At 66.5% G+C, this 54,997-nt stretch carries 58 protein-coding genes and 2 pseudogenes (1 of these 60 cut by a window edge); 32 read left to right on the forward strand and 28 right to left on the reverse strand.

Annotation, left to right across the window (positions count from 1 at the left end; genetic code table 11):
* The first annotated feature begins 138 nt into the window (after positions 1-138).
* The 3 genes and pseudogenes from EYB42_RS14440 (at position 139) to EYB42_RS14450 (ending at position 2,796) form a co-directional block, all read left to right on the forward strand.
* The gene (locus EYB42_RS14440) at positions 139-369 is read left to right on the forward strand and encodes a transposase (protein WP_135450836.1); all 231 of its coding nucleotides are present in this window, start codon (positions 139-141) and stop codon (positions 367-369) included.
* Positions 370-1,551: pseudogene (locus tag EYB42_RS14445) on the forward strand (DSD1 family PLP-dependent enzyme); the annotation flags it as partial.
* A gap of 270 nt (positions 1,552-1,821) precedes the next feature.
* Positions 1,822-2,796 (forward strand): type I glyceraldehyde-3-phosphate dehydrogenase, encoded by a 975-nt coding sequence (locus EYB42_RS14450; RefSeq protein ID WP_135450899.1) that lies wholly within the window; start codon positions 1,822-1,824, stop codon positions 2,794-2,796.
* Between the two features lie 51 nt (positions 2,797-2,847).
* On the opposite strand, the gene EYB42_RS14455 is transcribed toward EYB42_RS14450, so the two are convergent.
* The 4 genes from EYB42_RS14455 to EYB42_RS17415 form a co-directional block, all read right to left on the reverse strand.
* Complete coding sequence (locus EYB42_RS14455; protein WP_135450837.1) at positions 2,848-4,266, reverse strand: homospermidine synthase; 1,419 nt, start codon at positions 4,264-4,266, stop codon at positions 2,848-2,850.
* A 99-nt stretch (positions 4,267-4,365) separates the two neighbouring features.
* Entirely contained in the window at positions 4,366-4,986 is a 621-nt protein-coding gene (rpsD, locus tag EYB42_RS14460; RefSeq protein ID WP_135450838.1) for a 30S ribosomal protein S4, read from the reverse strand.
* A 157-nt stretch (positions 4,987-5,143) separates the two neighbouring features.
* Positions 5,144-6,133, reverse strand: a complete 990-nt coding sequence (locus EYB42_RS14465; RefSeq protein WP_135450839.1) for an MDR family oxidoreductase — start codon at positions 6,131-6,133, stop codon at positions 5,144-5,146.
* A 176-nt stretch (positions 6,134-6,309) separates the two neighbouring features.
* Positions 6,310-6,471, reverse strand: a complete 162-nt coding sequence (locus EYB42_RS17415) for a hypothetical protein (RefSeq protein WP_167851035.1) — start codon at positions 6,469-6,471, stop codon at positions 6,310-6,312.
* Here EYB42_RS17415 and EYB42_RS14470 point away from each other — a divergent pair.
* The 7 genes from EYB42_RS14470 (at position 6,470) to EYB42_RS14495 (ending at position 12,526) form a co-directional block, all read left to right on the forward strand.
* Positions 6,470-6,781, forward strand: coding sequence for a hypothetical protein (locus tag EYB42_RS14470; protein ID WP_135450840.1), 312 nt, complete (start codon positions 6,470-6,472; stop codon positions 6,779-6,781). The genes EYB42_RS17415 and EYB42_RS14470 overlap by 2 nt on opposite strands.
* An 18-nt stretch (positions 6,782-6,799) precedes the next feature.
* Positions 6,800-7,030, forward strand: a complete 231-nt coding sequence (locus EYB42_RS17420; RefSeq protein WP_167851036.1) for a hypothetical protein — start codon at positions 6,800-6,802, stop codon at positions 7,028-7,030.
* Positions 7,031-7,222: 192 nt separating this feature from the next.
* Positions 7,223-7,663 (forward strand): hypothetical protein, encoded by a 441-nt coding sequence (locus EYB42_RS14475; RefSeq protein WP_135450841.1) that lies wholly within the window; start codon positions 7,223-7,225, stop codon positions 7,661-7,663.
* Positions 7,664-7,757: 94 nt separating this feature from the next.
* A complete protein-coding gene (locus EYB42_RS14480; RefSeq protein WP_135450842.1) occupies positions 7,758-8,657 on the forward strand; it encodes a D-amino acid aminotransferase in 900 nt (299 codons plus the stop codon).
* Between the two features lie 13 nt (positions 8,658-8,670).
* Positions 8,671-9,864: a phytanoyl-CoA dioxygenase family protein gene (locus tag EYB42_RS14485; RefSeq protein ID WP_135450843.1), complete on the forward strand. Its 1,194-nt coding sequence runs from the start codon at positions 8,671-8,673 to the stop codon at positions 9,862-9,864.
* 10 nt (positions 9,865-9,874) lie between these two features.
* On the forward strand, positions 9,875-10,591 hold the full coding sequence (locus EYB42_RS14490) for a sulfotransferase-like domain-containing protein (protein ID WP_135450844.1): 717 nt from the start codon (positions 9,875-9,877) through the stop codon (positions 10,589-10,591).
* A gap of 9 nt (positions 10,592-10,600) precedes the next feature.
* Positions 10,601-12,526: an alpha/beta fold hydrolase gene (locus EYB42_RS14495; RefSeq protein WP_135450845.1), complete on the forward strand. Its 1,926-nt coding sequence runs from the start codon at positions 10,601-10,603 to the stop codon at positions 12,524-12,526.
* Positions 12,527-12,792: 266 nt separating this feature from the next.
* Here EYB42_RS14495 and EYB42_RS14500 read toward each other — a convergent pair whose 3' ends face one another.
* From EYB42_RS14500 to EYB42_RS14540, 9 genes are all read right to left on the reverse strand, one after another.
* Positions 12,793-13,461 carry a DUF1523 family protein gene (locus tag EYB42_RS14500; RefSeq protein WP_135450846.1) on the reverse strand — a complete coding sequence of 223 codons (669 nt, stop codon included), beginning with the start codon at positions 13,459-13,461 and terminating at the stop codon, positions 12,793-12,795.
* Between the two features lie 7 nt (positions 13,462-13,468).
* Positions 13,469-13,741: a hypothetical protein gene (locus tag EYB42_RS14505; RefSeq protein ID WP_135450847.1), complete on the reverse strand. Its 273-nt coding sequence runs from the start codon at positions 13,739-13,741 to the stop codon at positions 13,469-13,471.
* Positions 13,738-15,099, reverse strand: a complete 1,362-nt coding sequence (locus EYB42_RS14510) for a DUF6638 family protein (RefSeq protein ID WP_135450848.1) — start codon at positions 15,097-15,099, stop codon at positions 13,738-13,740. The genes EYB42_RS14505 and EYB42_RS14510 overlap by 4 nt, the downstream gene beginning before the upstream one ends.
* A 97-nt stretch (positions 15,100-15,196) precedes the next feature.
* Positions 15,197-15,712 carry an endonuclease domain-containing protein gene (locus tag EYB42_RS14515; RefSeq protein WP_135450849.1) on the reverse strand — a complete coding sequence of 172 codons (516 nt, stop codon included), beginning with the start codon at positions 15,710-15,712 and terminating at the stop codon, positions 15,197-15,199.
* Positions 15,709-16,107, reverse strand: a complete 399-nt coding sequence (locus EYB42_RS14520; RefSeq protein WP_135450850.1) for a hypothetical protein — start codon at positions 16,105-16,107, stop codon at positions 15,709-15,711. Before EYB42_RS14520 ends, EYB42_RS14515 begins: the two co-directional genes overlap by 4 nt.
* Positions 16,104-18,029: an AAA family ATPase gene (locus tag EYB42_RS14525; protein WP_394346495.1), complete on the reverse strand. Its 1,926-nt coding sequence runs from the start codon at positions 18,027-18,029 to the stop codon at positions 16,104-16,106. Before EYB42_RS14525 ends, EYB42_RS14520 begins: the two co-directional genes overlap by 4 nt.
* Before the next feature lie 136 nt (positions 18,030-18,165).
* Entirely contained in the window at positions 18,166-19,293 is a 1,128-nt protein-coding gene (locus EYB42_RS14530) for a hypothetical protein (RefSeq protein ID WP_135450851.1), read from the reverse strand.
* Positions 19,294-19,453: 160 nt separating this feature from the next.
* The gene (locus tag EYB42_RS14535) at positions 19,454-20,524 is read right to left on the reverse strand and encodes a hypothetical protein (protein WP_205909996.1); all 1,071 of its coding nucleotides are present in this window, start codon (positions 20,522-20,524) and stop codon (positions 19,454-19,456) included.
* A 164-nt stretch (positions 20,525-20,688) separates the two neighbouring features.
* Positions 20,689-21,630 (reverse strand): L-threonylcarbamoyladenylate synthase, encoded by a 942-nt coding sequence (locus EYB42_RS14540; protein WP_135450853.1) that lies wholly within the window; start codon positions 21,628-21,630, stop codon positions 20,689-20,691.
* Positions 21,631-21,742: 112 nt separating this feature from the next.
* Here EYB42_RS14540 and EYB42_RS14545 point away from each other — a divergent pair, with 112 nt between their 5' ends.
* The 5 genes from EYB42_RS14545 to mscL all read left to right on the forward strand — a co-directional run bounded on the left by EYB42_RS14545 (position 21,743) and on the right by mscL (position 25,990).
* Positions 21,743-23,446, forward strand: a complete 1,704-nt coding sequence (locus EYB42_RS14545) for an acyl-CoA dehydrogenase (RefSeq protein WP_135450854.1) — start codon at positions 21,743-21,745, stop codon at positions 23,444-23,446.
* Positions 23,443-24,471, forward strand: a complete 1,029-nt coding sequence (locus EYB42_RS14550) for an MBL fold metallo-hydrolase (RefSeq protein ID WP_240784188.1) — start codon at positions 23,443-23,445, stop codon at positions 24,469-24,471. The genes EYB42_RS14545 and EYB42_RS14550 overlap by 4 nt, the downstream gene beginning before the upstream one ends.
* A 99-nt stretch (positions 24,472-24,570) precedes the next feature.
* Positions 24,571-24,741 carry an aa3-type cytochrome c oxidase subunit IV gene (locus tag EYB42_RS14555; RefSeq protein ID WP_346763311.1) on the forward strand — a complete coding sequence of 57 codons (171 nt, stop codon included), beginning with the start codon at positions 24,571-24,573 and terminating at the stop codon, positions 24,739-24,741.
* Positions 24,742-24,766: 25 nt separating this feature from the next.
* Positions 24,767-25,378 carry a hypothetical protein gene (locus EYB42_RS14560; RefSeq protein WP_394346496.1) on the forward strand — a complete coding sequence of 204 codons (612 nt, stop codon included), beginning with the start codon at positions 24,767-24,769 and terminating at the stop codon, positions 25,376-25,378.
* 240 nt (positions 25,379-25,618) lie between these two features.
* Positions 25,619-25,990: a large conductance mechanosensitive channel protein MscL gene (mscL, locus tag EYB42_RS14565; protein ID WP_135450855.1), complete on the forward strand. Its 372-nt coding sequence runs from the start codon at positions 25,619-25,621 to the stop codon at positions 25,988-25,990.
* Between the two features lie 39 nt (positions 25,991-26,029).
* Here the strand turns inward: mscL and EYB42_RS14570 are convergent, their stop codons facing one another.
* Both EYB42_RS14570 and ald read right to left on the reverse strand, forming a co-directional pair.
* Positions 26,030-26,635: a protein-methionine-sulfoxide reductase heme-binding subunit MsrQ gene (locus tag EYB42_RS14570; protein WP_135450856.1), complete on the reverse strand. Its 606-nt coding sequence runs from the start codon at positions 26,633-26,635 to the stop codon at positions 26,030-26,032.
* Between the two features lie 62 nt (positions 26,636-26,697).
* Positions 26,698-27,816 (reverse strand): alanine dehydrogenase, encoded by a 1,119-nt coding sequence (gene ald / locus EYB42_RS14575; protein WP_135450857.1) that lies wholly within the window; start codon positions 27,814-27,816, stop codon positions 26,698-26,700.
* 161 nt (positions 27,817-27,977) lie between these two features.
* Between ald and EYB42_RS14580 the strand changes: the two genes are divergently transcribed.
* A complete protein-coding gene (locus EYB42_RS14580) occupies positions 27,978-28,436 on the forward strand; it encodes an Lrp/AsnC family transcriptional regulator (RefSeq protein ID WP_135450858.1) in 459 nt (152 codons plus the stop codon).
* 134 nt (positions 28,437-28,570) lie between these two features.
* Here the strand turns inward: EYB42_RS14580 and EYB42_RS14585 are convergent, their stop codons facing one another.
* Positions 28,571-29,584, reverse strand: a complete 1,014-nt coding sequence (locus EYB42_RS14585) for an SDR family NAD(P)-dependent oxidoreductase (protein ID WP_135450859.1) — start codon at positions 29,582-29,584, stop codon at positions 28,571-28,573.
* A gap of 130 nt (positions 29,585-29,714) precedes the next feature.
* Entirely contained in the window at positions 29,715-29,921 is a 207-nt protein-coding gene (gene rpsU, locus EYB42_RS14590; protein WP_081647654.1) for a 30S ribosomal protein S21, read from the reverse strand.
* Positions 29,922-30,029: 108 nt separating this feature from the next.
* On the opposite strand from rpsU, the gene EYB42_RS14595 reads away from it, so the two are divergent.
* Together EYB42_RS14595 and EYB42_RS14600 are read left to right on the forward strand one after the other, a co-directional pair.
* Positions 30,030-30,701, forward strand: coding sequence for a COQ9 family protein (locus EYB42_RS14595; protein ID WP_135450860.1), 672 nt, complete (start codon positions 30,030-30,032; stop codon positions 30,699-30,701).
* A 16-nt stretch (positions 30,702-30,717) separates the two neighbouring features.
* Positions 30,718-31,710 (forward strand): NAD(P)H-quinone oxidoreductase, encoded by a 993-nt coding sequence (locus tag EYB42_RS14600; protein WP_135450861.1) that lies wholly within the window; start codon positions 30,718-30,720, stop codon positions 31,708-31,710.
* A 152-nt stretch (positions 31,711-31,862) separates the two neighbouring features.
* Here the strand turns inward: EYB42_RS14600 and EYB42_RS14605 are convergent, their stop codons facing one another.
* Complete coding sequence (locus EYB42_RS14605) at positions 31,863-32,075, reverse strand: hypothetical protein (protein WP_135450862.1); 213 nt, start codon at positions 32,073-32,075, stop codon at positions 31,863-31,865.
* A 98-nt stretch (positions 32,076-32,173) separates the two neighbouring features.
* Here EYB42_RS14605 and EYB42_RS14610 point away from each other — a divergent pair, with 98 nt between their 5' ends.
* A complete protein-coding gene (locus tag EYB42_RS14610; RefSeq protein ID WP_135450863.1) occupies positions 32,174-33,037 on the forward strand; it encodes a LysR family transcriptional regulator in 864 nt (287 codons plus the stop codon).
* Between the two features lie 2 nt (positions 33,038-33,039).
* Here EYB42_RS14610 and EYB42_RS14615 read toward each other — a convergent pair whose 3' ends face one another.
* From EYB42_RS14615 to EYB42_RS14645, 7 genes are all read right to left on the reverse strand, one after another.
* The gene (locus EYB42_RS14615) at positions 33,040-33,786 is read right to left on the reverse strand and encodes an NYN domain-containing protein (protein ID WP_135450864.1); all 747 of its coding nucleotides are present in this window, start codon (positions 33,784-33,786) and stop codon (positions 33,040-33,042) included.
* A gap of 52 nt (positions 33,787-33,838) precedes the next feature.
* Positions 33,839-34,939: an acyltransferase family protein gene (locus EYB42_RS14620; protein ID WP_135450865.1), complete on the reverse strand. Its 1,101-nt coding sequence runs from the start codon at positions 34,937-34,939 to the stop codon at positions 33,839-33,841.
* A gap of 162 nt (positions 34,940-35,101) precedes the next feature.
* The gene (locus tag EYB42_RS14625; RefSeq protein ID WP_135450866.1) at positions 35,102-35,494 is read right to left on the reverse strand and encodes a hypothetical protein; all 393 of its coding nucleotides are present in this window, start codon (positions 35,492-35,494) and stop codon (positions 35,102-35,104) included.
* A gap of 80 nt (positions 35,495-35,574) precedes the next feature.
* Positions 35,575-36,333 (reverse strand): hypothetical protein, encoded by a 759-nt coding sequence (locus EYB42_RS14630; RefSeq protein WP_135450867.1) that lies wholly within the window; start codon positions 36,331-36,333, stop codon positions 35,575-35,577.
* A gap of 184 nt (positions 36,334-36,517) precedes the next feature.
* A complete protein-coding gene (locus EYB42_RS14635; protein WP_135450868.1) occupies positions 36,518-37,501 on the reverse strand; it encodes a hypothetical protein in 984 nt (327 codons plus the stop codon).
* A gap of 61 nt (positions 37,502-37,562) precedes the next feature.
* A complete protein-coding gene (locus tag EYB42_RS14640) occupies positions 37,563-37,886 on the reverse strand; it encodes a hypothetical protein (protein ID WP_135450869.1) in 324 nt (107 codons plus the stop codon).
* 120 nt (positions 37,887-38,006) lie between these two features.
* Positions 38,007-39,137: an S-(hydroxymethyl)glutathione dehydrogenase/class III alcohol dehydrogenase gene (locus tag EYB42_RS14645; RefSeq protein ID WP_135450870.1), complete on the reverse strand. Its 1,131-nt coding sequence runs from the start codon at positions 39,135-39,137 to the stop codon at positions 38,007-38,009.
* Between the two features lie 72 nt (positions 39,138-39,209).
* Between EYB42_RS14645 and EYB42_RS14650 the strand changes: the two genes are divergently transcribed.
* Entirely contained in the window at positions 39,210-39,485 is a 276-nt protein-coding gene (locus tag EYB42_RS14650) for an I78 family peptidase inhibitor (protein WP_135450871.1), read from the forward strand.
* Positions 39,486-39,626: 141 nt separating this feature from the next.
* Here the strand turns inward: EYB42_RS14650 and EYB42_RS14655 are convergent, their stop codons facing one another.
* Complete coding sequence (locus tag EYB42_RS14655) at positions 39,627-40,073, reverse strand: c-type cytochrome (RefSeq protein ID WP_135450872.1); 447 nt, start codon at positions 40,071-40,073, stop codon at positions 39,627-39,629.
* A gap of 167 nt (positions 40,074-40,240) precedes the next feature.
* Here EYB42_RS14655 and EYB42_RS14660 point away from each other — a divergent pair, with 167 nt between their 5' ends.
* The 6 genes and pseudogenes from EYB42_RS14660 to recR all read left to right on the forward strand — a co-directional run bounded on the left by EYB42_RS14660 (position 40,241) and on the right by recR (position 47,040).
* On the forward strand, positions 40,241-41,905 hold the full coding sequence (locus EYB42_RS14660) for a Y-family DNA polymerase (RefSeq protein WP_135450873.1): 1,665 nt from the start codon (positions 40,241-40,243) through the stop codon (positions 41,903-41,905).
* Between the two features lie 40 nt (positions 41,906-41,945).
* Positions 41,946-43,403 (forward strand): FAD-binding oxidoreductase, encoded by a 1,458-nt coding sequence (locus EYB42_RS14665; RefSeq protein ID WP_135450874.1) that lies wholly within the window; start codon positions 41,946-41,948, stop codon positions 43,401-43,403.
* 26 nt (positions 43,404-43,429) lie between these two features.
* A pseudogene (locus EYB42_RS14670) lies at positions 43,430-44,059 on the forward strand (IS5/IS1182 family transposase).
* Between the two features lie 202 nt (positions 44,060-44,261).
* The gene (locus EYB42_RS14675; protein ID WP_135450875.1) at positions 44,262-46,028 is read left to right on the forward strand and encodes a DNA polymerase III subunit gamma/tau; all 1,767 of its coding nucleotides are present in this window, start codon (positions 44,262-44,264) and stop codon (positions 46,026-46,028) included.
* Positions 46,029-46,088: 60 nt separating this feature from the next.
* The gene (locus EYB42_RS14680; RefSeq protein WP_135450876.1) at positions 46,089-46,442 is read left to right on the forward strand and encodes a YbaB/EbfC family nucleoid-associated protein; all 354 of its coding nucleotides are present in this window, start codon (positions 46,089-46,091) and stop codon (positions 46,440-46,442) included.
* Position 46,443: 1 nt separating this feature from the next.
* Positions 46,444-47,040: a recombination mediator RecR gene (gene recR, locus EYB42_RS14685; protein ID WP_135450877.1), complete on the forward strand. Its 597-nt coding sequence runs from the start codon at positions 46,444-46,446 to the stop codon at positions 47,038-47,040.
* A gap of 5 nt (positions 47,041-47,045) precedes the next feature.
* Here recR and EYB42_RS14690 read toward each other — a convergent pair whose 3' ends face one another.
* A complete protein-coding gene (locus EYB42_RS14690) occupies positions 47,046-47,585 on the reverse strand; it encodes a TlpA family protein disulfide reductase (RefSeq protein ID WP_240784190.1) in 540 nt (179 codons plus the stop codon).
* A gap of 27 nt (positions 47,586-47,612) precedes the next feature.
* Between EYB42_RS14690 and argH the strand changes: the two genes are divergently transcribed.
* The 3 genes from argH (at position 47,613) to EYB42_RS14700 (ending at position 49,542) form a co-directional block, all read left to right on the forward strand.
* Positions 47,613-49,016, forward strand: coding sequence for an argininosuccinate lyase (gene argH, locus EYB42_RS14695; protein ID WP_135450879.1), 1,404 nt, complete (start codon positions 47,613-47,615; stop codon positions 49,014-49,016).
* An 80-nt stretch (positions 49,017-49,096) separates the two neighbouring features.
* A complete protein-coding gene (locus EYB42_RS17740; protein ID WP_256371633.1) occupies positions 49,097-49,225 on the forward strand; it encodes a hypothetical protein in 129 nt (42 codons plus the stop codon).
* A complete protein-coding gene (locus tag EYB42_RS14700) occupies positions 49,222-49,542 on the forward strand; it encodes a DUF2834 domain-containing protein (RefSeq protein WP_135450880.1) in 321 nt (106 codons plus the stop codon). Before EYB42_RS17740 ends, EYB42_RS14700 begins: the two co-directional genes overlap by 4 nt.
* A gap of 111 nt (positions 49,543-49,653) precedes the next feature.
* Here EYB42_RS14700 and EYB42_RS14705 read toward each other — a convergent pair whose 3' ends face one another.
* Complete coding sequence (locus EYB42_RS14705) at positions 49,654-50,628, reverse strand: quinone oxidoreductase family protein (RefSeq protein ID WP_135450881.1); 975 nt, start codon at positions 50,626-50,628, stop codon at positions 49,654-49,656.
* Between the two features lie 120 nt (positions 50,629-50,748).
* On the opposite strand from EYB42_RS14705, the gene lysA reads away from it, so the two are divergent.
* From lysA to EYB42_RS14720, 3 genes are all read left to right on the forward strand, one after another.
* The gene (gene lysA, locus EYB42_RS14710) at positions 50,749-52,014 is read left to right on the forward strand and encodes a diaminopimelate decarboxylase (protein WP_135450882.1); all 1,266 of its coding nucleotides are present in this window, start codon (positions 50,749-50,751) and stop codon (positions 52,012-52,014) included.
* 39 nt (positions 52,015-52,053) lie between these two features.
* A complete protein-coding gene (locus EYB42_RS14715) occupies positions 52,054-54,567 on the forward strand; it encodes a TIGR02302 family protein (RefSeq protein WP_135450883.1) in 2,514 nt (837 codons plus the stop codon).
* A gap of 72 nt (positions 54,568-54,639) precedes the next feature.
* On the forward strand, positions 54,640-54,997 hold the start of the coding sequence (locus EYB42_RS14720; RefSeq protein ID WP_167851037.1) for a heparan-alpha-glucosaminide N-acetyltransferase. Its footprint extends 407 nt past the window's final position; only the first 358 of its 765 coding nucleotides appear in the window; the start codon lies at positions 54,640-54,642; its stop codon lies off the right edge, out of view.

Consider the following 54,997-nt stretch of genomic DNA (forward strand, 5'->3'; position numbering starts at 1 on the left):
GTCGATGCCCTCGGGCTGCCTGTGCGGCTGATCCCGACGGCTGGCCAGCACGGCGACAGCCCACAGGCCGCCGCCTTGGTCGACGGGCTCGATGGCGTGGGACAGGTCATCGCCGATGCGGCCTAGGATTCCGGCACCTTGCGGGCGAAGATCGCGACCGAACTCGGGGCAGAAGCCGATATCCAGGCCAACCCGTCCCGCGCGATCAAGCCACCCCTCGACCGCGAACTTCATGCCGAACGCCACAAGGTCGAAAACTTCTTTCAGCGGATCAAACGCTTCCGTCGCATCGCCCTGCGCTGCGAGAAAACGATGACCAGCTTCATGGGCTTCGTCTTCCCCGTCTCAGCCCTCGACTGGCTAAGGTGAATGCAGACAGGGCCTAGGCCGTTGAACAGACATGCGGATTTTCAGGGGTTGGAGGTCGGCTACGACATCCCCGCCCTGCCGGGGATGGATAAGGCCGACATCCAGACGCCCTTCCTGATCCAGCATATGGACGCGCAGGAAGGGAACATCACCAAGATGGGCGCCTACGCCCGTGTGCACGGGATGCGGCACCGGGTGCATGGCAAGATGCACAAGTCGTTGGACGTGGCGATGCTGCAAGTGCGTCTGGGCGGCGCGGTGGGTGTCTGCTGCCAGAAGGTCAGCAAAGCCGATGTCTTTGCCCGCGGCGGCATCAACGAAATTCGGGTGTCGAACCAGGGGCGCGACCTGGCCAAGATCGACAGACAGGCGCGACTGCCAAAACTTGGCGCCAGAACGCTGGTCTGCGTGGATGACCTGTCCAATGTCACCGATCTTTCGATGGCTGCGGCGCGCCACGGAACCTGGCTGGATGTGCTGGCCGAGATCGACTGTGGGGCGGGTCGCTGCTGAGTGCGCACCCCGGAACCGGTCGTCGCGATCGCACAGGCCGTGGCAGGCGCGCCGAACCTGACCTTTGCCGAACTTCAGGTCTATCAGGGTGCGATGCAGCACCTGGATTGCCACGAGGATCGAAAGGCAAAGCTTGATGCCGCCATCGCCCAGGTCAGACAGTGCGTCACGGCCCTGGAAGCGGCGGGCCTGAAGCCCGAACTCGTTTCCGGCGGCGGCACAGGATCCTACCAGTTCGAAAGCGGGTCCGGGGTCTTCAACGAGCTGCAATCTGGCTCCTGTGCCTTCATGGACGCCGACTATGGCCGGATCCTCGACCAGGAGGGGCGCCGTATCGACCAGAGCGAATGGGCCAATGCCCTGTTCATCCTGACCAGCGTGATGAGCCATGCAAGGCCCGACAGGGCGATCTGCGACGCGGGGCTCAATGCGCAGTCGTTGGACAGCGGGCTGCCGGTGATCTTCTGTCGGGATGATGTCGCATACGTCAGGTCCAGCGACGAACAAGGGGTGATCGACGACCCGGACGGGGTGCCGAAGGCCGCTGACAGGCTGAAACTGGTGCCCGGCCACTGCGACCCGACCTGCAAGGTGCATGACTGGTACGTGGGCCCGAGGAACGGCAAGGTCGAGGTGGTCTGGCCCGTCTCGGTGCGGGGCAAGGCCTATTGGCCGCCGCCGCGGCCGGTCATCACACGGTGCACGCTGTATTCCCCATCCTGGATCGGTTTCCTGTCCGGCTGCGCGTGGCACCTTGTCTGGCCTCGGCAGTGCAGCCTCAGGCCGCGGGGCCGGACCGACCCAAGGCCTGGCAAGAGACCCGACCGGCAACATCGTCTTCCGCGCAATTGTGATGGGAACAAGTTTTGATCAAACACCTGTTGAAGCGACGGCAAAGCCGTGCTGAGACTGCGCGAAGCAGCGCGGGGAGAGCGGGTGATGCGGGTCTTCATCAACGGCTTCGGGCGGATCGGGCGGTCGGTGCTGCGGGCATTTCTGCAAGATCCCGGCCGCTGGCCGGGAATCGAGATCGCCGGCATCAACGACATCGCCGCGCCGGAGATGTGTGCCTATCTGTTCGAATACGACAGCGTCTTCGGCCCCTGGCGCGGCAAGGTTGCGCTGGAAGGCGGTGCGCTGGTGGTAGACGGGCGGTCGATCCCGCTGCACCGTACGGCCGACCTGTCGCGGCTTGATCTGGCGGGGATCGACCTGGTGATGGAATGCACCGGCCGCGCCGAAACCCGGGAAGTGGCCGAGCGGGGCCTTGTGGCAGGGGCAGGTCGGGTTCTGATCTCGGGCCCATCGGCGGCGGCGGATGTCACGGTGGTCCTGGGCGCGAACGAGACGGCGTTGACGGGGCAGCGCATCGTGTCGAATGCGTCCTGCACGACCAATGCTCTGGCACCGCTGGCACGGCTGATCCACGACCGCTGGGGGATCGTCACCGGCAGCATGACCACCGTGCATTGCTATACCGGCAGCCAGCCGACGGTCGATGCTCCGGCCGCGGACTACCCGCGCAGCCGGGCGGCAGCCCTGTCGATGGTGCCGACCACGACCAGTGCGGCAAGGCTTCTGGATCGCGTCCTGCCGCAGCTTGCCGGGCGCATCGTGGCCCAGGCGGTGCGGGTGCCGGTGGCCAGCGTGTCCTGTGTGGATTTTCATCTGCTGACCGAGGCCCGGCCCACGGTCGATGAGGTCAATGCGGCCTTCCGCGCCGTCGGCGGCGTCATCGGCTGGACCGACCGGCCGCTGGTGTCAACCGATCTGCGGTCGCGGCCCGAATCGGTCATCATGGCTTGCCCCGAAACCAAGGCGACCCCCGGTGGGATGCTGCGGGTCTTCGGCTGGTATGACAACGAATGGGGCTTTTCCAACCGGATGCTGGACATGGCCATGCGTCTGGGCTGAGGGTGGCACCGCCGGGCGGAGGAATGGCCCGGCGGAACCCGAGATCCGGTCTCAGACGGCGAGGAAGTTGGTGAACTGCCAGGGATCGTCGTCGTCCCGGTCCTCGGCAAAGCTGTTGATCCGGTTCCGAATCGGCGTCCAGTCGGTGTAGTGGCACTCGATCGAGCCGAGATAGGGGCGCTGGACTTCCAGGCAGCGGACGTGATCCATCTCGTCAGCCTCGACAAAGCCTTCGTTCGGATTTTCGGCCGCCCAGACCATCGCCGCCAGCACCGCTGATGTCACCTGCATGCCGGTTGCGTTCTGATAGGGGGCAAGTCGCCGCGCCTCTTCGCAGGTCAGGCGTGAACCATACCACATCGCGCCCTTGGCATGGCCGTAAAGCAGCACGCCCAGGTCGTCGCCACCCGAAACGATTTCCTCGGGTGTCAGGATGTGCTGCGCATCGGCGAGTTTGCCTGCACCGTTGATCTCGTGCAGCGACAGGATCGCGTCGTTGCACGGGTGATAGGCGTAGTGGCAAGTCGGGCGATAGGCGGCGCGGCCGTCCTCCCAGACCGTATAGTAGTCCGGGATCGACAGCGCCTCGTTGTGGGTGATGACGAAGCCGAACTGCGGGCCGACGCCGGGGCACCAGCTGCGCACGCGGGTATCGGCACCGGGGCGGTCGATCCAGATCGCATGGCCGGGGCCATGGTCGAAGCGGTGGCCTTTCGGCGGCAGCTTCTTCTCGTGCGTGCCCCAGCCCAGCTCGGCCGGCTGGTAGCCTTCGGACAGAAGGCCGTCCACCGACCAGGTGTTGACGAAGACGCCAAGCGGCTTGGGGCGGGCGGCAACCTGCGTGTCGCGCTCGGCGATGTGGACGCCCTTGACCCCGAGGTCGCGCATCAGCCGCGCCCAGTCCTCGCGGTTTTTCGGGTTGGCCTGTACGCCGGTATCTGCCGCAAGACGCAACAGTGCCTCTTTCAGCAGCCAGCTGACCATGCCCGGATTCGCCCCGCAGCACGAAACTGCCGTCGGCCCGCCCGGATAGGACTTGCCCAGTTCGCGCACCTTTTCACGCAGGGGATAGTTGGTGCGCTCGGCATTCGGCAGGGTCGAGCCGAAGTAGAACCCCGGCCAGGGTTCGATCACCGTGTCGATGTACTGCACCCCCATCTCCTGGGCGAGCTTCATCACCTCGATCGAATCCACGTCCACCGACAGGTTGACGATCATGCCGCGCCCTTCCGGGAACAGGTTGCGCAGAACATCGGCGAAGTTGTCGGGCGTCAGGGCCACCTGAAGGTGACGGATGCCGTGGTCGCGCAGGATGTGCGCGAAGTCGGCCGAGGGCTCGATCACGGTGAATCGGCTGCGATCGAAGCCGATGTGGCGTTCGATCAGCGGCAGCGTGCCGCGTCCGATCGAGCCGAAGCCGATCATCACCAGTGCCCCGTCGATGGTGGCGTGCTTGGTCGTGATGGTCATGGTCCTTGGGTCCCCCCGATCAGAGAAGGGCGCGAAAGGCGCCGTAAAGGAAAAGGCCGCGCCGGGTGGCGCGGCCTCGGGTCACGATCCGCTAAGGGATCAGTTCTTCGCGTAGTATTCGACGACCAGGTTCGGTTCCATCTGCACCGGATAGGGCACATCGCCCAGGCCGGGGGTCCGCACGAACTTGGCGGTCAGCTTGTTGTGGTCCACTTCCAGATAGTCGGGCACGTCACGCTCGGTCAGGGCGATGGCCTCGGCGATGGCGGCCATCTGCTTCGACTTCTGGCGCACCTCGATCACGTCGCCTTCCGACACGCGGTAGGAAGCAATGTTGACCCGCTTGCCATTCACCAGCACATGGCCGTGGTTCACGAACTGGCGGGCGGCGAAGATGGTCGGGACGAACTTGGCGCGATAGACCACGGCGTCCAGGCGACGCTCCAGGAGGCCGATCAGCATCTCGCCGGTGTCGCCGCGCACGCGCTCGGCCTCGGTATAGATCTTGCGGAACTGCTTCTCGGTCAGGTCGCCGTAATAGCCCTTCAGCTTCTGCTTGGCACGCAGCTGCGTGCCGAAGTCCGACAGCTTGTTCTTGCGGCGCTGGCCGTGCTGGCCGGGGCCGTATTCGCGCTTGTTCACCGGCGATTTCGGACGGCCCCAGATGTTTTCGCCCATCCGGCGGTCGATCTTGTACTTGGCAGAGGTGCGTTTCGTCACCGCTGATCTCCTTCGTTCGTGAAGGGCGTTGTCCTTTCCCCGTCTCCGGGGCGACAGGCATCCCCTTGCGGGGGCCACCAACACCAATGATTGGCCCCGGGGCCAACCCCGGGACGGCTGGGCTTATAGAGGCTGGCGCGGCAGAGTCAACAGCCGCTCAGGCGTTCACGTCCACCACGACGCGGCCCTGCACGCCCCCTTTAAGGATCGCGGCACCAAGTGCAGGCACATCGGCCAGGGTCGCGGGCTTCACCATCGCCTCCAGCTTCTGCATCGGCAGGTCTGTGACGATGCGGCCCCATGCCTTGACGCGCCGTTCATACGGCACGGTCACGCTGTCGATGCCAAGCAGGTTCACCCCGCGCAAAAGGAACGGAATCACACTGGCAGGCAGGCTGGCCCCGCCGGCCAGGCCCACCGCCGCGACCGAGGCGCCATGCTTCATCTGCCCCAGAACCCGCGCCAGCATCGCGCCGCCCACGGCATCAATGCAGCCCGCCCAGGTCTCGCTTTCCAGCGGACGCTTCACCGTTTCGGCCAGATCGGCCCGCGGCACGATCCGCGCCGCGCCCAGATCGCGCAGATAGGCCTCGGTCTCAGGCCGGCCCGTCACCGCCGCGACCTGATAACCCAGCCGGCCCAGAATCGCGACGGCAACGGACCCCACGCCCCCGGCCGCCCCCGTGACCAGCACCTCGCCCTTGTCCGGTGTCAGCCCGTGCTCTTCCAGAGCCATCACCGCAAGCATCGCGGTAAAGCCGGCGGTCCCCACCGCCATCGCCTGCCGGGTGCTCAGGCCTTCGGGCAGGGGCACCAGCCAGTCCGCCTTGACCCGCGCTTTCTGCGCATAGCCGCCCCAGTGGATCTCACCCACCCGCCAGCCGGTCAGCACCACCTTGTCGCCGGGCTTGTAGCGGGCATCGTCCGAGGTCTCGACCGTGCCGGCGAAGTCGATGCCAGCCACATGCGGATAGGTCCTGACGATCCCGCCGCCGTTCGGCGACAGCGCAAGCCCGTCCTTGTAGTTCAGCGTCGAGTATTCCACCGCCACCGTGACATCCCCCGGTGGCAGCGCGCTTTCGTCCAGCTCTCGCAGATGGGCGACGGCGACATCGCCTTCCTTTTCCAGAACCAGTGCGCGGAACATTTCGGACCCCCCTCTTGTCTGGGCGCCAGTGCGCCCTGCCCGGCCAGGATTGTCAACCCGCCGCCGCCGGCCCCCCTTTGCGCGGCAAGGAAGATCCGCATGACCCGGGAACAGATCGGGTTCATCGGAACCTGCCTCATGGGCCACGGTGCGGCAAAGGACACCGTGGAACAAGCCTATCCCCCGAGCGTCAGCGCAATCGCAACCGCCCCCCGGTGCACAGCCTGATCGGCCGCGACGCGCCCGAAGCCGCGGTCAAAGACCTTGCCGCCCGGTCCACGATCATCTTCCTGACGCTGCCGGGCGCGCACCAGGGTGGCCTTGGCCGTGGCGCGCATGGCTCTGCACCCTGAGCCGGGCAACGTTGGGGGTGGTCTGCCCTACCTCCGACCGACCGTCACCAAACGGCCCGCCGCCGAACTTGGGCAGCGCGGCGTCCACTTCGCCGATACCCCGGGCCGCAGCCGGAAAGATGCCTGGGCCGACACGCTCGACTGCATGGCCGATCGCCACCGGAAAGGGCTTCTGAACCGCTTCCTGATGCTCGACCATGCCGCAATCCATACCGGGGCGCTGGCGCTGGCCGACAAGGTCGGCATCTTGACCATCACATTCGACAGCGTGATCCGCGGCGACCGGATGGACTAAGGCTTCTACCAGACCTTCGTGGGTTGCGCGCTGGCAGGCAATCGCGCGGCGGACCACTTCGCCCTGACAAAGGCCTGCAAGGATCTGCACGACGCGAAAAGCATGGCCAATGTCGCCACGGTTGCCACTGCCATGGTCAGCACCGCCAAGAACATCTTCCCTTCGGCCATGGCCCATGGCGGATCGGGGCCAGAGTGCCATGTGCCCTGCCTGACCGATTTCATCGCCAGGACGAGCGGGGTCAAATGACCCGACTGCGGCATGGACTTGTTCCTTGCGCAAATACTGTCAGGGGGTTCGGGGGGCGAACCGCCCCCGATGCCCGGCCCGGTTGCGCGCCCCCGGCGCGCAGGGGAACGACACCGGCCCCGCGCGGAACGCGCTGGTATCGGCTGGGACCGCTCCATTGCGCCCGCGGCTACAGAGGGCTAGGCTTCAAAAATGCAGGACGAAGACCTCGCCGCCCGCAAGCACACCGCCGCGCATGACCCGGCGTTCCCGGAACGCCGTGAAGCAGCCTTCGCCGCGATCCTGACAGCGCTTGGCGACAGGCTCTCGCCGCTGGGTTATGCGCTGAAGGGCACGACCTTCACCAGGATCTCGCCGCATGGCCGGTCGGCCGTCCATGTGCAGCGCAACCGCTATGGCTGGGAGGCGCAGATCGTGCTGCGGTTCCTTACCCCCGCCGGCAGCCCGCCCGACCATCCCGACTGGCCCGAGGACGAAGACCTGACGCTATGGCATTTCGCCGCGGATCATCCGCACGATCCCGGCACGCTGGCCTTTGTCGATGTGCTGGACGACCCTGCCCGGCTGGCCCTTGCACTTGATCTTCTGACGACACGCGCCCTGCCCTGGCTGCATACGCTGCACGACGGCTGATCCCGCTGGCCATCAGCCTCCGGCCCCTCAACTGCCTGTTGCCTCGCGCCAACCCTGCCCCTAGCGTGGCCGCCAGAACGAAAGGCCAGCCGTCATGACCGACCATGTCTCGACCCACCAGGCGGAAGAGGATACCCGGAACGAAAGCATCCTGATCTGGGTGGATGGTGCGTTGAAGCCAAAGGCGCAGGCGGTGGTCAGCGTCTACGATTCCGGCTTCATGCTGGGCGACGGGGTGTGGGAGGGTATCCGGCTCTACAACAACCGCTGGGCCTTCATCGACGAACATGTGGACCGTCTGTTCGAGGCAGCCAGGTCCATCGACCTGGACATCGGCCGCACGAAGCAGCAAGTGATCGACGCAGTGCTGGAGACGCAAGCCGCAAACGGCATGGTGACCGACGCGCATTGCCGCCTGATGGTGACGCGCGGGGTAAAGACCCGCCCCTTCCAGCACCCTCGCCTTTCGCAGCAGGGGCCGACCATGGTGATCATCATGGAACATTCCCGGCCGAAACTGCCGCGCCCCATCACCCTTGCCACCGTGCCGCATCTGCGCGGCCTGCCGATGACCCAGGATCCGAAGCTGAACAGCCATTCCAAGCTGAACTGCATCCTTGCCTGCATCGCCGCCCAGAAGGCCGGCGCGGACGAGGCCCTCATGCTGGACGTGCATGGTTTCGTGAACACCACCAACGCCTGCAACTTCTTCATCGTGCGCAAGGGCGAGCTTTGGACCTCGACCGGCGACTACTGCATGAACGGCATCACGCGACAGAAGGTGCTGGACCTGGCCCGCGCCAACGGGATCGTGGCGCGGGAACGGAACTTCAGTCTGGTCGAGACCTACAGCGCGGACGAGGCCTTCCTGACCGGCACCTTCGGCGCGCAGACACCGGTGGGCATGATCGATGGCCGGGTCATCGGCACGGGGCAGATGGGCCCGGTGACCGAACGCATCCGCGGGCTTTACAAGGCGCTGGTCGGCGCATGAGGGGGGGGATGACATGCAAGTGACAGATCGGGCACGGCTTCTGGAACGGAAGGTCTATTTCCGGGCCGAGGATTGCGATGTGGCCGACCTTGCCGCCCTTTGCGCGGTCGGCACGGACAAGGCCGACTGGCCGCTGGCTGCGGCAGTGGAAAAGGATGTGCTGATCTACGACTGCCCCGCCCTTCTGCCCCGGATCGTGGACCCCGCCCTTGCCCGGCAACTGGCTGCCGAATGGGCCGAGGCCCTGGCGAACGGTCCCGGAGTGATCGTGCTTTCAGGGGCAGAGCCTGATCATGCGATGCTGGATGCGGCATCCGACCTGTTCCGCGGCCTCATCGACCGGCAGAACCGCGATGGCACAGGCGGCGGCGACCATTTTGCCAAGCCCGGCGCCAACGACCGGATCTGGAACAGCCTGGAAAAGCACTGTCTGGCCGACCCGGCGAATTTCGCGCGTTACTACGCCAACCCCTTCCTGGCCCTGGTCAGCCGGGCCTGGCTGGGCCCGTTCTACCAGATGACTGCCCAACTCAATGTGGTGAACCCCGGCGGCGCGGCGCAGTCGCCACACCGTGACTATCATCTGGGCTTCCAGACTGCCGCGGCGGTGGCGGCCTATCCGGCCCATGTCCACCGTTTCAGCCCCATGCTGACCCTGCAAGGCGCCATCGCCCATGTGGACGCGCCGATCGAGGCCGGGCCGACGCTGCTGCTGCCGCACAGCCAAAAATATGCGCCGGGCTACCTGGCGACCTCTCAGCCAGGGTTCCGCGCCTATTTCGACGCCCATGCCGTGCAGCTGCCGCTGAGGAAGGGCGACATGCTGTTCTTCTCTCCGGCTTTGTTCCACGCCGCAGGCAGCAACCGGACGGCGGATGTCAAGCGGATGGTGAACCTCTTCCAGGTTTCCTCTGCCTATGGCAGGGCGATGGAAGCGATCGACCGGACGGCAATGTGCAAGGCCCTCTATCCCGTGTTGCTGGCCGCACAGGCCGAAGGCAGCATGACTGCGGCGCAGATCGCCAATGCCATCGCCGCCTGCGCCGAAGGCTACAGCTTTCCCACCAACCTCGACCGCGACCCGCCCCTCGGCGGGCTGGCGCCCAAATCGCAGGCGGCGCTTCTGGCCGAGGCGCTGGCCGCGCGCTGGGCGCCGGATGCCCTGAACGCCGCGCTGGATGCGCAAGCCGCCAAACGTCTGCCATGAAGACCACCCGATGAAGATTGCCATGTGGTCAGGCCCGCGGAACCTTTCGACCGCGCTGATGTATAGCTTCGCTTCAAGGGCCGACTGCGCGGCGACGGATGAACCCTTCTACGCCGCCTATCTGGCGGCCACCGGCATCGACCATCCCATGCGCGATGCAGTGATCGCCAGCCAGCCGACCGACCCGGCCAGGGTGGCCGCGTTCCTGACCGGCCCCAACCCGGACGGCAAGCCGCACTGGTATCAGAAGCACATGACGCTGCACCTGATCCCGACCTTCGATCGCGGCTTCCTGAAGAAGCTGACCAATGCCTTCCTGATCCGCCACCCTGCCCAGGTCATCGCCAGCTATGCCCGCAAGCGCGAGGCGCCGATGCTGGCTGATCTGGGCGTTGTCCAGCAGGCCGAACTGTTCGACCTTGTGGCCGACCTGACCGGAACCGCCCCGCCCGTGATCAGCGCCGAGGCAATCCGCGCCGACCCGCGCGCGGCGCTGACACGGCTGTGCGCTGCACTGGACCTGCCCTTCGACCCGGCCATGCTGTCGTGGCCCGCCGGACCCAAGCCGCAGGACGGTGTCTGGGCCCCGCACTGGTATGGCGCGGTCCACCGCTCGACCGGGTTCGAGCCGCCCGAGGGCGCCCTGCCCGACCTGCCCGCCGCCTTCCGACGCCTCGCCGATCAGGCGATGCCGCATTACGACCGCCTTGCCGCACTTGCCCTCTGACAGGTTCCCATGCGCCGCCTCGCCCTTGCCGCAGCCCTTTTCGCCAACCCGGCTGTGGCCGAGGTCTCGCTGTTCGAAGCGACCGCGGGGCTGGAGCTTTTCCCCTGCGAGATGTCCACCCTGTCCTGCACGACGCTGACGCTGCCGCTGGACCACATGGCGAACGACGGTGCGCGCACCATCGACATCACCTTTGCCCTGTCCTTCGCCAGTATCGAAAGCCGCGGAATCCTGTTCTATTTCGTCGGCGGGCCGGGCGCGTCGGGGTTGGCCTCGGCAGAAAGCTACCTTGCGTCCTTCGACGCCGACCTGACGCAATACATGGACGTCGTCTTTGTCGACCAGCGCGGCACGGGCCCCGATCACGGACTTTCCTGTCCGGTCGCCCAGGCGATCTACGATGCAGCCCCCGTCTCGGTCAGAGATCCTGAGGGCGCCATGGCGGCTGCACGCACCTATGTTGCCGATTGCACCCGGGAAATCGGACGCGACGACCTGCTGCCCTTCGTCAGTTCCGACCAGGCCATCCGCGACAGCGAGGCCTTTCGCCAGAAGATCGGGGCACCGAAGGTCTGGCTTTACGGCGAAAGCTATGGAACGCAATTCGTCCAGGCCTATGCCGCGCAGTTTCCCGATGCCGTGCGCGGTGTCGTTCTGGACGGGGTCGTGGACCTGAACCTTGATGCCCGCGGCTTCTACCGCAACTACACGCTGGCGGCCGAGACGATCCTGGCGCGAACCCTGGCTGCTTGTGACCGCATCGCCGAATGCGCCGAGGACATGCGCGGCGAGATGGGCAACACTGCGGCAGAGGTCTATGACAGCATCGCCGCGCGGCTGGCCAAGGGCCCGATCCCCGTGCGGTTCGTCCGGGCCGACGGGCGGGTCGAGGATCGGCGGATCACTTCGGGCATCTTCGAAGCCAGCGCCTTCTATGCCCTCTATTCGCCCAGGGGCCGGGCCGACTTTCTGCGCGCCCTTGCGGCCATGGGGCGCGGCAATCCGGTGCCGCTGCTGCACCTGGGCTATGCCAGCATGTACGTCGATCCCGAAACCGAGACCGGGATCGCGGATGCGGGATGGTATTCGGCTGCGTTCTACGCCATCACCTGCACCGATTACGACAGCGGTCCCGGCAAGACCCCGGACGAACGTGCCGACGCCATCATGGCCGAGGCGGCAGATTTCGCGCCCAGCGCGCCGCGGCTGATCCGGTCATTCTTCATGGAGCGCCTTGCCTGTGCCTACTGGCCACATCAGGGCCCGTCGGTGCGTCCGCCACCCTTTGCCGGCGGCGACTATCCGACCCTGGTGCTGAACAGCGATTCCGACCCGATCACGCCGATTTCCATGGCGCGGGCCGTTCTGGACAATGCCCGCAATGCCTATGGGGTGTTCATGTCGGGCGGCCCGCATGTGATCTGGGGGCGGGGGATCGCCTGCCCCGATGCCATCGTCCAGGATCTGATCATCGACGGTATCCTTCCCGTGGCACACGAGCAGCAGTGCGAACAGGATCTGATCGGCGACTATTTGCCCCTGACACTGACCGACCCGGCCGCGATGGCCGACCCCGTAGCCGTCGCCCAGGCCGTGGAGACAGAGCTTTACCTAAACAGCGCCCTGAACAACTGGGACGGCATGCAGCCGCTGACCGTGGGATGCGACCTTGGCGGCACCCTCAGCGCGACCGCAACCTATTCCGGCACCAACTATGCGTTTCGCGAGTGCCGCTTCTGGCCCGAACTGACCGTCAGCGGGAAGGGTGTCGAAATCGCCACCGGCGAGGACCGGGACGGTCTGACCCTGACCCTTTCGGTCAGCGGGCATCACTCGGGCGAGATCGTCTATCTTTATCGAACGCGCGACGAGGCGTGGAGCATCAGCGGCACCTGGGACGGAAAGCCTGCAACCCTGCCGCGCACCCTGCCATAGCGTCACCCCTGGGGCCCCGGGCCGTTGGCCCGCAAGGCATGCCTCCGATGTCGTCGCTGCCGACCGGCAGCCGATGCTGCGGGTGCAGGCCGTGTCGCCCGTTTCACTCGTTACGGCTGCTTCGGCGGTCCGGCAGCTACGGCTGTGCCAAATCTTGGGGCAGTCCGGCAAGCGCCCGATTCCTGATGCCGTCTCTGGCAGCGCGGGCACGATCCTGGGCCGGAAGCAGGCGGTCGCAGGCAGCAGGCGTCAAAGTGCCGGCCGCCCTATTTCCTGGCGCGCCAGGTGTTCAGCCAGGCCCGGATCCGCCCGAAGAAACCGCGCGCTTCCTTCCGAGCGGCATCGACCCGCGCGCTTGCCGCATCCAGCGTCTCGCCGACCTCGGCCAGGGCGGGGTCCACCATCCGTTCGCGGAATTGCAGCCACATCCTGCGGAACAGCACGGCCAGGAACAGCAGGAACGCGAAGAAAAAGATGTTGAACCATGGGATGATGGTCACATCCGGCCCATCGACCGGGCGGATGCCCACTGCATTGGGAAAGATCGAGATCAGTTCGTTTCGCCAGCCGTAATGGGTGATCACCACCCATTTAGGGGCCTCGGCGGTCGATTTCAGGTCATCGGCCTCGGTCTGCAGGCTGGCGGTGTCGAACTTGAAATAGGGCGGCCAGTTCCAGCCAGTATCCTCGTTGCGGTAGACCATCGGCTTGCCGTTGGGCTGGATGGTCTGGATGAACTGCACATCGCGGTTCGTCAGCGTGCCCGACTGGTCGTCGGGCGACGCCCAGAAGATGCGCGTCCAGTCGTTCAGATCCTGGCGTTCCTGATAGGTTCCGACGACGCGCACCACATCATGCTGTGGCAGCGTGTAGTGCAGGAACAACCCCACGACCAGGGCAAGTGTGGACCAGAAGGCCCATTTCACATATCGCATCGCGGCCTCATGCGTAGTTCATCAGATATAGAAGAAGGGCGATCACGATAAAAGGCAGGACGAAGATGATGACCAGAAGGCGGTTGCGCAGGCTGCCTTCGTAATCGGCCATGCCCTTTTCGATGAACGCCTTGCGCGCCGCATCGTCGCCCTGCGGAGAGGCATCCCATTCCTTTTCCAGCGCCTCGCGCCGCAATGAACGCGCATAGGTCCGCAGGATGAAATAGGCCACCGCCCCGACCACGGCCCAGATCAGGATAGCACGCAGGAAACCGATCATCGCTGCCCTCCGGTTCTGCCCCAGGGCCCCACCACGGGCGGCCGCACCGGCCTCGGCCCCTCGGCCATCTGCGGGCGGTGCAATTCGTCCATGCTCGGCTCCGGCCCGAACAGCGCGGTGCGCGCGCCCTCGCGGTCCACCTGATACTCCCGCGCCAGGAAATCCGCCACATAGGTCTTCTTGGCCTCGGACCAGGTGGCATACTGAGCGTAGAACAGCTCCTTGTGGACAATGAACATCTGCCGCACGTCCATGGGCGAGAGTTCCGACAGAAGCATGTTCACCAGGTCTCGGTCCGGCCCCTTGCCGCGCAGCGTGTAGAAATAGGCCGGATGCTCCGAGGTGATCTTCGGCCAGGGCCCCCCGGCCTCGACCCAGCGCAACAGGGCCGCGAGCCCCAGGAACTCCTCGGGCAGAGCGGTGCCCAGCCTGTAGGCCACCTTGCGGAGTTCGGTGCGGCGGGCATCGCCCACCTCGATTCCCAGCCGGTCGGCGGCATCGACCAGGATGAAATCCATCTTCTGCCGCAGGATGGCCGCCGCGTCGGCGCCGCGCGCCTGGACGATGGGTTCGACAAGGCCATTTCGCTCCAGCCAGTCGGCGATCTGGTTGCGGTGGGTCAGGTCCATGACCTGCGCGATGGGCACCTCGCCGAGGCTGCGCCAATCGAGCGTCGAGATCGCCGCCGGATAGCGCACGCCCTGAAAGATGTAGACCCCGCCGAAATGGCTGGTCCAGAAGTTCGACTGCTGGAACGTCATTGCCGGAAGGCTGATCGGCACCCGCGTCACGTCGCCCGTCTTCTTCGCCAGCCCGATCATCTCCGCCACCAGCACATCGTCGCGCCACCCGTCCGGCTCAACCCGGAACCGCTCGATCAGCTTCGCCAGCTTCCCCGCATCCGCCACATGCCCGCCAATCGTATCCGCCTCGACCGTCACTTGCCTGATGTCGAACAGCTTGGCGGGAGTGTCGAAGGCGTAGACCGAGTTCTGCAACTCCCCCGCCACCGCATCCCGCGCGGTCAGGGCAAAGAGCTGCGCCTCGTTCTTCTCGATGAACTGCGTCAGGATCCCCCGGCTGGTAGAGAACTTGATGTTGAGAAGCGGCGCATCCTTCTGCGCCGTGGTCAGCAGGATGAACTGCCGGTTCGCCCCGTTGGGGTTGAGGTAGAGGTGGTCCCCCAGCTCATCCCCGATCTCGGGCGAATAGCCGGAGAGGTCGATGTGGAAATCGTTCAGCTTCGTGGTCTTGCCGGTCAGATGCCTGAGCGCCCGGTTGTAGCGTTCGACAAGGGCCGGGGAGGAAACCTCGATCAGGTTCCCGAACATCAGGCCACGTTGGATGAGGCGTTTCATGTCCTTCCTCCGCTTGCGCTCTCGGCTGCCGGCGAGCCCCCCACCCCCCTCCCCTCCCCACGAGGGGGAGGGGAGGATCCCGCATCAACCGCCCCGCTCAACGCATCTTCGGAAGCGCCTCCCTCCCCCCGCGTGGCAGAGGGATGGGGTGGGGGGCGTCAGCCAAATGCGACTCCGCCAGCCTATAACGCACACCGCCAACCCCAAGTGCCTCTCCTCCCCCTCGTGGGGAGGGGATGGGGGTGGGGGGCACGCCTTCAGCCAAATCCTCACCGCTCACCGCATCGAAGATCACTTGCATCACCCCCTCGATATTCCCCGACACCTCCGAATTCCAGAACCGCACCACCTGAAACCCCTGCGCCGCTAACCACTCATCCCTCGCCATGTCACGAGGTCCACCATGGCCACCCCCATCGATCTCGATCACCAATCGCCGCCCCAGATCCGCGAAATCCGCGATGAACGGCCCAATCGGAGCTTGCCCCCGGAAATGCAGCCCCAGCATCCGGTTCAACTCCCGCAGCTTGGCCCAGACCTTCCGCTCCTGCGGCGTCATCTCCGCCCGCAGCTTCTTCGCGCGTTGTCGGGTGATCGGTTGAATGCCGGTCATGCCTCACCCCTGTGACCAGAACCTTCACCATCCACCATCCGCATCCCCAACCGCAGGTTCAGCTCCTGTGCCTTCACCAGCCAGACGAAGCCCAGGACCGGCCCCCACAAGAGCGCGAACAGCGGCGAGCGGCCCAGGAAGAACCCCGCCCGATCAAGTGGGGCTGCCAGAACCCCCGCCCAGACCCACTTGTTGATCGCCGCGTAAAGCCCGGCCGCCAGCACGGCCCCCACGACCAGCGCCACCACAGCCGTCACCCCCACCGCCCGCGCAAGCCGCGCCTGCGAAAGGTTCCCCGGCGCCGTCAGCCACCCCGGCAACCTCGCCACCAGCGCGCACAACCCCGCCAGCGCCAGGATGGAGTTCCAGAGGGTGACGCGCAGGGCTTCGGTCATTTGCGCTCCAGATACCGCCGCTTCGCCTCTTCCGTCCGACCGAACTCGCGCACCATCGCCTCGATGGCCACCTCGTCCGACTTGTCGGCATAGCGGAACTCGCTGTCGGCGTAGCGGTTGATCTCCTGGATCACCATGTCCACCGTGATCGGCGTCATCAGCCCTTTGATCATCGCCAGCTTCTCGTCATAGGGCTTGAAGAGGAACAGGTCCGGCTCCTCCATCCACTCGTCCGGCAGCTCGAAGTCCATCGCCCGGACCTTCACCGCATCGGTGATGTTCTTGATCGCCCGGCCCGTGAACCGCTCATCCGCCTGCTGGATCGCCTTCAGATAGGCCCCGATCTTCGCCAGCGTATCCAGCTTCCCGATCTCGGCCGACACCTTCTCCCACACCCTCATCAAGCCCTCTTCCTGCGGCTTCGAATGCCCCTCGAAGCTGGCGGCGACGGCCTTCCTGATCTCCTGCGCAGCGAACAACTGATGGTCCCCAACGGGGATGGAATGGTTCTTCCCCAAGAGAAGCGAGAGGATGTCGATGTAATCCTCCTTCGTCTGCGGCCCGTCCACCAGGAACCGTGCCCCGGCCCTTTGCCGCAGGGCGTCGTCCACGTTCTCCGGGTAATTACTGAACATCCCGAAGGTGCAGTTCCCCCGCACCACCGTCCCTGCGCCCGCAAAGGCCTGCATGAAGACCGCCGTCACCTCCTGTTGCCCCGCGCTGGACTGCCGGTCGCCCCGTTTGCCGGCCACCTGGTCGATGTCGTCGATGGTGCCGAAGCCGATGACCGAAGGGTCGAGGATCGCATCGATGAAGGCCTTGGCGTTCTGCCCCGACTTGCCCTGATAGCTGTCGATCTGGTCGATGGAGAAGTTCTGGTAGCGGAACGGATAGCCCGCCACCTTGCAGTAATCGTTCAGAAGTCCCGCCATCATCTGAATGAGGGTCGTCTTCCCCGTCCCCGGCCTGCCATCCCCCATGAAGGTGAAGATGAACCCGCCCAGTTCCGCAAACGGGTTCAGCCGACGCTCGAAGTCATAGGCCATCAGCATCTTGGCCAGCCGCATGGACTGATACTTCGCGATGTGGTTCCCAACCACCTCATGCGGCTGCTTGAAGGCCATGGCGATCATGCCGCCCTTCGCCGCCTTCGCCGGCTTGAACCCCGCGATGGTCAGCCCGTCCGCCTCGACCTTCCACGAGGCCCCAGTAAACACCGACACCCGAGCCCCATTCTCCGCCCGGATCTGCACCTTCTTCATCAGCGCCTCGGCAAAGGCCGACACCACCGCCACCAGCTTCGCGTCATCCGTCGCCAGCGCCCCGATGTCCTGATCCAGCTCCCACAGCGCGCCTTGCAAGGCGAGGGGAGCGTTATCGGTCAACACCTCCTCCACCTCGCCCAGCTCCACCGTCCCCGGCCCGACATGCGGCGCGATCAGATAGGCCAGCGCATTGGCGAAGGTGAACAGCACCACCAGCGCCTCGCCCTGCAACAATTCCCCGAACTCCGCCCGCCGGGCATCCGGCACCCGCCCCTCCAGGTTCGCCTTCTTCAGCTCCGCCAGACCAGACTGCGCCGAGAACGTCTCCCCCATCGCCAGCGCAATCGCCAGCGCCCGCCGCAGCGCGTTCAGCACCGCCGCCTGCACGGGCGAGACCAGCCCATCCCCCAGCCCCTCGATCCGCTCCGCCAGGCGCACCCCCCCGGGCCTGGCCGTCGTCCGCGCCGCCATTCCCGGCACGGTCGAGCGGAACGTGGGCCGCGTGCCAACCCCCGGAGACCGCTCCACCTGAACCGCCTGAACCAAGGGCTTCGCCAGCCGCGGCGCATGATCGAAGCCGAAGACCATCCCCAAGGCCGCCTCATACTGCGCCCGGATCGTCGCTTCCTTCAGCTCCATCGTGTCGCGCGTGCTCATCAATTCCTCCACCGAGAACCCTCGCCCCACCGTTCGCCTCCGGCGGGAGTATTTGGAAAAAGAGCAAGACCGGCCGGATTTGCCCTTTTCAGAAATACTCCGGGGTCCGGGGCAGCGCCCCGGGAGCCGCCCCAGGTCACAACGTCGGAATGAGCCGCCCCCCGGCACCCACGACGAACTTTCTGTAGCCGCGCAGCCCCGCCGGGTTCTGCTCGACCAGCACCTGATAGGGCCGTTCCGGCAGGATGATCATCCGGTCCTGCCGCGTGGCCCCGATCTCCGCCCCGGCGATCGGGTCAAGCCTGTAGACCTGCCGCAGCGACGAGGAAAACCACCCGTCCTTCACCGCCTCCTCGCGGTCGCTGACCAGATCCTCCACCGTCCAGACCAGCGCCCAGTCCTCGCCCTCCGGCGCCTTCGCCCCTTGCAGGACCATCGAGATCGGGCCGGATTGCAGAGTGAAACTGGCCGAATACATCGGCCCCAGGATGATCCGCCGCAGCCGTTTCGGGTGCAGGTCGTCGAAATCCTTGTCGAAGCCCGTGGCAATCGTCAAAAGCTTCAGCCCGCCCACCGACTGCGCCATCAGCGCCGCCTGCGCCTGCGGCCAACGGTAGGCATCGGTCGGCAGGGGCTTGCGGCCGGAATCCTCGAGATCCATCAGATAGACCACCGGCAGGTTGGCCTGAGTATCCCAGACCGCCCAGTGCACCAGAAAGTGCCGCCGCTCGCCAAGATCCCGGACCCACTGCGCATCCGGGTCGTTCCGCGCCCAGAAGATGCCGCCCGCCAGCAGCGCCTCGTAGTAATACCGTTGCGACAGCGCGAATTGCAGCGCCGTGGGGATGGTCAAATCCCCCACGATCTGCCGGATCATCCGGTCCTTCAGCTCGGCCTCCGAAGGCATGCCCGCCAGATGCTTAGCGGCCTGTTGGGCATCGACCGCCATGATCATCAGTTCCTGCGCCACCGGAAAGCCGCTCTCATGCCGGTCGATGGTGAGCCTGGGGGCGCCCTCGCCCCGCCCTGTCATCAGGTACTTGTTCGACAGCGCCCGGAAAGTCCCCGCCACCGCCATGAGATACCGCCCAAGCACCCGCGCCTCGGTCCGCGTCAGCTTCCCCTCATTCTCCAACTCCGCCGCCACCCGGCCCAGATGCCCCGAGATCGTGCCGAACTTGGCGAAATAGCGCCGCGCTGTAAGCGTGTCGTACAGCTCGTGATGGTCCGAGGTAAGGACGTCCTTGACGGTGGGGTCAGGCATGAGCGGACCCGTCGCCTGGCGCCAAGGTGCAGCCAGTGCAACCCCTCCCCCCCGTGGGGGAGGGAGGCGCAGCGTGCAGGCCGGAGTTCTGATGCTCGACCGGCGACCAGGCGGTCATGGCAGGACGGACAGGAACGGGCAGGACCATGATGCCGCGCCCCTACTCTCCATACGCGTTCTTGTCGTGTTTCTCGACAATCGCCGCGAACCTGCGCGCAAAGCGTTCATCCGCCTTCGCCTTCTGCTCCAGGATCTGCCGCGCGAACACCATGTGCCCCTCATGCGCTTCCAGCATGTCGGCCATCTTGTCGTTCGTCGCCGCCCCGATCGCCGCCATCGCGGTCTGGGCCTCCTGGTCGGTCTTCACCCCGATCTCGTTGATCCGGTGCGCCACGTCCTGCTGCTGCGCCGTCTTCAAGCTGGAGGTCAGCGCATCATACAGCACCACCCGCTGCTTCGTATCCGTCTGCAGCTTGTTGATCAGCACCAGCTGCGTCGCCGCCTGGTTCTGCAAGCTGTCAACCCAGGTCTTGCCCTTCTCGATATACCGCTCCAGCGTCTGCGACTTCGCCAGCTTCACCTGCTCGTCCTGCACCAGAGCGTTGTATTTCGCGTTCAGCGTCGCCAGCTCCGTCTCCAGCTTCGTCCGTGCCGCCGCGTCCTGTTCGACGGCAATCCGGTTCTCCAGCTCGATGATCTTCGGATCCATCGCCGCGATCTCGGCCCGCACCGCCTCCAGGGCCGCCACGGTTTCCTCGCGATCACTCAGCGTCGAGGCCAGATTCGCCTCTACCCGCGCCTTCTGGGTGTTCAGCAGGTCCAACTGGCCCTGCAACAGCTTCACGATCACGTCCGACTTGGAGATCAGATCCTGCAACTTGTCATCGATCGTTGCCGCCCGCATCCGCTCCTGCCGCATCGATTCCGCCTTGGCCGGGGCGAAGATGCCGATAAAGCTCTCAAGCCCGGTTTTCGACCGCATCTCGCTGAATTCCCTGGAAAATCCGGCAGTCACGTCGTCCAGCCCCATAATCAGCTCGGCGATGTTGGCGTTCATCAATTCGGTGTGCTTGTGCACGTCTTCCAGCGTTGCATTCTCCACGTCCAGGCTGATTCCCTGGTCCAGCTTCGACCGGGCCGCCTCAATCCGGCTGGTTATGGCAGAGATCTTCGCCTGCGCTTCGGCAACCTGCGCTTGGCTTTCCCTGATCTGCGTCTCGAAATCGGCCATGGAATCCTCCGCCAATGGTGTCGGCATCACATAGTAATGTTACGGCAAATTACATCATGCCTCTGCGCATTTCCTGCGCATCATAACGCCACAAGTCTTGCAGCAACTGCGAACGCACGCCAAGAGGGGAAAGCCCGGCGCAGTTGCAGTGTCGGCGCGTGCGCTCAGCCCCTTGGTGCCGCGGCCCGGCGCAGGCGATCATTGATTGCGCGGCCAAGGCCGGTTTCAGGTATCGGGGCAAAGGCGATACGCCCGCCGGGGCCGGCAAGCCGGTCGGCCTCGCGCAGGGCATGAAACAGCCGCGCTGCCGCCTGCACCAGATCGCCGGTCTCGGACAGGGTGAGCTGGCCCCTGACCGGGCCGAAGCCGACCAGAACCTCACCCGGCTGTGCTTCGGTCGCGTTCAGCCGCAGCGCCGCATCGGGGGCATAGTGCGATGCAAGCTGGCCCGGCGACATCGGCTTGCCCGCATCGCCGCCGATGGCAACAGGGACGCCCAATGCTGCCTCCAGGGCCTCGACCGGCAGGCCGCCAGGGCGAAGAAGGACAGGGTCGGGGTCGGGCAGAAGGATCGTCGATTCCAGCCCAACGGCGCAGGGGCCGCCGTCCAGCACGGCAGCGATGCGGCCAGACAGCCCGTTAAGCACATGATCGGCCCTTGTGGGCGAAACGCGGCCCGAAGGGTTGGCCGAAGGTGCCGCGACCGGCCCGCCAAAGGCGCGCAACAGGCGCTGCGCCAGCGGATGGGCCGGCACCCGCACCGCCACGGTCGGAAGGCCCGCAGAGACCAGTGGCGAAACCGCACCGTGGCGCAGAGGCAGGACCAGCGTCAGGGGCCCCGGCCAGAAGGCCCTGGCCAGATCGCGCGCCCGTGCGCTGATCTCGGCCACGCGTTCCACCGCGGCAAGATCGGGCAGATGCACGATCAGCGGGTTGAAGCTGGGGCGCCCCTTTGCCTCGAAGATCCGAGCCACGGCCAGGTCGGAACGCGCATCGCCGCCCAGACCATAGACCGTCTCGGTCGGGAAGGCGACAAGCTCTCCGGCTGCCAGCAGGCTTGCCGCCCGGGCGATTCCGGCATCGTCGGGGGCGAGGATCTCGGTCATGGTTCTGACGCAGCGTCCGGCTTGAAGGGCGAAGGGAATGGCTTAGCGTGCGGCCCTGGGCCGTCCATAAGCCAGCCCCTCTGCCTTGCCAAGCCGTCCGACGGAGGATCACATGCCCTATCGCGCCCCGGTCAGGGACATCCGCTTCATCCTGGACCACGTCGTGGGCTTTTCCCGGGTCGCCGCCACCGCGCGCTTTGCCGAGGCAACGCCGGACATGGTGCAGGCAATCCTGACCGAGGCCGGGCGGATTGCCACGGATGTTCTCGCCCCGCTGAACCGGGCCGGAGACCTGCATCCCGCGCGGCTGGAAAACGGGGCGGTTGTCTCAACGCCCGGCTTCGCCGAGGGGTATCGGGCCCTGGCGGAAGGCAGCTGGGTCGGTATGGCGGCCAGCCCCCACTTTGGCGGGATGGGGCTGCCGATCGCGCTGGCGACGGCGGTGGACGACATGATGTCGGGCGCCTGCCTTGCGCTGCATCTGAAGCCCGTGCTGTCCAAGGGCCAGATCGAGGCGCTGGAACATCATGCAAGCGACGAACTGAAGGCGCTTTATCTGCCGAAGCTGATCTCGGGCGAATGGTCGGGCACGATGAACCTGACGGAACCGCAGGCAGGCACCGATGTGGGCGCCTTGCGGACAAGGGCGGAACCTCTGGGCGACGGAACCTATGCGATCAGCGGGCAGAAGATCTACATCACCTGGGGCGACAGCGATCTGGTGTCGAACGTCTGCCATCTGGTGCTGGCCCGCCTGCCGGATGCGACAGAAGGAACGAAGGGCATCAGCCTGTTCATGGTGCCGAAATTCCTTCCCGACGCCGCCGGCAATCCCGGCCCGCGCAATGCTCTGCGCGTGGTCAGCCTGGAACACAAGCTGGGAATCCATGGCAGTCCGACCTGCGTGATGCAGTATGACCGTGCCAGGGGCTGGCTGGTGGGTGGTCCGCACAGGGGCATGGCGGCAATGTTTACCATGATGAACAACGCCCGCCTGTCGGTCGCAGTGCAGGGCGTCGGGCTGGCCGAGGCGGCCTTGCAGCAGGCGCTTGCCCATGCGACCGACCGGCATCAGGGGGCAACGCCCCTGGCAAAGGACGGGCCGATCCTGGACCACGCCGACGTGCGCCGGATGCTGGCCACGATGCGGGCAAAGGTCTTTGCCGCACGCGCGATCGCGCTGGCCTGCGCCGTCGCCATCGACATGGCCACCGCCACGGGCGAGGCGCACTGGCAGGCGCGCGCGGCGCTGCTTACGCCCGTCGCCAAGGCGTTCGGCACCGATATCGGCTGCGAGGTCGCCTCGCTGGGTATTCAGGTTCACGGCGGCATGGGCTATGTCGAGGCAACCGGCGCGGCGCAGTTCCTGCGCGATGCGCGGATCACCCCGATCTACGAGGGGACGAACGGCATCCAGGCGATGGACCTTGTGGGGCGCAAGCTGGCCGATGGCGGCGATGCCGCCTTCCGGCTGATCGACGAGGTGCAGCAAAGAGCCGAGGTCGCGCGGAACACGCTGCCCGATCTGGCGGGCGAGGTCCGGCAAGCGGCGGATGCGCTCCGCTGGGCAACCGGGGCGCTGGTCCAGCAGGCTTCGAACGACCGTTTCGCCGGAGCGGTACCCTATCTGCACGGCTTTGCCCTGGTACTGGGGGCGGATGCGCATCTTGCAGCGACGCTGGCCGACCCTGCCCGCGAACCGCTGGCGCGTTTCTTCATCCGTCGTCTCCTGCCCGAGCATCTGGCGCTTCTGGCGCAGACACGCGAAGGTGCGGCGGGGCTTTATGCCCTCAGCGCCAAGGATCTGGCCGCGTGACCGACTCCATCCTTCATCCCTTCGACGCCCCGCCCCGCGAAGGCGAGGCCATCGAGGTAGCGCCGGGAATCCTGTGGCTGCGCCTGCCGCTGCCGATGGCGCTGGACCATGTGAACATCCATGCGCTGGATGACGGCGAGGGTTGGACGATCATCGACGCCGGCCTGTCCTCCAAACGGTCGAAGGCGATCTGGCAGCGGATCCTGGCAGGCCCCCTGGCCGGCAAGCCCGTGACCAGGCTGATCCTTACCCATCACCACCCGGATCATGTGGGCCTTGCCGGCTGGTTCCAGTCCCGGGGGGCCGAGCTCTGGGCCAGCCGCACGGCTTGGCTCTACGCACGGATGCTGACCCTTGACGTGCAGGACCGGCCTTCGCCTGAGGCGCTGACCTTCTACCGCCGAGCCGGGCTGTCAGAGACAGAGCTTGCGAAACGGGCCGGGGAAAGACCCTTCAACTTTGCCGATGTCGTCGATCCGATGCCATTGGGCTTCATGCGGCTGACCGAGGGGCAGCGGCTGCGCGCGGGCGGGCGCGACTGGACGGTGCGCATTGGCCAGGGCCATGCACCAGACCATGCGACGCTGTGGTCCGACGACGGCATCGTGCTGGGCGGCGATCAGCTTCTGCCCGGAATCTCGGCCAACATCGGGGTCTATCCGACCGAACCCGAGGCCGACCCGTTGACCGAATGGCTGGCAAGCTGCCGCGCCTTTCAGGCCCATGCGTCCGACGACCAGCTGGTCCTGCCGGGCCACAAGCTGCCCTTCACGGGCCTGCCCTTCCGCCTGACGCAGATGATAGGGAACCATGAAAGCGCGCTCGCGCGTCTGCTAGACCACCTTGCCACCCCGCGCACCGCGACCGACTGCTTCCTGCCGCTTTTCCGGCGCGAGATCGGAGCGGCAGAGTTCTCGCTGGCTTTGGTGGAATCGGTCGCGCACCTGAACTGCCTGATGCGGCGCGGTCTGGTCACCCGGTGCCTGACCGCAACCGGCGCCTGGGCTTGGGAACGCGTGGCCTGATGCAAGCGGCGGCACGGCTGCAATGCCCAGGCCTGGGCTGGGGCGACTGCGCCCCCGTGACAGCCGGGGGTGAATCGGCTATGGGCATGGAAACGACCAATGAAAAGGGGAACGGGAACCATGGCCGACCAGCACCACGCCGAACACAAGCACGGCTCGATGGACATCCGCGAACAGGAAAAGACCTTCGCGGGCTTCATCCGCATGTCGGTCTGGGTGGCTGGCATCGCGCTGGCCATCCTCGTCTTCCTTGCGCTGGCGAACTCCTGATCCCGCGATCATCGGAATGCCGATGCTGCGCCTGGTCCTTGCGCTGACTGCGCTTTTCGGTCTTGCGGCCTGCGGGGCCGAGCCGGTCTGGGCGCCAGAGGAACAGGTGCAGGCCGCGCGCTTCGTTTCGGACGACCCCCCGTCGATCACGCTTTACACGGTGGTCAACAAGTCCTCGGGTTCGGGCGCGCATTCTGCGATCCTGGTGAATGCTTCGGAGCGGGTGATCTTCGACCCGGCGGGAACCTGGCATCACCCCCGCCTGCCGGAACGCAATGACGTGCATTTCGGCATGACCGACAAGGCCCTTGCCTTCTATATCGACTACCACGCGCGCAAGACCTACGACGTGATCGAGCAGAAGGTATATGTCTCGCCCGAGGTGGCCGAACATGTGCTGCGCGAGGTGAAGGCCTATGGCGCCGTGCCGAAGGCGATGTGCACGCAGGCCACGTCCAGCGTGCTGCGTTCGACCCCGGGTTTCCAGTCGATGCCGTCCACCTTGTATCCGAAGAAGCTGTCCGGCGCCTTTGGCGAGCTGCCGGGCGTATCGACGCGCGTCATCACGGATGACGACGACGACAACAACCACGGGGTGCTGATCGTCCAGCGCAACGGCGACCCCCTGGAAGGATGACGCCGGCCCGATCGCTCGTCGATGAAGGCGGCACTCCTTGCTGAGCGTCTGGGCTGTGGGGCGGCAGCGGCAGGTGCCCCCGGATGAGGCGAGCGGAGCCCAGCCCTACCGGATCGGACCGGGTCTGGTGAAATTTCCCGTTGGGAACCGCCTGTCCTGTGCAATAGTCGGTCCGGGTTTCGGCACCCGTCAAGTCAGAACGACTGCCGGTCAAGGCAGGCGAACAAAGGGAACCGTGGAATGCTTAACGAATTCAAGACCTTCATTGCGCGCGGCAATGTTCTGGACCTGGCCGTTGGCGTGGTCATCGGGGCGGCCTTCACCGCGATCGTGACCTCCCTCGTCGATGACCTGATCAACCCGCTGATCGGGCTTATCGTCGGCGGAATCGACTTCTCGAGCTGGGGCTTTGCGATCGGTGACGCCAAGTTTGCCATCGGCAGCTTCATCAACGCGGTCATCAAGTTTCTTATCGTGGCCTGGGTGGTGTTCCTGATCGTCAAGGCGGTAAACCGGCTGATGCCAAAGAAGGAAGCAGCCCCGACCGCCCCCCCGGGACCGTCGGACAACGACCTGCTGAAGGAAATCCTGGCCGAGCTGAAGAAGCGCTGAACACCGGACACCGGCCTGCGGCAAACCCCGCGGGCCTGGTCAAGCTGGCCTTCCGGGCCTTTCGCGCAGATACCAGTACCATGCGCGATAGGCCCACAGCGCGACAAGCGGCGCGAAATGCACGGCGGCGGGCTGCCAGCTGCCCCAGTTGTGCAGCGCGGCCCAGTGGATCAACACCAGAACCGCCGCCGGATAGGCGGCGCGTTGCAACAGTTTCCAGCCCCCATGCATCCGGCGTTGCGCGGCGTCGTTCGACGTCAGCGCGAGCGGCACGAAGATCAGGAAGGCAAGCCAGCCGGTCCAGATCTCGGTGTGCTTCAGCGCGTCGATGATGCGGTCAAGGCTGCCACGGTCGATCACATAGACCAACGTGTGCAGCGCGGCATAGGCGAAGGCCGCCACCTCGATGTCGCGGCGGTGGTGAAGCAGCCAGCGCGGCCAGCTTTTCCCCTTGAACAACAGCATCAGCCCTGACGCCATCATCCCGATGATCATGAACCGTGCGGCCCATTCGCCGGTCGGGCGCAAAAGGTGGTGGAAGGCTTCCGGATCGTCGCCCAACAGCGGGCCGATCATCGGCAGGACGGGCAGCGCAAGAACGGCCCAGAGAATCAGGGTAGAGGGTTTCTGGCCTGTCAGGGTCATGGGGCACCTTTCATCCGGTGCCCCATTCATGCACGAAACGGGGGCGTCCGTCGTGATCTGGATCAGAGTTTCAGGGCCTCTTCGCCGGAAATCGTGGGCAGGCCCAGTGCCTTGCCTACGGCTTCATAGGTCAGCTTGCCGGCGTGCACGTTCAGCCCGTTCAGCAGATGCCGGTCCTCGGCACAGGCCCGCCGCCAGCCCTTGTCGGCCAGTGCAAGCATGAAGGGAAGCGTCGCATTGCCCAGCGCCTGGGTCGAGGTGCGCGCCACCGCGCCCGGCATGTTGGCCACACAGTAGTGCATGATCCCATCCACCTCGTAGATCGGATCCTGATGCGTGGTCGGGCGCGAGGTCTCGAAGCAGCCGCCCTGGTCGATGGCCACATCCACCAGCACCGCGCCTGGCTTCATCTCGGACAGCTGCGCCCGGCTGATCAGCTTCGGTGCCGCCGCGCCGGGGATCAGCACCGCGCCGATCACCATGTCGGCGGTCCGCACCAAGTCGGCCAACGCGCCGGCGCTGGAATACTGGGTCACCAGCTTGCCGTGGAAGATGTCGTCCAGATAGGACAGCCGCGGAACCGAACGGTCCAGCACCGTCACCCGTGCGCCCATGCCCACGGCAACCCGCGCCGCCGCCGTGCCCACGACGCCACCGCCGATGATCACCACATTCGCCGGGGCCACGCCCGGCACGCCGCCCAGCAGCACCCCGCGCCCGCCATTGGCCTTTTGCAGCGTCCAGGCACCGACCTGCGGCGCCAGACGGCCGGCAACCTCGGACATCGGGGCCAGCAGCGGCAGGCCGCCGCGTGCGTCGGTGACGGTTTCATAGGCGATGCAGGTGGCGCCGCTGGCCAGCAGATCCCTGGTCTGTTCCGGGTCGGGCGCAAGATGCAGATAAGTGAACAGCACCTGCCCCTGGCGCAGGCGCTTGCGTTCGACCGCCTGTGGTTCCTTGACCTTCACGATCATGTCGGCGGTGGCAAAGACCTCTTCCGCCGTGTCCAGGATCCTGGCGCCGGTGGCCAGATAGTCGGCATCGGAAAAACCGGCACCAACCCCGGCGCCAGTCTCGATCACCACCTCATGGCCGTGGGCGATGGCCTCGCGCGCGGCATCCGGGGTCATGCCCACGCGGAATTCCTGCGGCTTGATCTCTTTCGGGCATCCGATCTTCATCTGTGTGTCTCCCTGCGTGGCACGGCGGCCCGCTGTCATGCTTGTGAGGAAAGTTTGCGCCTCTTGCCGTGAAAATGCTTTGATTTCCGGGTGACCGAAGGGGCAGGTTGCAGTAGATTTCTGCGCAAGACGCCTTTTTGACCGAAGAAATCACCAGCGACATGGATCTTGACGCCACAGACCGCCGCATCCTGACCGTCCTGCAAAAGGACGGCCGCATCACCAACGCCGAACTGTCAGAGGCGGTGAACCTGTCGCCCTCGGCCTGTCATCGCCGCGTGCAGCGGCTGGAGGAAGAAGGGTTCATCGCCGGCTATGTCGCGTTGCTGGACCCGCGGAAGATGGGCCGGATGACCACCGTCTTCGTGGAGATCACGCTGCAAAGCCAGGCAGAGGAGCTTCTGGATGCCTTCGAGCGTGAAGTGGCGCGGGTGCCGGACCTGCTGGAATGCCACCTGATGGCGGGGACGGCGGATTACCTGCTGAAGATCATGGCCGAGGATACCGAGGATTTCGCCCGCATCCACCGTCAGTTCCTGTCGCGCCTGCCGGGGGTGCGGCAGATGCAGTCCTCCTTCGCCTTGCGGACGGTGGTGCGCACCACGGCGCTGTCCGTCTAGACCCGATCACTCCGGCCAAGTCGCAAGGCGCTTCCCTCCCCCCCTTGTGGGGGAGGGAGAGGGGCTCCGCAAAGGCTCATCACCCCCTATCCCCTTCCACAAGGGGGCGGCGCGGGGCGCATCCTGGGTCGGGGTCAGACCTGGAAATAGTCGCGATACCAGGCGACAAAGGCTGCCACGCCCTCGCGCACGCCGGTTTCGGGGCGATAGCCGGTCAGGCGTTGCAACAGGCTGCAATCGGCCCAGGTCTCCGGCACATCGCCCTTCTGCATCTCCTTGAATTCCTTCGCAACCGGAAAGCCCAAGGCGCGCTCTATCTCGTCGATGAACGTCATCAGCGGCACGCGGGTCGAGTTTCCGATGTTCACGATCCGCCAGGGCGCGACGGGGCTGAGGCTGTCGCCGGGCTGGATGTCCTCGGGACTGGCCGGCTCTACCGGCGGGGTATCGATCAGCAAGCGGATGCCGCGCACCAGGTCGGTGACATAGGTGAAGTCGCGCGCCATCCGGCCATGGTTGTAGACCTCGATCGGCTCGCCTGCCAGCGCGGCCCTGACGAACTTGAACAGCGCCATGTCCGGTCGCCCCCAGGGCCCGTACACGGTGAAGAAGCGGAACAACGTGGTCGGCAGCTTCCACAGATGCGCATAGGCATGCGTCATCGCCTCGTTCGCCTGCTTGGTCGCGGCGTAAAGCGTCAGGGGATGGGCGGTCTTCTGCGTTTCGACGAAGGGCATCTCGGTATTGGCGCCATAAGCCGACGAGGTGGAGGCCATCAGCAGGTGGCTCACCCCAACGTCGCGGGCACATTCCAGCACGTTGAAGGCGCCCACCAGGTTCGCTTCGACATAGGACCGTGGATTTTCCAGCGAATAGCGCACGCCGGCCTGGGCCGCGAGGTTGACGATGATGTCAGGGCGTTCGCGCCGGACCAGCGCCTGCAGGCGGGGCATGTCCTCCAGCATCCCTTCCTCGCAGCTGAAGCCGGGGGATTGCAGCAGGATCTGATGCCGTGCGCGTTTCAGGGCAGGGTCGTAATAGGCGGTCATCCCGTCATAGCCGACGACCCGGAAGCCTTCGGCCAGCAGGGCCTTTGCCAGATGAAAGCCGATGAACCCGGCGGTTCCGGTGATCAGGACTGTGCGCATCTTCCGCCCCTTCTTGCGGCTTCAGCCGTTCCCCTTCCGGTGCGGGAAAGTCAAGCGGGCAACGAAAAACCCCCGACCATCGGGACGGGGGTTGATCGATCGGGCATCGCTGCCCCAGTGTCGCGGTGTCTTACAGACCGCCTTCACGCTGAAGCTTTTTCCGGGCAAGTTTCCTTGCGCGACGGATCGCTTCGGCCTGTTCCCGTGCCTTCTTGACCGAGGGCTTCTCGAAATGCTGCTTGAGCTTCATTTCCCGAAACACCCCTTCCCTCTGAAGTTTCTTCTTCAGGGCACGAAGAGCCTGTTCGACGTTGTTGTCGCGGACGCTGACCTGCATGTGGTTGTCACCACCTTCCTAAGCTAGAGTTGCACTATGATGTGCAGGCCTGCGCCCTATAACAAAGGGGGCGGGGCTTGTCCACCGCCAGAGGGAACGGAGAAGCGGATGACCGATGACATGAAGGACCGGCTGCTGGATGCGGCCCTGTCGCATGTGCCCTTCGATGGCTGGTCCGAACGCACCCTGCGCGCCGCGGCATCGGATGCCGGGGTTGACCTTGCGCTGGCCCGGGCCCTTTACCCAAGGGGCGGCGTCGATCTGGCGCTGGCCTATCACGCGCGGGGCGACGCCGAGATGGCGGCGCGCCTTGCAAGCATGGACCTGTCGGCCATGCGTTTCCGCGACCGCATCGTCACCGCGGTCCGCACAAGGCTGGAGCTTGCGGATCGCGAACTGGTGCGGCGCGGGGCAACCCTGTTCTCCTTGCCACAACATGCGCCCGACGGGGCGCGGGCGATCTGGTCCACAGCAGACCGGATCTGGACTGCCCTGGGCGATACCTCGCGCGACGTGAACTGGTACACCAAACGCGCGACGCTGTCGGCGGTCTACGGGGCGATGGTCCTGTATTGGCTGGGCGACGATTCGCCCGGGCATCAGGCGACCTGGGATTTCCTGGACCGCCGAATAGAAGGCGTGATGCAGTTCGAGAAGCTGAAGACGAAGGTCCGGGAAAATCCGCTGGGCAAGGCGCTCGCCTCTGGCCCAATGAAGGTCTTCGACCGCATTCGCGCCCCCAGGCTTCCCGACAACCTGCCCGGACGCTTCCCGCGCTGACCTGAAAGATCTTGTGATGACCCTTTCGCATTCGATGCTGGCTGTCGAAATCCCTGCCCCCGGTGGGCCCGAAGTCTTGCAGCCCTGTTCGGTGCCCGTCCCCGTGCCCGGCCATGGCCAGATCATCATCCGCGTCGCCTGGGCCGGGGTAAACCGGCCCGACGCGCTGCAACGCGCCGGGGCCTATGCGCCACCGCCCTCGGCCTCGCCGCTGCCGGGGCTGGAATGTTCGGGCACGGTGGTCGAGGTGGGCCCGGGGGTGACGCGCTGGCAGATCGGCGATCAGGTCTGCGCGCTTTTGCCGGGCGGCGGCTATGCCGAATATGCCGTCACCCATGAGGCGCACGCCCTGCCGATCCCGCTGGGCCTGTCCCTGCGCGAGGCCGCCTGCCTGCCGGAAACCTGCTTTACCGTCTGGTCGAATGTGGTGATGCGCGGGCGACTGAAGTCGGGAGAGCGGTTTCTGGTGCACGGTGGCACCTCCGGCATCGGCACGACGGCGATTCAGATGGCACGCGCGCTGGGGGCCAGGGTTTTCGCCACGGCCGGAACGGACGAGAAATGCCAAGTCTGCCACGAGCTTGGCGCCGATGTGGCGATCAATCACCGGTCGCAGGATTTCGTGGCCGTCCTTAAGGAACAGGGCGGGGCGGATCTGATCCTGGACATGGTGGGCGGACCCTATATCGAGCGCAACATCAAGGCCCTGGCCGATGACGGGCGGCTGGTGCAGATCGCCTTTCTGCAGGGGCCTAAGGTGACGCTGAACTTTGCCGAGCTGATGATGCGGCGGCTGACGCTGACCGGCTCGACCCTGCGGCCGCAGTCCGATCTGGCCAAGGCCCGTATCGCGCGCGAAGTCGAAGAAAACATCTGGCCCATGATCGCCCGGGGCGCGCTCAGGGTCGTGGTGGACAGCGAATTCGACCTGCGCAATGCCGCCGCCGCACATCGGCGGATGGAATCAGGCGCACATGTCGGCAAGATTGTCCTGAAGGTGCAGGACTAGGTTCCTTCTGCCTCTGCAGGCATCATCCCTGTTGCCCCGGCCTTATCCGGGATTGGAACGGGCGGGTCTGCCTGCGGGCCGCGCCTGGTGCGGCATCGTCTTCTCGTCGCAGGGCGCGAGACTTGGCGAAGCCATCGACGGTCGTTGCCAGCCTAGCACCTGTCTGGCACCCGCGCCGCTGAGGGACGGCATTTCCGTGCATGAAACCAGGTCAGCAGTCGTGCCAGCGCCGCCACCCTGCGGGCCTGCCGCGTCTCGCGCAGGGCTTTGCGGTGTTCGGCGCGATGAAAGGCGTGCCGATCGCGCGGCGTGCCGTCGGCATGGTAGGGGGTAGTTTGCAGAAGGTCGAGGTTCACGCCATGCATGGCTTACGTTCCAGGTCAGCTATTTCCGATTGGAATGCCAGAAATACTGGGCTAACGTAACTCAGGAATATCCCCAGAACGTAAGATGAAATTACGTCATGCGATGGCGCGACCTGCCTTCCCTGTCGTTGTTGCGGGCCTTCGATGCTACCGCCCAGGCCGGCAGTTTTGCCGAGGCAGGCCGTGTGCTGAACGTCACCCACGCCGCGGTAACGCAGGCGGTGCGCGCCCTGGAGGCCGACCTGGGGGTGCAGCTGGTGCGCCGTGCAGGGCGGACCGTGGCACTGACAGGGGCGGGCGAGGCGCTGGCGCGGTCGCTAGCCGAAGGGTTCGGAGCAATTGCGGCGGGGGTCGAGGCCCTGCGCCAGCGCGAGGCGCGAAGGATCGTTCGGGTCACCACCACGACATTCATCGCCGAAACCCATGTCATGCCGCGCCTGCCCGAGTTCTGGGCACGGCACCCCGGCGTCGAGGTGGCGCTATCGCCCAGCCCGGCAAGGATCGACCTGGCGCGTGACGGTTTCGACATGGCAATCCGCGCTCTCTCCGACGGCTGGGAAGAGGCCCCGGACGAAGAGATCCGGCCGCTCTGCCGGTCGCCCGTGATCGCGGTCTGTGCGCCGTCGCTGCTGGCCCGTGGCCTGCATCCGCAGGACATGCCCTGGGTGATGGGCGCGGACCGGCATCTGGAACTGGCCGAGGTGGCGGGCACGGGCCTTGACCCGGACCGGCTGCGGCGGGTGGAGGTCGGCAGTCCGCATCTCGAGATGTCGGCCTGCCGGCAGGGTCTGGGCGCGGCCACCGCGACCGAGATCATCTGCCGCGCCGATCTGGAGGCCGGGCGGCTGGTGCGGCTGCCGCTGTCCGGCCTGCCGGTCGTGACCTATGCGCTGGTGCTGCCCAAGGGTCCGCGACGGCCGGCGGTGACGGCGTTTGCTGACTGGCTGGCGACGATCTTCTAGGCTCAGGCCTTATCGCGCACGATCAGGTGGTTGCCCTCGCCCTTCAGCACCTCGAAGCGGCCGGTGCGCTTGAGGAGGTCGGAGAGTTTCTGGCAGCCGTAGCTGCGGCTGTCGAAATCGGGGTAGAGCTGGGTCAGCACCTGGCCAAGCTGCCCGAGCGAATAGGTGTCTTCCTCGATCCCGATCTTCTTCATCGCGGCAAGGACAAGCGGGATCGCCTTGGACGGCGGATCCTTTTCGGCCTTTGCCGGTTCCTTCGCAGGCTTGGCCGGGGTCGGCGTGTCGGGGGCAGGTTCGGGCGGGTTGGCGATGTTTTCGAGGAACAGGAAACGGTTGCAGACGTTACGCAGGGATTCGGGCGTCTTCTTCTCGCCCACCCCGATGACCTGCAGCCCGTCCTCGCGGATGCGGCTGGCCAGCCGGGTGAAGTCGCTGTCCGACGACACCAGCACGAAGCCATCGACCTTGCCGGCATGCAGGATGTCCATCGCATCGATGACAAGGCCGATGTCGCTGGCGTTCTTGCCCTTCGTGTTGGCCGATTGCTGGTGCATGACGAGGCCCAGATTGCGGGCCTTTTCCTTCCATTGCGACAGCGCCTGCGAGGACCAGTCGCCATAGACCCGGCGGACCGAGGGCTCGCCATAGGCGGCGAGTTCGTCCAGCACCGCCTCGATATGGCGGGCGGGGATGTTGTCGGCGTCGATCAGAACGGCCAGGCGCGGGGCGCGGTTCGGGTCTGCGGGCATGTGGTCCTGTTGCTTTGCTGGCTGGCCTTTGGGCGCTGCCTAAGGTGCAACCCTAGGTTGGTGCCGGGAAATCAAATCCGCCATCCCTCCGCACGGTCCTGTTCGGGGTCGAGGTGGGGAAATGACGCTTGAGCCGGGAAATCGGCTCTTCAATCAGATACCACGACAATGTGGCCGCGACCATCGTCAGTATGGTGATCACCAGAAAGGTCCGCAGGTCGCGTTGATAGAGGTCCGGAAACGCCTCGCCCACAGCCCACCAGACCAGCATGTGATACATGTAGACACCATAGCTGATCTGACTGAGGAACCGTGCCGGCCTGGAACCAAGCAACCACCCGACCGGCCCCCGAAACCCTTGAAATGCCCCAACAACAATCACTGCCAGGGCCGGCATGCTGAGGATGCGGTAGCTGTCGCTGTTGCCGAACCCTTCCCACAGCAGAAGCGGCGAAAACAGAACCGCGGTGCTTGTCACCAGCGCCAGCGGGGTGACAACGACCTGACGAACTGCGTCGTTGCGCTGCAGAAGATAGGCGAAGGCCCCGAAGGCAATAGGCGCCCCGCTAAGGACAAGTTGCTTGACCCATCCGCTGATCCCCATGGCTTCGGCATTCGCAAACACGAAGGTCAAGGCGGTGATCAGGACCAGCGTCACCACATAAATGCGCGGCAACGGCAGAAGCAGGATGACGACCGGCCAGACCAGGTAGAACTGTTCCAGCACGTTCAGGCTCCACAGATGGCTGAGCACCCAGGGCTGGTAGGCCTCGATCATCACGAAGCGCACATTCGACAGTTGGGCAAGGTGCCACAGCGCCTCGCTGCGGAAACCGTCAATGTCGAAAAACGCTGCAAGACCGACCAGAATGCACAACGCCGGAAACAGGCGCAGGGCGCGCCGGACATAGAAGTTCAGAATGCGGATCTGCCCGCCACGTTCCTTTGCGGTGTAGAGGATGTGTGTGATCAGAAAGCCGCTGACGACAAAGAACAGCGCCACCCTCAGCCCCTCGGTCAACGGGTTCTTGTCGTAAAGGTGAACGTACAGGACACCGATCATGGCCAGGGCGCGCAGCCCGTCGATCTGTGCCCGGCGACCTGCTCCCTCCTCTCGAACGCCGCTCCGCTGTGCGAGTGTTCCCACCGACATGATCAGGGGCCTGAACCTGTGCTGCGACCTCACCTAGTGCCGATCAGGCAAGCATCCAATGACAGGGCAACGGGGCATGGGCATGTCACCTCCTGCGGTGATTTATGCAGGGCCGGGGAATGCTGTCCAGAGGGTGTCCGGGTGGTGCCCCGGGCATGGTGGTCAGCCGTCGGGCACCTCGGCACAGGACGGGCCGGCAAGCAGGGCCTCAAGCCGGTCGATCCGCGCGGTGTCGGTGTCGGAGATGACGAAGACCGCCTCGCCGATAGGCGCGTGCAGGACCGGCTCGACCACCGTTTCGGCACAGATCATCAGGCGGCCGGTGTCGCCGACATGGGCAGAGGTCAGCGCCAGCATGGCGGCATCGAAGGCCGGTGAAAGGCGGATGAACAGCGCAGAGCCGCGCGCCTCGTCGATGCGACGCACGGCCCGGATGTCTTCGGCCTGGGCTTCCAGCGTGTCGGTGCCGAAGACAAGGCTGATGCGGGGCGGCTCGGCCAGGGCCGGAAAGGCGGCGAGGCCGGCGGCGGCAGGAAGGGCAAGACAGATGCGCATGGGCAGGACCGGAACAGGTGCCCACGATGGTAGCGGCGAAAGCCCGGCGGACAAGGCAACGGCGATGGTCGGGGGCTTGTCTAGCCGACGACAGACTGGCTGACATGGGGGCCGAACAGCCGCGCCTGGGCCAGAACCAGGGCATAGAAGGCCCAGTGCAGGCTGAAGGCGGCGGCGATGCCGAAGCGCGTCCGCAGGATCAGCCAGGGCAGAAGCGCCCCGAACAGGCTGGAAGCGCCAAGGAAGATGAGAACCGCGCGCGGCGGCAGGCCGGACAGCGCCAGCAGCAGGTGCATGCCCCCGAACAGCAGCGCCGAGAACCGGGCCAGCGTGCGCATCGGCAGGCCGTCCATCGACAGGCTGACGATCATCGCCAGCACCAGAAGCTGCTGAAACAGGATCTCGACCGTCTTGGGGAAGAAATAGGCCGGCGTGGCCAGCAGAAGGTCGGGTGCTTCGCCCAGTTCGGCAGGCCAGGTGGCCTTGGGCAGGGCAGGCAGGCCCCAGTGCAGGAAGGCGATGGCGGCGGCAAAGGCGGCAATCCAGATCGTCGCGGCCAGCACCCGGTTGCGCAGCGTGGGAAAGGGGCCGTCGGCGTTCCAGCGCGAATAGAGCGGCCAGAACACGATGGCGGCCAGACCCGACCAGAACAGGTAGAAGGTCGCAACCGGCAGCGGATTGGTGTTGTAATCGGTGCCTATGTCCAGCGCGGGCAGGACAAAATAATAGCACAGATCCGACACCAGCCAGAATCCCGCCAGCCATCCCAGGATGCGGATCTGACGGCGTTTCCACGGCCCCGGGCCGGGGGCTGCCACCACCTGCGGTCTGCCAGGCATCAACCGACCACCCCGCCGCGGATCAGCCGTCGGTCACGCGCCAAGGCGAAGGCTTCGCTGCATCGGCTGTGTGGCAGCACAGGGTTTGTGCGCGCCTGCGCGGCCCGGTCCGGAGGCGTGGTTGCGGCGGAAGGGGTCAGGCTGCGCATTGGGTCAGGTTAGCCCAGCCAGAGCCGGACGCAAGTCAGGCGGCGCGGGCCGCGGGGCGGTCGGCCTCGTCCAGCAGGAAGGCGGAGAAGGGTTCGGCCAGCGGAAGGCCGGACATGCCCTCGATGAACAGGAACTGACCCTGGGGGTTGACCTCCAGCCACCAGACCTGGCCCTCGGGGTCGATCTTGAGGTCGAAGATTCCCATCCGCAGGTCCAGCGCACCCATGACCCGGCGCAAGGCCGCGGTCAGGCCGGGGTCAAGCCCGACCGGGCTGACGGCGGTCTTTTCCAGGTGAACGCGCCAGCCGAGTTCCGGGCAGTCGAGCTCAGCCGCGACGATCCGGTCGCCGAAGACATGGACGCGCAGGTGCCGGGTGCCGTCGATATGTTCCTGCCAGATCGCGGGCGACAGGCTCAGCGCGGCGTCGTTGGCCAGAAGCGCAGGCGTGACCGGCTGGGCCATCAGGGGCGTCTTCACGGTGCCGGCGATGGCCTTCACGATCATCCGCCCCCCCGCGCAGAAGGCACGGATTTCCTGCGGGTTCTGGCTGATCAGCGTGCGCGGCACCTTCAGCCCGGCCTGATGCGCGGCGCGCAGCTGGACGAATTTCATCTCGGCCCGGCGGGTGGCTTCGGGATGGTTGACCCAGGCTCCACGGAAGTCGGTCTGCACCAGCCCGTTCAGCGCGGCCACGCAGTCGTTGTAGATCAGGTCGCGGGCGGCCTCGTCGGTGACGCTGGCCAGGAAGCCCGAGTTCGGGTTCCAGCCCTTGCCCGAAGGACGGCGCCACCAGATCAGGTCCAGCGCCGTCAGATCCACCGGGCGGCCGTCGCAATCGGGCAGCGTGGCGGGGCGCGCGGCATCGGCGGACCAGTTCACCAGGCCGGTGGCGGCCAGGCGGTCGGAATGGATGATGGCAAGGTCGCAGGCGTGGCGGTCGCGCAGAACCTTGCGCAGGACATGGGCATGCAGGTCATCGGCCACGGTCACGACCGCAAGGCGGGGGGGTCTGGTCATCGGAAAAGTCCTTTCGGCGAATACACCGGGGCACGCGGCCTGCGTGCCCCGGCAGGTCAGCCTAGAAGCAGTCGCTGTCGTCCCAGCCCGAGCGGCAGCCCGAGGTGGTGCCGCAGCGGTTCACCGGCTCGTCCCCGAAAAGCCAGTCCAGAAAGCGCATGGCGACCTGGGTCTCTTCGACCTGCTCGCGTTCATAGGCCGCCAGCCGGTCGGGGATCGCAAAGCCCTGCGGCAGCGCCTGCATGACGGCAGGCAGCTCTCCGGTGGCGGGCACGACGGCCGAGCCCACCGCCAGAGCGGGACCGGCTGCGGCAAGCGAAAGGCCCGAGGCGACCAGGACCGCGGGCAGAAGGGCCGAAACCTGGCCCCGGGACATGTCTGACATGGTTTGCTCCTATATCCTCAAGAAAGACCGGCCGCAAAATCACCGGCCGGAACAGAGGATCGCGCCAGTCAGGCCACGCACCAAGTCAGGTATTCATATCCTTGCCCGCGTTGCGCCTGATCAGAACACCACCACCGAGCGGATCGACTTGCCCTGATGCATAAGGTCGAAGCCCTTGTTGATTTCGTCCAGCGTGAGGATGTGGGTGATCATCGGGTCGATCTCGATCTTGCCGTCCATGTACCAGTCCACGATCTTCGGCACATCCGTCCGTCCCCGCGCGCCGCCGAAGGCAGTGCCTTTCCAGACCCGGCCGGTGACCAGCTGGAAGGGCCGCGTCTCGATGGTCGCCCCGGCCGGCGCCACCCCGATGATGATCGACTGGCCCCAGCCGCGGTGGGTGCATTCCAGCGCCGCCCGCATCACCTTGACGTTGCCGGTGCAGTCGAACGAGTAGTCGACGCCGCCGATCTTGTCGAAGGGGGTCTTCGTCATGTTGACGATGTGGGGAACGATGTCGCCCTCGATCTTGGTGGGGTTGACGAAATGGGTCATGCCAAAGCGGCGGCCCCATTCCTCCTTGTCGTCGTTGATGTCGATGCCGATGATCTTGTCGGCGCCCGCCAGCTTCAGCCCCTGGATCACGTTCAGCCCGATCCCGCCCAGGCCGAAGACCGCCGCCGTCGCCCCTGCCTCGACATTGGCGGTGTTCAGCACAGCGCCGACCCCAGTGGTCACGCCGCAGCCGATGTAGCAGATCTTGTCGAAGGGCGCGTCCTCGCGCACCTTCGCCAGCGCGATTTCCGGCAGGACCGTGTGGTTGGCGAAGGTCGAGCAGCCCATGTAGTGATGGATCGGCGTGCCGTCGAGCATCGAGAACCGCGTCGTCCCGTCCGGCATCAGCCCCTTGCCCTGCGTGTCGCGGATCGCGGTGCAGAGGTTGGTCTTGCGGGAAAGGCACGAGGGGCATTCCCGGCATTCGGGGGTGTAAAGCGGGATGACGTGATCCCCCGGTTTCAGCGTCTTGACGCCGGGGCCGCACTTCACCACCACCCCCGCGCCCTCGTGCCCCAGGATCGAGGGGAAGATGCCTTCGGGGTCGGCGCCCGACAGCGTGAATTCGTCGGTATGGCAGATGCCGGTGGCCTTGATCTCGACCAGAACCTCGCCCTCTTTCGGGTCGTCGAGGTTCACTTCCATGATTTCAAGCGGTTTTCCGGCGGCGACGGCGACGGCGGCACGGGTGCGCATCAGGTTTTCCCTCCCTTATGGTCCGGGCCAAGGTGTGACAGACTGCCGCGAAAGGCAATTCAGGAAACGACCATGAGACATGCGATTGTCGCCCTTGCGCTTGCCGCGCCGCTGCTGGCCGCCTGCGTGGTGACCGAGCCCCTGCCGACCGAGCCCCCCGACGCCTGCGGTGCATCGGCCTATCAGTATCTGGTGGGCAAGCCCGGGGTGATGCTGGACGGGATGCGGTTTTCCCAGGACGTGCGGGTGATCCAGCATGGCATGGCAGTGACGATGGACTACCGCGCCGACAGACTGAACTTCTGGCTGGACCGGCGCGACGTGATCGAGCGGGTGGTCTGCGGCTGATCCGCGCCCTCTGGCGTTACTCTGAACACCTTAGATGACCGTCAGCGGAACGGCTGCGGCAAGGTTGGGGTGATCGGCTGCGGCAGCAGAAGGCCCCGGCTGGATCGGACCGGGGCCCTGTATCCTGCCCAGTGGGCCGGATCAGTTCTTCATCACGCGGTATGTGGAATGGCAGTCGCGGCAGGTGCCGCCGATGGCACCCATGCCCGCGCCGATGCTTTCGACCGAGGCGACGTCGATGGCGCCAGCGGCATCGCCCATGGCCTTGGCCTTGGCCAGGAAGTCATCCCAGTTCGCCCAGATCTCGGGCTTGGCCTCGGAGGCCGGGTCAGCCCCGCCCTGTTCGGCGAAGGTGGCCTCGATCTTGCCTGCGGCCTCGATCAGGGCGGCCTTGGCCGCCTCGGCCTTGGCGGCATCATAGGGATCCTTGCCCTGGGCCATGTTGCCAAGGATGCCCGTGTTCATGCCCACCAGCTTCATCAGCTCGGACCGGGCAACGGCATTGGGATCGGTGGGTTCGACATCCTGGGCAAAGGCGGCACCGGCAGCCAGAACGGCCCCGATGGCGAAGGCTTTGACATGTTTCATTCTTTGGCTCCCGTGCTGGATTGCCGGGGAAGTATAGGGGCGGCAGTCCGTCGCGGAAGTGCGGGCTTCCGGCCCTCACGCAGTTGTCATCCGGGGTCGCAGGGGGGACTCGACCTGCCGCATATCAGCTGGCAATAAGGAACATATGGCGAACAAGAGAGTCGGAGATGGCCGGGCGTCGCATCCTTTCGCTGTGGTTTCCGCGGCTGGCGGCGGAACGGGTGCTGCGGCGCCGGCAGGACATCGACGCCCCGCCCCTGGCCGTGGTGGGGGACAGGGGCGGCGCGCAGGTGCTGGTGTCGCTGTCGCCGGGGGCCGAGGCGGCAGGGCTGGTGCCCGGCCAGGCCCTGCGCGATGCCACGGCGATCTGCCCGGCCCTCTTGACGGTGGCCGAGGATCCGCTTGCCGAGGCACGGTTCCTGACCGGTCTTCGCCGCTGGGCGGGGCGCTTCTCGCCCTGGGTGGCCGAGGAACCGCCCGCCGGGCTGATGATCGACCTGACCGGAACGGCGCATCTGTTCGGGGGCGAAGAGGCGGTGCTGGCGCAGGTCGCGGGCGATTGCGCCGATCTGGGGCTGACGGTGCGCGCGGGGATCGCCGACACGCCGGGCGCGGCCTGGGGGCTGGCGCGCTATGCCCGGGCCGGGGTGGCGCCGCTGCGGTCGGGCGACATGATCGACCAGGAGGCGCGGGCCACCCGCTCACGTGCCGCCAGGCGCCGGGGCTGGGAACGGGGCGGCAGCCCGCCGCGCCCGGTGACGGCGCGGGGGGCGGAGGCTGCGGTGATCGCCCCCCCGGGCGGTTTGCGCGAGGCCCTGGCCGACCTGCCGCTTGCCGCCCTGCGGCTGGAAGGCGCGACGGTCGAGCGGCTGATGCGGCTGGGGCTGAAGCGGGTGGCCGACCTGATGGAGCTGCCGCGCGCCGCACTCGCCCGCCGCTTCGGCGCCGACACGCTGCGCCGGCTGGATCAGGCGATGGGGATGGAGCCGGAGCCCATCACCCCCGCGCGCCCGCCGCTGCATTTCGCGGTGCGCCTGACGCTGCCCGACCCGATCGGCTTGCGGTCGGATATCGAGGCGGCGCTCGACCGGCTGCTGCCGCCCCTCTGCGACCGGCTGCGCGAACGCGGCCGGGGCGCGCGGCGGGTGGCGGTTCAGGCCTTCCGGGCCGATGGCGGGGTCTCGGTGATCGAGGTCGGTCTCGCCCGCGCCGCCGACACGCCCGACCGCATCCGCCCGCTGCTGCATCTGAAGCTGGACCAGATCGACCCCGGCTTCGGGATCGACTGCCTGCGGGTCGAGGCGCTGGTGACCGAGGCGATGGTGCAGGTCCAGCATCGCGGCCAGATGGAGGTGACGGCGGCGGCCATGGCCCGCGCAGCGGACCGCGCCCATGCGCTGGACGATCTGGTCGGCCGGCTGGGCGCGCGGCTGGGGCACGAGGCGGTGACGCGGCTTGCCCCTTCCGACAGCCATGTGCCGGCCAAGGCGGCGCAGGTGCTGATGGCCGCCTGGAGCCAGGCGCATGACGGACCCTGGCCGGCATCCCCCACGCCGCGCCCACTGATCATCTTCCGGCCCGAGCCGGTGGACGCGCCCGAAACCCCCGAACCGCCCGCGCGCTTCCGCTGGCGGCGGCGCGACTTCACCCTGCGCATGGCGGCAGGACCGGAGCGGCTGATGCCGGAATGGTGGCTGGAGGATCCCGACTGGCGTGGCGGCGCACGCGACTACTGGCGGGTCGAGGTGGAAGGCGGCGAGAAGCTGTGGCTCTTCTACGGCCGGGGCGGCGCGGTGACCGACGGCTGGTATTGCGAGGGGCTGTTTCCCTGAGCACCGCTGGATTAGGCTCGCCCCGACACGGGGGACGGTGATGGGTTTGATCGAGGATCTTCAGGCGGCCATCGGTGCGGCGAACGTGCTGACCGGGGCTGATACGGCTGGCCATGCGCGCGACTGGATGGGCAAGTATCACGGCGCCCCGGTCGCGGTGGCGCGGCCTGCCTCCACGGCCGAGGTTGCGGCCTGCGTGAAGATCGCCGCTGCCCATGGGCTGCCGGTGGTGCCGATCGGAGGCAATACCGGGCTGGTCGGCGGCACGATGACCAAGGGCGGGCTGATGGTCAGCCTGGAGCGGATGAACCGCATCCGCGCCGTCAAGCGCGACGCGCGCCTGGTGGTGGCCGAAGCCGGGGTGATCTTGTCGCGCCTGCACGACGCGGCCGAGGCGGAGGGGCTGTATTTCCCCCTGTGGTTCGGCGCGCGGGGGTCGGCAATGCTGGGAGGCGTTCTGTCCACCAATGCGGGCGGGTCGAACGTGCTGCGCTATGGCTCTACCCGGGGCCTTTGCCTGGGGCTGGAGGTGGTGCTGGCCGACGGACGCGTGCTGGACCTGATGAGCGAGCTGCACAAGGACAATTCGGGCTATGACCTGAAACAGATGTTCATCGGCGCGGAAGGCACGCTGGGGATCATCACCGCGGCGGTGATGAAGCTGGTTCCGGCGCCCAAGGCTTATGCAACGGCGACGCTGGCCGCGCGGTCGCTGCCCGACGCACTGGTGCTTCTGAACCAGATGCAGGAGGCGACGGGGGGCCGGGTCGAGGCCTTCGAGTTCATGCCGCGCAGCTATTCCGAACGGCTGCGCGCCGCGCGGCCCGACCTGGGCCTGCCCTTCGACCATATCCCCGAGGTGACGATCCTGATCGAGGCGGCGACCACCGTGTCCGCCGAGGCCGCGCCGGACGAGGCCGGCGAGGTGCCACTGGTGAGCCTTCTGGAAAGCGTGCTGATGGGCATGATGGAGGAAGGGCTGGTCACCGATGCCGTGGTGGCGCGCAACGAACAGCAGCGCCGCGCGATGTGGGCCCGGCGCGAGGCGGCGGCGGAAATCTGCGTCGGCCTGACCCCGGTCGTCGATACCGACGTCTGCCTGCCGCTGGACCGGGTGGAGCGCTTCCTGAACGAGGCCCTGCGCCGACTCGAGGTGCTGGACCCCGGACACCGGACCCTGACGGTTGCCCATCTGGGCGACGGCAACCTGCATTTCACCGTCTTTCCGACCCGTGAGGATGCCGCGCTGAAGGACCGCGTGATGGAGACGGTCGAGGATGTGGTGGCCGAGCTTGGCGGCAGTTTTTCGGCTGAACACGGGGTAGGGTTGTCCAAGCTGAACTCGATGGCGCGGCGGAAGAACCCGGTCGCGCTGGAGGTGATGCGGGCAGTCAAGGCGGCGCTGGACCCGGACAACCGGATGAACCCCGGCAAGGTCATACCGGCCCCCCAGGGGTCAGGATCCGTTCCTTCGCCTGATGGCGGACGGTCGGCGTGATTCAGGCCCCCGAACCGGCGGGGATGATGAGCAATCCATTCTCGCTGTCCAGGACGCAGATGGAGGGCGGCGCCCTTCTTTCCCAAGGGCCAGGGCAAGCCACACGTCGATGATGGGCGCGGGTCGAGCGGGATTGTCTTCATCAATCGCGACAGGTTGCAATGGCGAGATGCGCGTCGGGAGCATGACTGCCGAAGACCACCCTGCAATCGCTGAAAGCGGAGGGACCGGGGAGAGGGGCGCCATGATCGGCGCGACGTATCGCAAGGCATCAAGCCTTGGGGCCGAAAGGAGCACCTTATGACAGGCACGGGCGCCTGATCGGGTGCTTGAAGGGTGCAATGAACACCGGGCGGTAGGCCTTTGCAGACGTGAGAGGGCGCCAGCTGCGGTTCTTCATGGCCGCGGGCCAGGACAGCGCCTGCACCGCTGCTGCGCCCCTGCCGCGCAGTCTGCCTGCCGCCGAATGGCTGAATGCCCATCGGGGCTAAAGCGCCGGCTGGTTCCGCAACGCGTTGAAAGACACGGGGTTGCGCCCCTGCATCCCGGGCCGGAAGTCGGTCGGCAAGGCTTTACGCTACGACCGCTTCACAAAGACCTTCCTCGCCTGCGCAGACCTTGCAGCAATCGTCTGTTCTGGATTGGAAGATCAATGAATCTGAAACTCAAGGCGTCGCGCCTTGACGGTGCTGGCGCCAGACCTGCTGCGCACGGCGCTACAGGCGCAGCCGGAAAGATCGGCAGGGCAATCAGTCAAATAGCTGCTTTCACATCATTTCCTTTCTGCTCGGCACGGTCCGGCCTCTCACCTTGTCCCCTCTGCCCCAGGCGTCTAAGCTTTCCGCAACAGGAGTGTCCATGTCAGACCAGCCCGCCTATCAGGTCCTTGCCCGCAAATACCGCCCGCAGACCTTTGCCGACCTGATCGGGCAAGAGGCGATGGTGCGCACCCTGAAGAACGCCTTCGCCGCAGACCGGATCGCCCATGCCTTCGTGATGACCGGCGTGCGCGGGGTCGGCAAGACCACCACCGCCCGCATCATCGCCAAGGGGCTGAACTGCATCGGCCCCGACGGCACCGGCGGCCCCACCACCGAACCCTGCGGGGTCTGCGAGCCCTGCCGCGCCATCGCCGAGGGCCGCCACGTCGATGTGCTGGAAATGGACGCAGCCTCGCGAACCGGGGTCGGCGACATCCGCGAGATCATCGACTCGGTCCACTATCGGGCGGCCTCGGCGCGCTTCAAGGTCTACATCATCGACGAAGTGCACATGCTGTCCACCGCGGCCTTCAACGCGCTTCTCAAGACGCTTGAGGAACCGCCTGCGCATGTGAAGTTCATCTTCGCCACCACCGAGATCCGCAAGGTCCCCGTCACGGTCCTGTCGCGCTGCCAGCGCTTCGACCTGAAGCGGATCGAGCCCGAGGTGATGATGGCCCATCTGGCGAAGGTCGCTGAGGCCGAGGGCGCGAAGCTTGCCCCCGAGGCGCTGGCCCTGATCACCCGCGCCGCCGAAGGCTCGGTCCGCGACGCGATGAGCCTGATGGACCAGGCCATCGCCCATGGCGCGGGGGAAACCACCGGCGACCAGGTGCGCGCCATGCTGGGGCTGGCCGACCGGGGCCGGACGCTGGACCTCTTCGATCTGATCATGAAGGGCGACGCAGCTGCGGCGCTGGCGGAGCTTTCGGCGCAATATGCCGACGGGGCCGACCCGATGGCCGTGCTGCGCGACCTGGCCGAGATCACGCACTGGATTTCAGTCATCAAGATCAACCCGGCCTCGGCCGAGGATCCGACCACGCCGCCCGACGAACAGGCGCGCGGGCAGGACATGGCGGCGCGCCTGCCGATGCGGGCGCTGACGCGGATGTGGCAGATGCTGCTCAAGGCCATCGAAGAGGTGGCGCTGGCCCCGAACGCGATGATGGCGGCCGAAATGGCGGTGATCCGCCTGACCCATGTCGCCGACCTGCCCGACCCCGAGACGCTGGTCAGGAAGCTGTCCGAAAGCCCGCGCCCGCCCGCGATGCCGGGTGAGGCCGCGGCCGGCGGCGGCACGGGGATTGGCAACGGCGGCGGCACGGTCCATGCCCCACGCCTTGCGCCGGCCCATGCGGCCCCCAGCCTCGGCCCGACCATGACCGCCGCCGCCCCGGCGCTGGCTGCGGGGCAGCTGCAGGTCTATGCGACCTTTGAATCGGTGGTCGAACTGATCCGGTCCCGACGCGACATGCTGCTTCTGAACGAGGTGGAAACCGGCCTGCGGCTGGTGCGCTATTCGCCCGGACGGATCGAATTCGAACTCGCTCCCGGTGCAAGATCCGACCTGGCCGCACGCCTTGGCCAGCGTCTGCAGGGCTGGACCGGCACGCGCTGGGCCGTTTCGGTCGTGTCGTCGGGCGGGGCCCCGACGATCGCCGAGGCGCGGGATCTGGAACTGGCACGCCTGCGCGCGGAAGCAGCAGGAAACCCCCTGGTCCAGGCGATCCTGACAGCCTTTCCCGGCGCGAAGATCACCGAGGTCAGAACCCCCGAAGCCCTGACCGCCGAAGCTGCTTCGTCGGCGATGCCAGCCGCCGAACCCGAAACGGACGAGGACTGGGATCCCTTTGAAGAATGACGCCCACCTTGCGCCGGTGCGGTCGGGACCGTATCTCGGACGAAACGGACGGAGAACGACATGCTGAAAGGTCTGGGCGGATTGGGCGGGCTTGGCGACATGGCCAAGATGATGAAGGCCGCCACCGAGATGCAGGCGAAATATGCCGAGCTTCAGGCGGAACTGGCGCGCACCGTCGTGATCGGCGAGGCCGGGGCGGGGCTGGTAAAGGCCCGAGCCACCGCCAAGGGCGAGGTGACGGGGCTGGACATCGACCCCTCGATCCTGGTGGCGTCGGAAAAGGAAGTGGTCGAGGATCTGATCCTTGCCGCGATCCGTGACGCGCAGGCGAAGGCGCGTGAGCGGACCGAGGCGGAAATGGCGAAGCTGGCGGAAGCCATGGGCGTGCCGCCGGGCATGAAACTGCCGTTTTGAGATGGTGGACCAAACCGGCATCGAGGCCCTGATCGACCTGATGGCCCGGCTTCCCGGCCTTGGTCCCCGGTCAGCGCGGCGGGCGGTGCTGGTCCTGTTGAAGAAGCGCGCGCAGTTGATGGCACCGCTTGCCCAGGCCATGGCCGAGGTCGCATTGACCGCGAAGGACTGTCAGGTCTGCGGCAACATCTCCACCACCGAGACCTGCGCGATCTGCGCCGATCCCGCGCGCGCGACGGGTGAAATCTGCGTGGTCGAGGATGTGGCTGACCTCTGGGCGATGGAGCGGGGGCAGGTCTTTCGAGGCCGATATCATGTGCTGGGCGGCACGCTGTCTGCGCTGGACGCGATCGGCCCCGATGAGCTGGGCATCCCGCGTCTGGTCGAGCGGGTGGCCACGGAAGGCACCCGCGAGGTGATCCTGGCGCTGAACGCGACGGTCGATGGCCAGACCACCGCGCATTACATTGCCGATGCGCTGGCCGGCACCGATGCGCAGATCACGACCCTGGCGCAGGGCGTGCCGATCGGCGGGGAACTCGACTATCTCGACGACGGCACCATCGGCGCGGCCCTGCGGGCGCGGCGCCGACTCTGACCCCCCTACGACCCGGACGCAAGCGCCGCGAGAATCGCCTTGGCGCTGTTGCTGTCCCATTCGGCATCGCCGATCAGACGGGCGACCTCCTGCCCCTCGGGGTTCAGGATCACGGTTACCGGCAGGCCCATGACCCCCATCCCGCGCGCCAGTTCGGATTTGGGGTCGCGCAGAACGGGCAGATGCCGGATCTCGATCTCGGCGAAGAAGCGCTCGATCCCGGCCACGGCATTCCGGCCGGTAGCTACCGGCACCACCGCAATCTCGGGCATCGCCGCCTGCAACCGGTCAAGCGAGGGCATCTCGTGCCGGCATGGGGCGCACCAGGTGGCCCAGAAGTTCAGCACCACCCATTTGCCCCTGTAGCCGGACAGGCTGTGCTGGCCGTCCCGGGCATCCAGCAGCACGACCTCGGGGATGGCGACCGGTTCGTCATGCAGGGCAAGCTTCTTCATGTCGCCGTCGCGCAGGGATGCGACATCGGCCGCAACCGGGTTTGCACCAAGCAGGAAGCCCGTGTAGAGGACGACCAGAAATTTCCGCACGTTCCACCTCATCCGAAGGCCGCCCTCATGACCGACAGCCCCCCGTCCAAAGCCGCCAACCAGATGTGGGGCGGGCGTTTCTCAGCCGGGCCGGATGCGATCATGCAGGCGATCAACGCCTCGATCGGGTTCGACCAGCGGCTTTACGCGCAGGATATCGCGGGCAGCCGGGCCCATGCCGCCATGTTGGCCGCGCAGGGCATCATCAGCAATAAGGATGCCGAGGCGATTGGGGAAGGGCTGCTCGCGATCTTGTCAGAGATCGAGGCGGGCCAGTTCCCCTTCACGCCCGAGCTTGAGGACATCCACCTGAACATCGAGGCCCGGCTGACCGAGCGGATCGGCGAGGCGGGCAAGCGGCTGCACACCGGACGGTCGCGCAACGATCAGGTGGCGGTGGATTTCCGGCTGTGGGTCCGCGACCAGTGCGATCAGGCCATTGCCGGGCTGACCGGGCTGATGCGGGCGTTCCTGGCGCAGGCCGAGGCCGGGGCGGATTGGGTGATGCCTGGCTTCACCCACCTGCAGACCGCGCAGCCGGTGACCTGGGGCCACCACATGCTGGCCTATGTCGAAATGCTGGCCCGCGACCGGTCGCGGTTCGAGGATGCGCGGCGGCGGATGAATGAATGCCCGCTGGGCGCGGCGGCGCTGGCTGGAACCAGCTTTCCCATCGACCGGCACATGACCGCGAAGGCCCTGGGCTTCGACCGGCCGACGGCGAACAGCCTGGATTCGGTCAGTGACCGGGATTTCGCGCTGGAGTTCCTGTCAGCGGCCTCGATCTGCGCCATGCACCTGTCGCGCTTTGCCGAAGAGCTGGTGATCTGGTCCAGCGCGCAGTTCCGGTTCGTGCGCCTGTCGGACAGGTGGACCACCGGGTCGAGCATCATGCCCCAGAAGAAGAACCCCGACGCGGCCGAGCTTCTGCGCGCCAAGCTTGGGCGGATTCTCGGGGCGACGGTGGCCCTGTTCACAGTGATGAAAGGGCTGGCGCTGACCTATTCCAAGGACATGCAGGAAGACAAGGAACAGGTTTTCGACGCCGCTGACAACCTGATGCTGGGGCTGGCCGCGATGACCGGGATGGTCGGTGACATGGCCGCCAACCGCGAGGTTCTGGCGGCAGCGGCGGCCAGCGGGTTTTCCACCGCGACCGACCTGGCCGACTGGCTGGTGCGCGCGCTTGGCCTGCCGTTCCGCGAGGCGCATCATGTGACGGGTGCCCTGGTCGCCATGGCCGAGGCGCAGGGCATCGACCTGCCGCAGCTGAGCCTTGCCCAGATGCAGTCTGTTCACCCCGCAATCACGGCCGAGGTCTTCAGCGTTCTCGGGGTGGAAAATTCGGTTCGCAGCCGCACATCCTATGGTGGAACGGCGCCAGAGCGGGTGCGGGAACAGATCGCGCGCTGGAAGGCAATCCTCGGGTAAGGCCGGGCGATCCCCGCCTTGCCAGACGCGGGCCGGGGTGCAACCCTCGGTCCCGACCTGACCGAAGCAAAGGATCCGCGATGACCCGTCTTTTCCTTGTCGCCTGCCTTGCCCTTGCCGCCTGCGGCGCCGATGGCGAACCTCAGCCCCCCGCGAAACCCGGACTGAGCATTTCGGGCGAAGCGCAGATCGGCGTGGCGGTCAAGTGAGCCCGCTGCGTCTGGCCTACCTTGCGCTGGCGATCTGGGGGGCGGTGCATCCGATGTACTGGTTCGTCACCTACATGCGCGAGACGGGCACCGGCCTGTCCGGGCTGATCGACGCCTGGTATGTCAATGCCTCGACGACGGGGCTGACCTGGGATCTGACCATCGCGGCGATAGCCCTGACCGTCTGGATCCTGGCCGAGGCGATCGGTCGCCGGGCCTGGGCGCATCTGGTGGCGATCCCGGCGACCTTCTGCATCGGCGTCAGTTGCGGGCTGCCGCTGTATCTGTTCCTGCGCTCGGCCCGGCGACCGCATTGAGCGCATTGCGCGCAAGGTTCTTGCCCCGCCTCCGGCGCAAGCGCCAGCGCGCCTTGGCGCCGGGGGCCTTCACGACCGGTCCCTGTGAGGATGCGCGAGCAGACAGGAAGATCAGGGCGTCAGGATGGTCTGCCCGGTCGTGGCGCGGGATTCGAGCGCGCGGTGGGCATCTGCCACCCGGTCGAGAGGGAAGCGCTGGTCGATGCGGATCTTCACCTTGCCCGACAGGACCATGTCGAACAGTTCGCGCGCCATCTGCTGGCAGGTGGCATGGTCTGCGATGTGGGTGAAGATCGTCTGCCGGGTCAGCTTGAGCGAGCCCTTCGCCGCCAGGATGCCGATGTCGAAAGGCGGTACCTTGCCGCTGGCGTTGCCGAAGGAAATCAGCATCCCCAGGGGTTTCAGGCAGTCAAGGCTGCCGTCGAACGTGTCCTTTCCGACCGCGTCCATCACCACATCGACGCCCTTGCCGCCCGTCAACTCCTTCACGCGGGCGACGAAATCCTCGCTCCGGTAGTTGATTGCGTGGGCCGCGCCATGGTCGAGCGCAAGGCGGCATTTCTCGTCCGACCCGGCCGTGGCGATGAGGGTGATGCCTTCCGCCCTGGCCCACTGGCAGGCGATGAGACCGACGCCGCCGGCGGCCGCATGAAACAGCACCGTATCCCCGGCCTTCAGGGGCGTGGTGCGGCGGAAAAGGTAGTGTACCGTCATGCCCTTCAGCATCATCGCCGCCCCTTCGTCGAAGCCGATGCCTTCGGGCAGGGGGCAGACCTGGGCGGCAGGCATGACGCGCGCCTCGGCATAGGCACCGGGCAGGTTCGCCGCATAGGCCGCCCGGTCGCCCGGTTTCAGGTGGGTGACGCCCGGCCCCACCGCCTCGACCACGCCAGACCCTTCCATGCCCAGCGCCGCCGGAAGCGGCAGAGGATAAAGCCCCGTGCGCTGATAGATGTCGATGAAGTTCAGACCGCAGGCCATGTGCCGGATGCGGATTTCCCCGGGCCCCGGTTCCCCGACCGGGCGGTCGATCAGTTTCATAACCTCGGGCCCACCGTGGGCCTCGATGATGACGGTGCGTGCCATGGCGATCTCCTTGCTGGCGGACATCCTAGCCAGCCGGGCGCGAATGGCCAGAGGTCCGAAATCGGCGCTTTGCACCCGCGCGGCGCTTGGCTATGACGGCACGGGCGAATGGGGGCGACGATGGACCATTTTCTTTACCGGAACGGCACGCTGCACGCCGAGGGTGTGGCGATCCCCGATATCGCCGCGACAGTGGGCACCCCGTTCTATGTCTATTCCACCGCGACGCTGACGCGGCACTACCGGCTGTTCACCGATGCTCTGGCCCCCTTGCCGCATCTGGTGTGCTTCGCGATCAAGTCGCTGTCGAACGTCGCGGTGCTGAAGACACTGGGCAATCTGGGCGCGGGGATGGATGTGGTCTCGGGCGGGGAATACCTGCGGGCAAAGGCCGCGGGTGTGCCGGGCGAGCGCATCGTGTTCTCGGGCGTGGGGAAAACGCGCGAGGAGATGCGGCTGGCGCTGACCGGCGGGATCCGCCAGTTCAACGTCGAAAGCGAACCAGAACTGCGCGCCCTGTCCGAGGTGGCGACCTCGCTTGGCCTGACCGCGCCGATCACCATTCGCGTCAACCCGGATGTGGACGCGCGCACGCACGAGAAGATCGCCACCGGCAAGAAGGAGAACAAGTTCGGCATACCGATTGCCCGTGCGTCCGAGGTCTATGCCGAAGCCGCCGCCCTGCCGGGGCTTCAGGTGGTCGGCATCGACGTCCACATCGGCAGCCAGCTGACCGAGTTGGAACCCTTCGAACAGGCCTATCTCAAGGTCGCCGACCTGACCCGCCGCCTGCGCAGCGAAGGCCACACCATCACCCGCCTCGACCTCGGCGGCGGGCTTGGCATCCCCTACACCCGCTCGAACGAGGCGCCGCCCCTGCCCACCGACTATGGCGCGCTGATCAAGCGGACGGTCGGCGATCTGGGCTGCGAGATCGAGATCGAGCCCGGAAGGCTGATTTCCGGCAATGCGGGTCTTCTGGTGGCGTCTGTCATCTACATCAAGAATGGTGAGGGGCGCGATTTCCTGATCCTCGACGCGGCGATGAACGATCTGGTGCGCCCCTCGATGTATGGTGCGCACCATGACATCGTGACCGTGGCCGAGCCCCCCGTTGCGGCGCCGACGCAGGAGTTCGACGTGGTCGGTCCGGTCTGCGAGACCGGTGACACCTTTGCCAGGGGGCGCGAGCTGCCGCTGGTGGCAGAAGGCGACCTGATCGCCTTCCGCTCGGCCGGTGCCTATGGCGCGGTGATGGCCTCGGAATACAACACCCGGCCGCTGGTACCGGAGGTGCTGGTCAACGGGGATCACTTCGCTGTCATCAGGGAAAGACCGACCTTTGACGAAATCCTGCGGCGCGATACCATTCCGCCGTGGCTGTGACGCGATGCAGCGTGTCGGGGCCGTCCCAGGGCAGGTGAGATGACTGGAAAGACCCCGGAACCGCCGCTGAAAACACTTGTCTGGCCGATGCGCCTGACGCTTCTGGGGCTGTGGTCAGAGCGGCTGGCGCGCGCCTTCTGGCCACTGTGGTCGCTGATTCTGCTGGTACTGGCGGCGCTTGCCTTCGGCGTTCAGGATGTCGGACCCCTGCGCTGGGCGCAGATCGGCGGGGGCTTGGTCGGTCTTGCCGCGCTGGTCCTTCTGGGGCTGGGCCTGCGGCGCTTCCGCAAACCCACGATGATCGACGCGCTTGTCCGGCTGGATGCAACGATGCCGGGGCGCCCCATATCGGCCCTGCTGGACCGGCAGGCCATCGGCACGGCAGACCCCGCTTCGCTGGCCGTATGGCAGGCACATCTTGACCGCATGGCCGCCCGCGCCGCAACTGCCCGCCCCGTGCCGCCCGACCTGCGACTGTCGTCGCGCGACCCGTTTTCCTTGCGCTACGTCGCGCTGACCGCCTTTGTCATGGCGCTGATCTTCGGATCCTTCTGGCGTGTGGCCAGCGTATCGGGCCTGGCACCCGGCGCAGCTGTCGCCATGCCGGGCGGGCCAAGCTGGGAAGGCTGGGCCCAGCCGCCGGCCTATACCGGAAAGCCATCGCTTTACCTGAACGAAATCACCGCCGACACCATCGAACTGCCGACCGGCACCCGGATCCAGATCCGGGTCTATGGCCCGGAAGGCGGCCTGACGGTCACGCAGACTGTCGCCGACCCACCACCACCCGCCACGCCCTCGGAAGGCGGGGCCACACCTGCGGCAGCCGCGCCCGAGGGCATGGCCGGCGTCAGCGACCTGACCGTCACCCGCTCCGGCCACCTGGCGATAGAGGGACCGAACGGCCGCGAATGGCAGATCAAGGCGCTGCCCGACGGCCTGCCGGTGATCGCGGTTTCCGGCGCCATGGGGCGCGAGGCGGACGGCCGCTTCAGGCAGGGGTTCACGGCCACCGACGATTACGGCGTCGTCGCGGGCCGGGTCACCATCACCCTTGACCTGGCCAGGATCGACCGCCGCCACGGGCTTGCCCCCGACCCCGAGCCGGTAGAGCCGGTGACGCTGGATCTGCCCATGCCCCTGTCGGGCAAGCGGACCGACATTGCCGAGACGCTGATCGACGACCTGTCGAAGCACGTCTTCGCCAATCTTCCGGTGACCATGGTCTTCGCGGCGGTCGATGCGGCGGGTCAGGAAGGCCAGTCCCAACCCTACAGCGTGACGCTGCCCGGCAAACGGTTCTTCGACCCCCTGGCCGCCGCGCTGATCGAGATGCGGCGGGACATCCTGTGGAACCGGATCAACGCCCCGCGTGCGGTGGAGCTGCTGAAGGCGGTGACGCACCGGCCCGAAGGTTTCATCCGGCATGAGCGGGCCTTCCTTTACCTGCGCGTACTGATCCGCGAGCTTGAGGCGCGTGAGGCCAGCCTCTCGGTCGAGGACCGCGACCGGCTGGCCGAGGATCTGTGGACCATCGCGCTGATGGTCGAGGAGGGAAATCTTCAGGACGCCTTCGAACGGCTGCAGCGCGCGCAGGACCGGCTGGACGAGGCGATCCGCAATGGCGCCTCGCCCGAGGAGATCGACCAGCTGATGCGCGAGATGCAGCAGGCGCTGAACGAATACATGCGCGAACTGGCCGAGGAGGCGCAGCGCAACCCCGATCAGCAGCAGCAGGGGATGATGCAGGGCCAGATGATGTCGGGCGACCAGCTGCAGCAGATGCTGGACGAGCTGCAGCGCCTGATGGAGGAAGGCCGCACCGCCGAGGCTGCCGAACTGATGGAACAGCTGCGCCAGCTGATGCAGAACATGCAGGTCGTTCAGGGCCAGGGCGGCCAGGGCCAGGGCGGCCCGATGGGCGAACTGGGCCAGACCCTGCGCGACCAGCAACAGCTGTCCGACGATGCCTACCGCGACATGCAGGAAGGCCGGAACGGCCAGCAGCCGGAGGGGCAGGAGGGCGGCGAACAGCAGGGCGACGGCCAGGGCCAGGGCTCGCTGGCCGAACGCCAGCAGGAACTGCGCAACCGGCTGGACCAGTTGCAGCGCGGCCAGCTGCCGGGCGACGGCACTGCTGCCGGAGAGGAAGGCCGCCGCAACCTGGACCGCGCGGGCCGCGCGATGGAACAGGCGGAAGAGGCACTGCGCAGCGGCGATCTGGACGGTGCGCTGGACCGTCAGGCCGAAGCGATGGAAGCGATGCGCGACGGCTTGCAGAACTTTGGCGAGGCGCTGGCCCAGGAACAGCGTGAAAACCGCGATGCGCAGGGTGGCGACCAGCGCTTCGGCAGCGCCGACCCCGCAGGCCGCGACCCGCTCGGCCGTCGCCCGGGCGAAACCGCGCGGATCGGATCGGACGAGAACATAGTGCAGAACGACCCGAACCGCCGCGCGCAGGAACTGCTGGACGAGATCCGCCGCCGTTCGGGCGAGCTGATGCGGCCGACCGAGGAACTCGACTATCTCAAGCGGCTGCTGCAACTGTTCTAGGGCAAGGCGCCGCATCGCAGCCGCGGGCAGGGCCTTCGGGATGCGGGCCGGGGTTGCGCGCGGCCCTGCGCCTTGCGCCCCACGCCGATCCGCACCACTCTGGCCCTCATGACCGACCCCGACCATCCCGCCGGCCGCCTGATCGCGCTAGACCTTGCCCGGACGATCGCGATCGTCTGCATGGTCATCTTTCACTTTACTTTCGACCTTGCGCTTTTCGGCCACATCCCGCCCGAAACGATCTATCAGCCGTTCTGGTATTATTTCGCACGGGCGATCGCGGGCAGCTTCCTGTTCCTTTCCGGCGTCAGCCTGTGGCTGGCCCATGGGCAGGGCGTCCGCTGGCGGCCTTTCTGGGTCCGATGGGCCAGAATCGCGGGCGCGGCCGTTCTGGTCACGCTGGCAAGCCTTTGGTTCGTTCCCGGCGGGC

It is taken from the genome of Tabrizicola caldifontis (assembly GCF_004762095.1).
Lineage (GTDB): Bacteria > Pseudomonadota > Alphaproteobacteria > Rhodobacterales > Rhodobacteraceae > Tabrizicola > Tabrizicola caldifontis.

Bases quoted from the DNA above. Each gene is read 5' to 3' on its own strand.
- EYB42_RS14450 (WP_135450899.1), top strand. From the start codon at position 1,822: ATGCGGGTCTTCATCAACGGCTTCGGGCGGATCGGGCGGTCGGTGCTG.
- EYB42_RS14455 (WP_135450837.1), bottom strand. From the start codon at position 4,266: ATGACCATCACGACCAAGCACGCCACCATCGACGGGGCACTGGTGATG.
- EYB42_RS14465 (WP_135450839.1), bottom strand. From the start codon at position 6,133: ATGTTCCGCGCACTGGTTCTGGAAAAGGAAGGCGATGTCGCCGTCGCC.
- EYB42_RS14470 (WP_135450840.1), top strand. From the start codon at position 6,470: ATGGCTCTGCACCCTGAGCCGGGCAACGTTGGGGGTGGTCTGCCCTAC.
- EYB42_RS17415 (WP_167851035.1), bottom strand. From the start codon at position 6,471: ATGCGCGCCACGGCCAAGGCCACCCTGGTGCGCGCCCGGCAGCGTCAG.
- EYB42_RS14475 (WP_135450841.1), top strand. From the start codon at position 7,223: ATGCAGGACGAAGACCTCGCCGCCCGCAAGCACACCGCCGCGCATGAC.
- EYB42_RS14480 (WP_135450842.1), top strand. From the start codon at position 7,758: ATGACCGACCATGTCTCGACCCACCAGGCGGAAGAGGATACCCGGAAC.
- EYB42_RS14485 (WP_135450843.1), top strand. From the start codon at position 8,671: ATGCAAGTGACAGATCGGGCACGGCTTCTGGAACGGAAGGTCTATTTC.
- EYB42_RS14490 (WP_135450844.1), top strand. From the start codon at position 9,875: ATGAAGATTGCCATGTGGTCAGGCCCGCGGAACCTTTCGACCGCGCTG.
- EYB42_RS14495 (WP_135450845.1), top strand. From the start codon at position 10,601: ATGCGCCGCCTCGCCCTTGCCGCAGCCCTTTTCGCCAACCCGGCTGTG.
- EYB42_RS14500 (WP_135450846.1), bottom strand. From the start codon at position 13,461: ATGCGATATGTGAAATGGGCCTTCTGGTCCACACTTGCCCTGGTCGTG.
- EYB42_RS14505 (WP_135450847.1), bottom strand. From the start codon at position 13,741: ATGATCGGTTTCCTGCGTGCTATCCTGATCTGGGCCGTGGTCGGGGCG.
- EYB42_RS14510 (WP_135450848.1), bottom strand. From the start codon at position 15,099: ATGAAACGCCTCATCCAACGTGGCCTGATGTTCGGGAACCTGATCGAG.
- EYB42_RS14515 (WP_135450849.1), bottom strand. From the start codon at position 15,712: ATGACCGGCATTCAACCGATCACCCGACAACGCGCGAAGAAGCTGCGG.
- EYB42_RS14520 (WP_135450850.1), bottom strand. From the start codon at position 16,107: ATGACCGAAGCCCTGCGCGTCACCCTCTGGAACTCCATCCTGGCGCTG.
- EYB42_RS14525 (WP_394346495.1), bottom strand. From the start codon at position 18,029: ATGAGCACGCGCGACACGATGGAGCTGAAGGAAGCGACGATCCGGGCG.
- EYB42_RS14530 (WP_135450851.1), bottom strand. From the start codon at position 19,293: ATGCCTGACCCCACCGTCAAGGACGTCCTTACCTCGGACCATCACGAG.
- EYB42_RS14535 (WP_205909996.1), bottom strand. From the start codon at position 20,524: ATGGCCGATTTCGAGACGCAGATCAGGGAAAGCCAAGCGCAGGTTGCC.
- EYB42_RS14540 (WP_135450853.1), bottom strand. From the start codon at position 21,630: ATGACCGAGATCCTCGCCCCCGACGATGCCGGAATCGCCCGGGCGGCA.
- EYB42_RS14545 (WP_135450854.1), top strand. From the start codon at position 21,743: ATGCCCTATCGCGCCCCGGTCAGGGACATCCGCTTCATCCTGGACCAC.
- EYB42_RS14555 (WP_346763311.1), top strand. From the start codon at position 24,571: ATGAAAAGGGGAACGGGAACCATGGCCGACCAGCACCACGCCGAACAC.
- mscL (WP_135450855.1), top strand. From the start codon at position 25,619: ATGCTTAACGAATTCAAGACCTTCATTGCGCGCGGCAATGTTCTGGAC.
- EYB42_RS14570 (WP_135450856.1), bottom strand. From the start codon at position 26,635: ATGACCCTGACAGGCCAGAAACCCTCTACCCTGATTCTCTGGGCCGTT.
- ald (WP_135450857.1), bottom strand. From the start codon at position 27,816: ATGAAGATCGGATGCCCGAAAGAGATCAAGCCGCAGGAATTCCGCGTG.
- EYB42_RS14580 (WP_135450858.1), top strand. From the start codon at position 27,978: ATGGATCTTGACGCCACAGACCGCCGCATCCTGACCGTCCTGCAAAAG.
- EYB42_RS14585 (WP_135450859.1), bottom strand. From the start codon at position 29,584: ATGCGCACAGTCCTGATCACCGGAACCGCCGGGTTCATCGGCTTTCAT.
- rpsU (WP_081647654.1), bottom strand. From the start codon at position 29,921: ATGCAGGTCAGCGTCCGCGACAACAACGTCGAACAGGCTCTTCGTGCC.
- EYB42_RS14595 (WP_135450860.1), top strand. From the start codon at position 30,030: ATGACCGATGACATGAAGGACCGGCTGCTGGATGCGGCCCTGTCGCAT.
- EYB42_RS14600 (WP_135450861.1), top strand. From the start codon at position 30,718: ATGACCCTTTCGCATTCGATGCTGGCTGTCGAAATCCCTGCCCCCGGT.
- EYB42_RS14605 (WP_135450862.1), bottom strand. From the start codon at position 32,075: ATGCATGGCGTGAACCTCGACCTTCTGCAAACTACCCCCTACCATGCC.
- EYB42_RS14610 (WP_135450863.1), top strand. From the start codon at position 32,174: ATGCGATGGCGCGACCTGCCTTCCCTGTCGTTGTTGCGGGCCTTCGAT.
- EYB42_RS14615 (WP_135450864.1), bottom strand. From the start codon at position 33,786: ATGCCCGCAGACCCGAACCGCGCCCCGCGCCTGGCCGTTCTGATCGAC.
- EYB42_RS14620 (WP_135450865.1), bottom strand. From the start codon at position 34,939: ATGTCGGTGGGAACACTCGCACAGCGGAGCGGCGTTCGAGAGGAGGGA.
- EYB42_RS14625 (WP_135450866.1), bottom strand. From the start codon at position 35,494: ATGCGCATCTGTCTTGCCCTTCCTGCCGCCGCCGGCCTCGCCGCCTTT.
- EYB42_RS14630 (WP_135450867.1), bottom strand. From the start codon at position 36,333: ATGCCTGGCAGACCGCAGGTGGTGGCAGCCCCCGGCCCGGGGCCGTGG.
- EYB42_RS14635 (WP_135450868.1), bottom strand. From the start codon at position 37,501: ATGACCAGACCCCCCCGCCTTGCGGTCGTGACCGTGGCCGATGACCTG.
- EYB42_RS14640 (WP_135450869.1), bottom strand. From the start codon at position 37,886: ATGTCAGACATGTCCCGGGGCCAGGTTTCGGCCCTTCTGCCCGCGGTC.
- EYB42_RS14645 (WP_135450870.1), bottom strand. From the start codon at position 39,137: ATGCGCACCCGTGCCGCCGTCGCCGTCGCCGCCGGAAAACCGCTTGAA.
- EYB42_RS14650 (WP_135450871.1), top strand. From the start codon at position 39,210: ATGAGACATGCGATTGTCGCCCTTGCGCTTGCCGCGCCGCTGCTGGCC.
- EYB42_RS14655 (WP_135450872.1), bottom strand. From the start codon at position 40,073: ATGAAACATGTCAAAGCCTTCGCCATCGGGGCCGTTCTGGCTGCCGGT.
- EYB42_RS14660 (WP_135450873.1), top strand. From the start codon at position 40,241: ATGGCCGGGCGTCGCATCCTTTCGCTGTGGTTTCCGCGGCTGGCGGCG.
- EYB42_RS14665 (WP_135450874.1), top strand. From the start codon at position 41,946: ATGGGTTTGATCGAGGATCTTCAGGCGGCCATCGGTGCGGCGAACGTG.
- EYB42_RS14675 (WP_135450875.1), top strand. From the start codon at position 44,262: ATGTCAGACCAGCCCGCCTATCAGGTCCTTGCCCGCAAATACCGCCCG.
- EYB42_RS14680 (WP_135450876.1), top strand. From the start codon at position 46,089: ATGCTGAAAGGTCTGGGCGGATTGGGCGGGCTTGGCGACATGGCCAAG.
- recR (WP_135450877.1), top strand. From the start codon at position 46,444: ATGGTGGACCAAACCGGCATCGAGGCCCTGATCGACCTGATGGCCCGG.
- argH (WP_135450879.1), top strand. From the start codon at position 47,613: ATGACCGACAGCCCCCCGTCCAAAGCCGCCAACCAGATGTGGGGCGGG.
- EYB42_RS17740 (WP_256371633.1), top strand. From the start codon at position 49,097: ATGACCCGTCTTTTCCTTGTCGCCTGCCTTGCCCTTGCCGCCTGCGGC.
- EYB42_RS14705 (WP_135450881.1), bottom strand. From the start codon at position 50,628: ATGGCACGCACCGTCATCATCGAGGCCCACGGTGGGCCCGAGGTTATG.
- lysA (WP_135450882.1), top strand. From the start codon at position 50,749: ATGGACCATTTTCTTTACCGGAACGGCACGCTGCACGCCGAGGGTGTG.
- EYB42_RS14715 (WP_135450883.1), top strand. From the start codon at position 52,054: ATGACTGGAAAGACCCCGGAACCGCCGCTGAAAACACTTGTCTGGCCG.